At 71.3% G+C, this 53,776-nt stretch carries 61 protein-coding genes and 1 riboswitch (2 of these 62 running past the window's edge); of the genes, 27 read left to right on the top strand and 34 right to left on the bottom strand.

Annotated features, from left to right (window positions below):
- Both ABD331_RS50000 and ABD331_RS49995 read left to right on the top strand, forming a co-directional pair.
- Positions 1-464, top strand: partial view of a sensor histidine kinase gene (locus ABD331_RS50000; RefSeq protein ID WP_344492578.1) — the 3' portion only. 1,270 nt of this gene lie to the left of the window's left edge; only the last 464 of its 1,734 coding nucleotides appear in the window; the start codon falls outside the window, past its left edge; its stop codon occupies positions 462-464.
- Positions 465-491: 27 nt separating this feature from the next.
- The gene (locus ABD331_RS49995; protein ID WP_344492575.1) at positions 492-1,175 is read left to right on the top strand and encodes a response regulator transcription factor; all 684 of its coding nucleotides are present in this window, start codon (positions 492-494) and stop codon (positions 1,173-1,175) included.
- 13 nt (positions 1,176-1,188) lie between these two features.
- Here ABD331_RS49995 and ABD331_RS49990 read toward each other — a convergent pair whose 3' ends face one another.
- From ABD331_RS49990 to ABD331_RS49975, 4 genes are read right to left on the bottom strand one after another with little or no spacing between them, the layout of a single operon-like run.
- Complete coding sequence (locus tag ABD331_RS49990) at positions 1,189-2,346, bottom strand: DUF418 domain-containing protein (RefSeq protein WP_344492572.1); 1,158 nt, start codon at positions 2,344-2,346, stop codon at positions 1,189-1,191.
- 26 nt (positions 2,347-2,372) lie between these two features.
- Positions 2,373-3,014 carry a GOLPH3/VPS74 family protein gene (locus tag ABD331_RS49985; protein ID WP_344492569.1) on the bottom strand — a complete coding sequence of 214 codons (642 nt, stop codon included), beginning with the start codon at positions 3,012-3,014 and terminating at the stop codon, positions 2,373-2,375.
- On the bottom strand, positions 3,001-3,270 hold the full coding sequence (locus tag ABD331_RS49980) for a type II toxin-antitoxin system antitoxin (RefSeq protein ID WP_344492565.1): 270 nt from the start codon (positions 3,268-3,270) through the stop codon (positions 3,001-3,003). The genes ABD331_RS49985 and ABD331_RS49980 overlap by 14 nt, the downstream gene beginning before the upstream one ends.
- Positions 3,270-4,220: an SPFH domain-containing protein gene (locus ABD331_RS49975; RefSeq protein ID WP_344492562.1), complete on the bottom strand. Its 951-nt coding sequence runs from the start codon at positions 4,218-4,220 to the stop codon at positions 3,270-3,272. Before ABD331_RS49975 ends, ABD331_RS49980 begins: the two co-directional genes overlap by 1 nt.
- 155 nt (positions 4,221-4,375) lie before the next feature.
- Here ABD331_RS49975 and ABD331_RS49970 point away from each other — a divergent pair, with 155 nt between their 5' ends.
- On the top strand, positions 4,376-5,071 hold the full coding sequence (locus tag ABD331_RS49970; RefSeq protein ID WP_344492559.1) for a DUF4097 family beta strand repeat-containing protein: 696 nt from the start codon (positions 4,376-4,378) through the stop codon (positions 5,069-5,071).
- A gap of 21 nt (positions 5,072-5,092) precedes the next feature.
- Here ABD331_RS49970 and trhA read toward each other — a convergent pair whose 3' ends face one another.
- Positions 5,093-5,740 (bottom strand): PAQR family membrane homeostasis protein TrhA, encoded by a 648-nt coding sequence (trhA, locus tag ABD331_RS49965; protein WP_344492556.1) that lies wholly within the window; start codon positions 5,738-5,740, stop codon positions 5,093-5,095.
- A gap of 71 nt (positions 5,741-5,811) precedes the next feature.
- Positions 5,812-7,323, bottom strand: coding sequence for a penicillin-binding transpeptidase domain-containing protein (locus ABD331_RS49960; protein WP_344492552.1), 1,512 nt, complete (start codon positions 7,321-7,323; stop codon positions 5,812-5,814).
- A gap of 72 nt (positions 7,324-7,395) precedes the next feature.
- Here ABD331_RS49960 and ABD331_RS49955 point away from each other — a divergent pair, with 72 nt between their 5' ends.
- A complete protein-coding gene (locus tag ABD331_RS49955; RefSeq protein WP_344492549.1) occupies positions 7,396-8,217 on the top strand; it encodes a spermidine synthase in 822 nt (273 codons plus the stop codon).
- 112 nt (positions 8,218-8,329) lie between these two features.
- Positions 8,330-9,298 carry a pirin family protein gene (locus ABD331_RS49950; protein WP_344492545.1) on the top strand — a complete coding sequence of 323 codons (969 nt, stop codon included), beginning with the start codon at positions 8,330-8,332 and terminating at the stop codon, positions 9,296-9,298.
- A gap of 213 nt (positions 9,299-9,511) precedes the next feature.
- On the opposite strand, the gene ABD331_RS49945 is transcribed toward ABD331_RS49950, so the two are convergent.
- From ABD331_RS49945 to ngcE, 5 genes are all read right to left on the bottom strand, one after another.
- Positions 9,512-10,069: a hypothetical protein gene (locus ABD331_RS49945; RefSeq protein WP_344492542.1), complete on the bottom strand. Its 558-nt coding sequence runs from the start codon at positions 10,067-10,069 to the stop codon at positions 9,512-9,514.
- 85 nt (positions 10,070-10,154) lie between these two features.
- Complete coding sequence (locus ABD331_RS49940; protein ID WP_344492539.1) at positions 10,155-10,439, bottom strand: 4a-hydroxytetrahydrobiopterin dehydratase; 285 nt, start codon at positions 10,437-10,439, stop codon at positions 10,155-10,157.
- Between the two features lie 10 nt (positions 10,440-10,449).
- Entirely contained in the window at positions 10,450-11,298 is an 849-nt protein-coding gene (locus ABD331_RS49935; RefSeq protein ID WP_344492536.1) for a carbohydrate ABC transporter permease, read from the bottom strand.
- A gap of 2 nt (positions 11,299-11,300) precedes the next feature.
- Complete coding sequence (locus tag ABD331_RS49930) at positions 11,301-12,215, bottom strand: carbohydrate ABC transporter permease (protein ID WP_344492531.1); 915 nt, start codon at positions 12,213-12,215, stop codon at positions 11,301-11,303.
- A 3-nt stretch (positions 12,216-12,218) separates the two neighbouring features.
- Positions 12,219-13,667 (bottom strand): N-acetylglucosamine/diacetylchitobiose ABC transporter substrate-binding protein, encoded by a 1,449-nt coding sequence (ngcE, locus tag ABD331_RS49925; protein ID WP_344492528.1) that lies wholly within the window; start codon positions 13,665-13,667, stop codon positions 12,219-12,221.
- Positions 13,668-13,814: 147 nt separating this feature from the next.
- Between ngcE and ABD331_RS49920 the strand changes: the two genes are divergently transcribed.
- Positions 13,815-15,047: an alkyl sulfatase dimerization domain-containing protein gene (locus ABD331_RS49920; RefSeq protein ID WP_344492525.1), complete on the top strand. Its 1,233-nt coding sequence runs from the start codon at positions 13,815-13,817 to the stop codon at positions 15,045-15,047.
- Here ABD331_RS49920 and ABD331_RS49915 read toward each other — a convergent pair.
- From ABD331_RS49915 to ABD331_RS49900, 4 genes are all read right to left on the bottom strand, one after another.
- A complete protein-coding gene (locus tag ABD331_RS49915; RefSeq protein WP_344492521.1) occupies positions 15,044-15,934 on the bottom strand; it encodes a hypothetical protein in 891 nt (296 codons plus the stop codon). The genes ABD331_RS49920 and ABD331_RS49915 overlap by 4 nt on opposite strands.
- On the bottom strand, positions 15,931-16,473 hold the full coding sequence (locus tag ABD331_RS49910) for an RNA polymerase sigma factor (protein WP_344492518.1): 543 nt from the start codon (positions 16,471-16,473) through the stop codon (positions 15,931-15,933). Before ABD331_RS49910 ends, ABD331_RS49915 begins: the two co-directional genes overlap by 4 nt.
- Positions 16,474-16,591: 118 nt before the next feature.
- Positions 16,592-17,809 (bottom strand): aminotransferase class III-fold pyridoxal phosphate-dependent enzyme, encoded by a 1,218-nt coding sequence (locus tag ABD331_RS49905; protein WP_344492515.1) that lies wholly within the window; start codon positions 17,807-17,809, stop codon positions 16,592-16,594.
- An 11-nt stretch (positions 17,810-17,820) separates the two neighbouring features.
- A complete protein-coding gene (locus tag ABD331_RS49900; RefSeq protein ID WP_344492512.1) occupies positions 17,821-18,738 on the bottom strand; it encodes a carbohydrate kinase family protein in 918 nt (305 codons plus the stop codon).
- Positions 18,739-18,785: 47 nt separating this feature from the next.
- On the opposite strand from ABD331_RS49900, the gene ABD331_RS49895 reads away from it, so the two are divergent.
- Positions 18,786-19,370, top strand: coding sequence for a TetR/AcrR family transcriptional regulator (locus tag ABD331_RS49895; RefSeq protein WP_344492509.1), 585 nt, complete (start codon positions 18,786-18,788; stop codon positions 19,368-19,370).
- 35 nt (positions 19,371-19,405) lie between these two features.
- Positions 19,406-20,032 carry a class II aldolase/adducin family protein gene (locus ABD331_RS49890; protein WP_344492506.1) on the top strand — a complete coding sequence of 209 codons (627 nt, stop codon included), beginning with the start codon at positions 19,406-19,408 and terminating at the stop codon, positions 20,030-20,032.
- Between the two features lie 22 nt (positions 20,033-20,054).
- Here ABD331_RS49890 and ABD331_RS49885 read toward each other — a convergent pair whose 3' ends face one another.
- On the bottom strand, positions 20,055-21,623 hold the full coding sequence (locus tag ABD331_RS49885; RefSeq protein WP_344492503.1) for a DUF885 domain-containing protein: 1,569 nt from the start codon (positions 21,621-21,623) through the stop codon (positions 20,055-20,057).
- Between the two features lie 22 nt (positions 21,624-21,645).
- On the opposite strand from ABD331_RS49885, the gene ABD331_RS49880 reads away from it, so the two are divergent.
- The gene (locus ABD331_RS49880; protein ID WP_344492500.1) at positions 21,646-22,854 is read left to right on the top strand and encodes a DUF4032 domain-containing protein; all 1,209 of its coding nucleotides are present in this window, start codon (positions 21,646-21,648) and stop codon (positions 22,852-22,854) included.
- Here ABD331_RS49880 and ABD331_RS49875 read toward each other — a convergent pair.
- Positions 22,848-23,450, bottom strand: a complete 603-nt coding sequence (locus ABD331_RS49875; protein WP_344492497.1) for an NAD(P)-dependent oxidoreductase — start codon at positions 23,448-23,450, stop codon at positions 22,848-22,850. The two genes, ABD331_RS49880 and ABD331_RS49875, sit on opposite strands and share 7 nt — an antisense overlap.
- A 96-nt stretch (positions 23,451-23,546) precedes the next feature.
- Between ABD331_RS49875 and ABD331_RS49870 the strand changes: the two genes are divergently transcribed.
- The 5 genes from ABD331_RS49870 (at position 23,547) to ABD331_RS49850 (ending at position 25,948) form a co-directional block, all read left to right on the top strand.
- A complete protein-coding gene (locus ABD331_RS49870; protein ID WP_344492493.1) occupies positions 23,547-23,855 on the top strand; it encodes a winged helix-turn-helix transcriptional regulator in 309 nt (102 codons plus the stop codon).
- 137 nt (positions 23,856-23,992) lie between these two features.
- Positions 23,993-24,367, top strand: coding sequence for a roadblock/LC7 domain-containing protein (locus ABD331_RS49865; RefSeq protein ID WP_148434533.1), 375 nt, complete (start codon positions 23,993-23,995; stop codon positions 24,365-24,367).
- A 3-nt stretch (positions 24,368-24,370) separates the two neighbouring features.
- The gene (locus ABD331_RS49860; protein WP_344492489.1) at positions 24,371-25,159 is read left to right on the top strand and encodes a hypothetical protein; all 789 of its coding nucleotides are present in this window, start codon (positions 24,371-24,373) and stop codon (positions 25,157-25,159) included.
- Positions 25,160-25,188: 29 nt separating this feature from the next.
- Positions 25,189-25,563 carry a roadblock/LC7 domain-containing protein gene (locus tag ABD331_RS49855; RefSeq protein WP_344492486.1) on the top strand — a complete coding sequence of 125 codons (375 nt, stop codon included), beginning with the start codon at positions 25,189-25,191 and terminating at the stop codon, positions 25,561-25,563.
- Between the two features lie 13 nt (positions 25,564-25,576).
- Positions 25,577-25,948: a hypothetical protein gene (locus ABD331_RS49850; RefSeq protein ID WP_148434530.1), complete on the top strand. Its 372-nt coding sequence runs from the start codon at positions 25,577-25,579 to the stop codon at positions 25,946-25,948.
- Between the two features lie 88 nt (positions 25,949-26,036).
- Here ABD331_RS49850 and ABD331_RS49845 read toward each other — a convergent pair whose 3' ends face one another.
- From ABD331_RS49845 to ABD331_RS49830, 4 genes are all read right to left on the bottom strand, one after another.
- The gene (locus tag ABD331_RS49845) at positions 26,037-26,876 is read right to left on the bottom strand and encodes an alpha/beta fold hydrolase (RefSeq protein WP_344492613.1); all 840 of its coding nucleotides are present in this window, start codon (positions 26,874-26,876) and stop codon (positions 26,037-26,039) included.
- A 266-nt stretch (positions 26,877-27,142) separates the two neighbouring features.
- Complete coding sequence (locus ABD331_RS49840) at positions 27,143-27,859, bottom strand: hypothetical protein (protein ID WP_344492481.1); 717 nt, start codon at positions 27,857-27,859, stop codon at positions 27,143-27,145.
- Between the two features lie 184 nt (positions 27,860-28,043).
- Positions 28,044-28,179: riboswitch (cyclic di-AMP (ydaO/yuaA leader) on the bottom strand.
- Between the two features lie 165 nt (positions 28,180-28,344).
- Positions 28,345-28,545 (bottom strand): DUF5302 domain-containing protein, encoded by a 201-nt coding sequence (locus ABD331_RS49835; RefSeq protein ID WP_148434528.1) that lies wholly within the window; start codon positions 28,543-28,545, stop codon positions 28,345-28,347.
- Between the two features lie 68 nt (positions 28,546-28,613).
- On the bottom strand, positions 28,614-28,835 hold the full coding sequence (locus ABD331_RS49830; RefSeq protein WP_344492478.1) for a class I SAM-dependent methyltransferase: 222 nt from the start codon (positions 28,833-28,835) through the stop codon (positions 28,614-28,616).
- A gap of 282 nt (positions 28,836-29,117) precedes the next feature.
- On the opposite strand from ABD331_RS49830, the gene ABD331_RS49825 reads away from it, so the two are divergent.
- Positions 29,118-30,092, top strand: a complete 975-nt coding sequence (locus ABD331_RS49825; protein ID WP_344492476.1) for a rod shape-determining protein — start codon at positions 29,118-29,120, stop codon at positions 30,090-30,092.
- A 25-nt stretch (positions 30,093-30,117) separates the two neighbouring features.
- Positions 30,118-30,630 carry a VOC family protein gene (locus ABD331_RS49820; protein WP_344492474.1) on the top strand — a complete coding sequence of 171 codons (513 nt, stop codon included), beginning with the start codon at positions 30,118-30,120 and terminating at the stop codon, positions 30,628-30,630.
- A 105-nt stretch (positions 30,631-30,735) separates the two neighbouring features.
- Here the strand turns inward: ABD331_RS49820 and ABD331_RS49815 are convergent, their stop codons facing one another.
- Entirely contained in the window at positions 30,736-31,062 is a 327-nt protein-coding gene (locus tag ABD331_RS49815) for an STAS domain-containing protein (RefSeq protein WP_344492472.1), read from the bottom strand.
- 140 nt (positions 31,063-31,202) lie between these two features.
- Here ABD331_RS49815 and ABD331_RS49810 point away from each other — a divergent pair, with 140 nt between their 5' ends.
- Complete coding sequence (locus ABD331_RS49810) at positions 31,203-31,643, top strand: hypothetical protein (RefSeq protein WP_344492470.1); 441 nt, start codon at positions 31,203-31,205, stop codon at positions 31,641-31,643.
- A 116-nt stretch (positions 31,644-31,759) separates the two neighbouring features.
- Here ABD331_RS49810 and ABD331_RS49805 read toward each other — a convergent pair whose 3' ends face one another.
- The 4 genes from ABD331_RS49805 to ABD331_RS49790 are packed head-to-tail and all read right to left on the bottom strand — an operon-like array spanning position 31,760 to position 35,500.
- A complete protein-coding gene (locus ABD331_RS49805) occupies positions 31,760-32,974 on the bottom strand; it encodes an ABC transporter permease (RefSeq protein WP_344492467.1) in 1,215 nt (404 codons plus the stop codon).
- On the bottom strand, positions 32,974-33,840 hold the full coding sequence (locus tag ABD331_RS49800; RefSeq protein ID WP_344492464.1) for an ABC transporter ATP-binding protein: 867 nt from the start codon (positions 33,838-33,840) through the stop codon (positions 32,974-32,976). Before ABD331_RS49800 ends, ABD331_RS49805 begins: the two co-directional genes overlap by 1 nt.
- On the bottom strand, positions 33,837-34,964 hold the full coding sequence (locus ABD331_RS49795) for a peptidoglycan-binding protein (protein WP_344492461.1): 1,128 nt from the start codon (positions 34,962-34,964) through the stop codon (positions 33,837-33,839). The genes ABD331_RS49800 and ABD331_RS49795 overlap by 4 nt, the downstream gene beginning before the upstream one ends.
- Positions 34,965-34,969: 5 nt before the next feature.
- Positions 34,970-35,500 (bottom strand): hypothetical protein, encoded by a 531-nt coding sequence (locus tag ABD331_RS49790; RefSeq protein ID WP_344492458.1) that lies wholly within the window; start codon positions 35,498-35,500, stop codon positions 34,970-34,972.
- A 173-nt stretch (positions 35,501-35,673) separates the two neighbouring features.
- On the opposite strand from ABD331_RS49790, the gene ABD331_RS49785 reads away from it, so the two are divergent.
- Together ABD331_RS49785 and ABD331_RS49780 are read left to right on the top strand one after the other, a co-directional pair.
- Positions 35,674-36,330: a response regulator transcription factor gene (locus ABD331_RS49785; protein ID WP_344492455.1), complete on the top strand. Its 657-nt coding sequence runs from the start codon at positions 35,674-35,676 to the stop codon at positions 36,328-36,330.
- Positions 36,327-37,559 carry a sensor histidine kinase gene (locus ABD331_RS49780; RefSeq protein ID WP_344492452.1) on the top strand — a complete coding sequence of 411 codons (1,233 nt, stop codon included), beginning with the start codon at positions 36,327-36,329 and terminating at the stop codon, positions 37,557-37,559. Before ABD331_RS49785 ends, ABD331_RS49780 begins: the two co-directional genes overlap by 4 nt.
- A 124-nt stretch (positions 37,560-37,683) precedes the next feature.
- Here the strand turns inward: ABD331_RS49780 and ABD331_RS49775 are convergent, their stop codons facing one another.
- Both ABD331_RS49775 and ABD331_RS61165 read right to left on the bottom strand, forming a co-directional pair.
- Positions 37,684-39,396, bottom strand: a complete 1,713-nt coding sequence (locus tag ABD331_RS49775) for an MFS transporter (protein WP_344492449.1) — start codon at positions 39,394-39,396, stop codon at positions 37,684-37,686.
- Between the two features lie 40 nt (positions 39,397-39,436).
- Positions 39,437-39,553, bottom strand: a complete 117-nt coding sequence (locus ABD331_RS61165; protein ID WP_372513656.1) for an SEC-C metal-binding domain-containing protein — start codon at positions 39,551-39,553, stop codon at positions 39,437-39,439.
- A 308-nt stretch (positions 39,554-39,861) separates the two neighbouring features.
- Between ABD331_RS61165 and ABD331_RS49770 the strand changes: the two genes are divergently transcribed.
- The 3 genes from ABD331_RS49770 to ABD331_RS49760 are packed head-to-tail and all read left to right on the top strand — an operon-like array spanning position 39,862 to position 43,932.
- The gene (locus ABD331_RS49770; RefSeq protein ID WP_344492446.1) at positions 39,862-41,727 is read left to right on the top strand and encodes a serine/threonine protein kinase; all 1,866 of its coding nucleotides are present in this window, start codon (positions 39,862-39,864) and stop codon (positions 41,725-41,727) included.
- Complete coding sequence (locus ABD331_RS49765; RefSeq protein WP_344492443.1) at positions 41,724-43,460, top strand: serine/threonine protein kinase; 1,737 nt, start codon at positions 41,724-41,726, stop codon at positions 43,458-43,460. The genes ABD331_RS49770 and ABD331_RS49765 overlap by 4 nt, the downstream gene beginning before the upstream one ends.
- Positions 43,461-43,515: 55 nt before the next feature.
- Complete coding sequence (locus tag ABD331_RS49760; protein WP_344492440.1) at positions 43,516-43,932, top strand: VOC family protein; 417 nt, start codon at positions 43,516-43,518, stop codon at positions 43,930-43,932.
- A 78-nt stretch (positions 43,933-44,010) separates the two neighbouring features.
- On the opposite strand, the gene ABD331_RS49755 is transcribed toward ABD331_RS49760, so the two are convergent.
- From ABD331_RS49755 to ABD331_RS49740, 4 genes are all read right to left on the bottom strand, one after another.
- Entirely contained in the window at positions 44,011-44,856 is an 846-nt protein-coding gene (locus ABD331_RS49755) for an SDR family oxidoreductase (protein WP_344492437.1), read from the bottom strand.
- A gap of 117 nt (positions 44,857-44,973) precedes the next feature.
- Entirely contained in the window at positions 44,974-45,618 is a 645-nt protein-coding gene (locus ABD331_RS49750; protein ID WP_344492434.1) for a hypothetical protein, read from the bottom strand.
- Between the two features lie 52 nt (positions 45,619-45,670).
- Entirely contained in the window at positions 45,671-46,423 is a 753-nt protein-coding gene (locus ABD331_RS49745) for an SDR family NAD(P)-dependent oxidoreductase (protein WP_344492431.1), read from the bottom strand.
- An 89-nt stretch (positions 46,424-46,512) separates the two neighbouring features.
- On the bottom strand, positions 46,513-47,469 hold the full coding sequence (locus tag ABD331_RS49740) for an AraC-like ligand-binding domain-containing protein (RefSeq protein ID WP_344492428.1): 957 nt from the start codon (positions 47,467-47,469) through the stop codon (positions 46,513-46,515).
- 89 nt (positions 47,470-47,558) lie between these two features.
- On the opposite strand from ABD331_RS49740, the gene ABD331_RS49735 reads away from it, so the two are divergent.
- From ABD331_RS49735 to ABD331_RS49725, 3 genes are read left to right on the top strand one after another with little or no spacing between them, the layout of a single operon-like run.
- Positions 47,559-48,794, top strand: coding sequence for an ABC transporter substrate-binding protein (locus ABD331_RS49735; RefSeq protein WP_344492425.1), 1,236 nt, complete (start codon positions 47,559-47,561; stop codon positions 48,792-48,794).
- Positions 48,791-49,621: a branched-chain amino acid ABC transporter permease gene (locus ABD331_RS49730; RefSeq protein WP_344492422.1), complete on the top strand. Its 831-nt coding sequence runs from the start codon at positions 48,791-48,793 to the stop codon at positions 49,619-49,621. Before ABD331_RS49735 ends, ABD331_RS49730 begins: the two co-directional genes overlap by 4 nt.
- Positions 49,618-50,700 (top strand): branched-chain amino acid ABC transporter permease, encoded by a 1,083-nt coding sequence (locus tag ABD331_RS49725; RefSeq protein WP_344492419.1) that lies wholly within the window; start codon positions 49,618-49,620, stop codon positions 50,698-50,700. The genes ABD331_RS49730 and ABD331_RS49725 overlap by 4 nt, the downstream gene beginning before the upstream one ends.
- Before the next feature lie 48 nt (positions 50,701-50,748).
- Here the strand turns inward: ABD331_RS49725 and ABD331_RS49720 are convergent, their stop codons facing one another.
- Complete coding sequence (locus ABD331_RS49720; protein ID WP_344492415.1) at positions 50,749-51,171, bottom strand: RidA family protein; 423 nt, start codon at positions 51,169-51,171, stop codon at positions 50,749-50,751.
- A gap of 124 nt (positions 51,172-51,295) precedes the next feature.
- Between ABD331_RS49720 and ABD331_RS49715 the strand changes: the two genes are divergently transcribed.
- On the top strand, positions 51,296-52,093 hold the full coding sequence (locus tag ABD331_RS49715) for a hypothetical protein (protein ID WP_344492412.1): 798 nt from the start codon (positions 51,296-51,298) through the stop codon (positions 52,091-52,093).
- A gap of 80 nt (positions 52,094-52,173) precedes the next feature.
- On the opposite strand, the gene ABD331_RS49710 is transcribed toward ABD331_RS49715, so the two are convergent.
- Complete coding sequence (locus ABD331_RS49710; protein ID WP_344492409.1) at positions 52,174-52,557, bottom strand: hypothetical protein; 384 nt, start codon at positions 52,555-52,557, stop codon at positions 52,174-52,176.
- 146 nt (positions 52,558-52,703) lie between these two features.
- On the opposite strand from ABD331_RS49710, the gene ABD331_RS49705 reads away from it, so the two are divergent.
- Positions 52,704-53,776: the start of a right-handed parallel beta-helix repeat-containing protein gene (locus ABD331_RS49705; protein ID WP_344492406.1), read on the top strand. Its footprint extends 1,276 nt past the window's final position; only the first 1,073 of its 2,349 coding nucleotides appear in the window; its start codon is at positions 52,704-52,706; the stop codon falls past the right edge of the window.

Below are 53,776 nucleotides of genomic sequence, written 5' to 3'. Positions count from 1 at the left end.
TCGCGAACCTGCGCGAGCAGGCCCGCCAGACCCTCGCCGACCTGCGCGAGCTGGCCGCCGGGATCCACCCGTCCGCGCTCAGCCAGGGCGGCCTGGTGGAGGCGGTGGAGGAGCGCTGCTCGCGCCTGCCCGTACGGACGACGGTGACCTCTCCCCCGCCGCTGCGGGCCAGGCGCTTCGCCGACGAGATCGAGGGCGCGATGTACTTCACGGTGAGCGAGGCCGTGGCGAACGCGCTCAAGCACGCGGGCGCGGCAACCATCGAGGTGGGCCTGGCGCTGGACGGCGGCCGGCTGCGCGCCACCGTGGCCGACGACGGCAAGGGCTTCGACCCGGCCACGCCCGCCCGCCGGGGGCTGGCCACGCTGGAGGACCGGCTCGACGCGCTCGGCGGCAGCCTGACGGTGGACAGCGAACCCGGAAAGGGGACAAGGGTGGAGGCATGGGTGCCGGTCGATGGGTGAGCTGATCCGGGCGGACGGTGGCGGCCGATGGGTGAGCTGATCCGTACGGTGGTGGCGGATGACCACTACCTGGTGCGCGAGGGCACCCGGCAGTTGCTGGAGACGTCCGGCGAGGTGGCGGTCGTCGGCGCGGTGGGCGACGCCGACGAGCTGCTCGACGCCGTGCGCAGGCTCGTCCCCGACGTGGTGATCACCGACATCCGGATGCCGGGCGGCGAGTGGCGGCAGGGCTTCGAGGGCATCGACGCCGCCCACCGCATCCGCTCCGCGCATCCGGGGGTCGGGGTGGTGGTGCTGTCGCAGTTCTCGGACGCGCTGTTCGCGTTCGAGCTGTTCAAGCACGGCACCGAGGGTTACGCGTACCTGCTCAAGGACCGGGTCGGCGACCTCGACGAGCTGCTCGGGGCGATCAGGGCGGTGGCCGCGGGCGGCTCCGTCATCGACCCGAAGGTGGTCGAGGGCCTGCTGGCCAGGCGCGACGTGCGGGGCCAGCAGGAGGCGCTGACCGCCCGCGAGCGGGACGTGCTGCGTGAGATGGCACACGGCCGGACGAACTCCGCCATCGCCCGCGCTCTGCACCTGTCGATCTCGTCAGTGGAGAAGAACGTGAACGCCATCTTCACCAAGCTCGGCCTGGAGAACAGCGGTGACGTGCACCGGCGGGTGGCGGCGGTCCTGGCCTACCTGGGGCCCGAGCCGCCTCAACGGTAGCTGCGGGGCCGCCTCAGCGGTAGGCGAGCCGGCGCAGCAGGATCTCGGCCGGGCCGCGGTAGCCGACGCGGCGCATGAGGTCGGCGAGCAGCAGCGAGACCAGCCACGTGCCCGCCCCCACCAGCGTGGCGCCGAACAGGCCGAGGTCGTCCTGCAAGCCGAGCCCGTACGGGTAGAACAGGACGACGAAGGCGATGGACTGGAAGAGGTACAGGCTCATCGAGCGCCGGCCGAGCGACTCGACCATCGTGGTGAGCCGGTTGCGCCGCCGCCCCGCGCGGATGGCGACGAGGGCGACGACGGCCGCCATGCCGATGCCGCCCGCGTACCCGGTGAGGGGTTGCGCCACGGCGGCGGCCCACAGAGCCGCCGCGGACGGCTCCGGCCACACGCCGACCTGGACGAGGGCGACGGGCAGCGAGCCGGCGACGGACACGGCGGTGGTGATCACGGCGACGCGGGCCAGGAGGCGGCGGTGCCGCGCGGGCTCGTCCAGGTGGCGGCGGCGCGCCGCCCACATGCCCAGCAGCACGCCGGGGACGACGATGAGGGTTCCGGCCGCCAGGCTGATCGGCCAGAACGTGAGCCGTTCGGCGAGCAGCGCCCAGAAGCCCTGGTCGCCGGCGGCGGCGCTGCCCTTGGTGAAGGTGGAGATGCCGCTCGACAGCGGGAACCACATGCCGGCGGCGACGAACGCGGTGGCGGGGACGAGCGTGAGCCCGGCCGTCCACAGCAGGGCCCGGTCGCCGCGCCGCAGCAGGCCGGTCAGCAGGACGGCGGCCAGGCCGTAGGGGGCCAGGATGTCGATCGGGACGAGCAGCACCACGTGCGCGAGCCCGATGGCCATCAGCCACCAGCCGCGCCGGCGCAGCAGCTTGCGTGCGCTGACCCAGTCGCCGCCGGGGCGGTCGAGTTGCCGGTTGAGCAGTTGCACCAGCGCGTACCCGAACAGGAAGGAGAACATCGGCCGCGCGTGGTTGCCGACGAAGAGGAAGTGGAAGACGTCGGTGATCGCGTTCAGCACGGCGGGGCCGCGATGCACGTCGGTCACGAACAGCGGCGCGTGCGCGAACGCGATGGCCAGCAGCATCGCGCCGCGCGCCAGGTCGGGGGCGAGGGCTCGCCCTTCGGTGGCGCGCGGCGGGGCCGGCGCCTCAATGGACGTGGTCATTCGTCACCTTCCTAACAACATCGGCGTCAGCCTCCCGCCGCGCCCGACTGTCTGCGCGACTCCAAGCTCTTGCGCAGCGCGGTGGCGATGGGCTCGACGGGTGCGGCGAGTTGCTCGATCCGGTGCCGGTACCGGCGCGCCTCGCCCCGGCCCAGAATCGCCTTGGCGCCGGCCGCGGCGGCCAGCGCCGCCAGGACGCGCACGTCCTGGTCCACCCGCCCGACCGGCTGGCCCCCGCGGATGGCCCGCCCGACGCGCTCGGCGAGCCTGCGTGACAGGTACGCCTTGCGCGGGACGATCCGCTCCACCGGGAAGAACAGCACGCGGTGCCGCTCCACCCTGATCAGCCGGTCGGCGGCCAGCTCGTCGCGCACCGCGCGGACCGCCTTCGCCGGGTCCTTGGCGACCCATCGCCGCCACGAGCGCGGCGGCGAGCCGGAGATCTGCTCCCAGACGATCGCCCGCAGCGATCCCGTGCCCGCGTCGGCGGGCTCCCTCACGGCCCGCGCCTTGCCCGCCTCGTCGGCCAGGCTGCCTTCCAGCAGCAGCTCGGACATGGCCGCGGCGCGCAGCACGTAGCCCAGCTCGCCGCGGTTGGTCAGCCGCTCCTTGCGCAGGTCGAAGGCCAGGAGGAAGGCCGAGCGCGTCAGGGTCTCATCCTGCTTCACCGGTGTCTCCATCCGTCCGCTCCCCTTCTTCCTCGGATCCTTCTGCTGCGGAATCTCCTTCTGGGCTGCTGCGCGGCCGGCCCCGCGGTCGCATCCGCCCGACCCCCTCGGGCAGCCGCCCGGCCTCTGACAGCGCCCTGCGCAGCAGGAACTCGATCTGGGAGTTCGTGCTGCGCAGCTCGTCGGACGCCCATCTGGCCAGCGCGTCGTGGACCACCGGGTCGAGCCGCAGCAGGAGTTTCTTGCGCTCGATCATCACTGGTACAGAGTGCCCGTGTTGACCACGGGCTGGGTGTCGCGATCACCCACCAGCACCACGAGCAGGTTGCTGACCATGGCCGCCTTGCGCTCCTCGTCCAGCTCCACCACGTCGTGCTCGGCGAGCTTCTCCAGCGCCATCTCCACCATGCCGACGGCGCCCTCGACGATCCGCTGCCTGGCGGCCACCACCGCGCCGGCCTGCTGGCGGCGCAGCATCGCGTGCGCGATCTCCGGCGCGTACGCCAGGTGGATGATGCGCGACTCGATGACCTTGACCCCGGCGGAGGCGACCCTGGCCGCGATCTCCGTGGAGAGCTGGTCGTTGATCTCCTCGGCGTTGTCGCGCAGCGACAGCCGCGGCTCGCCGTGCGAGTCGTACGGGTACGTGCCCGCGATGTGCCGCACCGCCGTCTCGGCCTGGATGGCCACGAACTCCACGAAGTCGTCCACCTCGAACACGGCCTGCGCGGTGTCCTGCACCTGCCAGACGACCACGGTCGCGATCTGGATGGGGTTGCCGTCGGCGTCGTTGACCTTGGTGACGTCCGTCTCGTGGTTGCGGATCCTGGTGGAGACCCGGCGGCGCCCGGTGATCGGGTTGACCCACTGGTAGCCGGGGGTGCGCAGGGTGCCGACGTACCGGCCGAGGAGCTGCACCACCCTGGCCTCGCCGGGGGCGACCGCCGTGAGCCCGAAGAACATGACGAACGCGACGGCGGCCACCAGGACGCCCGCGATCAGCGCCGCCAGCCCGGCCGCCGGGGAGCCGGTGGCCAGCATGGCGATGCCCAGGACGATCAGCGCCAGGCCGGCCAGCTCCAGCAGCGTCGTCACGGTCAGCATCACGAACCCGTTGGCGGCCTTGACCGGGCGCTCGTGGGTGTGGGGTTCCGGCATGTCCACCACGCCGCCGTCGAGGACGCCCCCACTCGATGTGTTCGTCATCGCCTTCCCTCCCCTTGGTTGTGTGACTTCATCTTGCTAGCAAAGTGATATCACTTTTTTGAGGACGGGGGAAGGGGGTGGTAGGGCTGGCCCTACCGGGCTTCCGGGTGACGGCGGCAATGCCGGGCCCGCCCCGCCGCCCTAGGGTTTGTGCCATGAGGAGAACGGCGTTGATCGCGGGCCTGCTGGGGCTCGCCGCGGTGCTGACCGGCTGCGGCCTGAGTGAGCACAACCAGGACACCGTGACGTACGACGTCGCGGACAAGGTGGCGGGCCTGCGTGTCGAGGCCGACTCCGGCACCGTCGAGGTCATCGAGTCCGACCGCGAGGGCATCCACGTCAGCGAGCGCCTCACCTGGCGCAAGGAGAAGCCCAAGACCACCCACGCGGTACGCGGCGACACGCTGGAGCTGTCGTTCACCTGCCCCACGAGCTGGGGGCTCGGGGCCGCGGGGATGTCCTGCGACGTGAGCTACCGGGTGGAGGTGCCCAAGGGGCTGCGCGTCAAGGCGGGCACCGACTCCGGCGACCTCACGCTGACGGACCTGTCGGGCGAGGTGGAGGCCACGAGCGACTCGGGCGCCATCGTGGCGGGCGGGCTGACCGGCAAGCGGGTCGTCGCGCGGACGGACTCCGGCGACCTGACGCTGACCTTCACCGGGCAGCCCGACCAGGTCACGACCACCACCGACTCGGGGAGCACGGAGATCCACGTGCCGCGGGGGCCGTACAACGTGGTGGCCAGGACGGACTCGGGCGGCAAGGCGATCACCGCCGACAGCGACGCCTCGGCGCCGCGCTCGATCGAGCTGACCAGCGACTCGGGCGACCTGGCGGTCTCGACCCCCTGACCGCCGGGGCCGCCCGGCGGCTCAGCCCTGCGAGTAGACGACGATCGACACCGCGATGTACTGCACCAGGTAGGCGGCGATCGTGAACGCGTGGAAGACCTCGTGGAAGCCGAACCAGCGGGGTGACGGGTCGGGGCGGCGCAGGCCGTACACGACGGCGCCGGCCGAGTAGAACACGCCGCCCACCGCCACCAGCACCACGGCCGCCACCCCCGCGCCCTCCAGCAGTTGCGGCATCACGAAGATCGCGGTCCAGCCGAGGCCGAGGTAGAGGACCGTGTACAGCCAGCGCGGCGCGTTCATCCACAACACCCTGAACAGCACCCCGGCCAGCGCGCCGGCCCAGATCACCGACAACACCGCCACCCGGGCCGCGCCGTCCAGCGCCAGCAGGGCGAACGGGGTGTAGGTCCCGGCGATGATCAGGTAGATGTTGGCGTGGTCGATCCTGCGCAGGAACTCCGCCAGCTTCGGGCCCAGCTCGCTGCGGTGGTAGGTGGCGGAGATGCCGAACAGCAGGGCCGACGTGATGGCGTAGATCGACGAGGCCAGCCGGGCCTGCAGGGTGGGGCCGAGCGCCACGAGCACGAAGCCCGCGATCAGGGTGACGGGCAGCGCTCCAGTGTGCAACCAGCCGCGCAGCCGCGGCTTCACGGTGATGGTCGTCATGCAACCTACGGTACCGTAGGTTGCAAAAGCCGCGAACCTGTGCAGGCTCGCTGAACGCGGGCCAGCAGAGGTTAGAGCCCATTGAAGAAACGGGCCGCAATCGGAACAGCGGCTGACCTTCCGGACCCGCCATGCCGTACGAAAACACAAAACGCCAGGTCATCGCGGTATCCGATGAACCAGGCGTGTGACGTCTCGCCCTCCACCTCGGCCGTCCCCGTCTTACCGGCGGCCCCTTCGGGTAACCCCGCGTCGCTGGCCGTCCCGTAGTCCACGGTGGCCGTCATCATGTCCCTGAGCGCGGTCACCACGCCCTCGTCCATCTGCACGTCCGCGTGCGGCGTGCCGTCGATCCTGCGCACCTGCGCCTCCGACAGCAGCCGGGGCGAGCGCCAGGTGCCGCTCTGGACGGCGGCGGCGAGCGCGGCCATGCAGAGCGGGGTGGAGACGACCTCGCCCTGCCCGATCGCGTCGGCGCCCAGCATGTCGAGCTCGTCGGTCTCCGGCACGGTGCCGCAGGTGCCGCCGATGCCGGTCGCGATCGGCCGGCCGAACCCCCACTCGTTCGCCGTCCTGGTCAGGTCCTGCCCCGTGAGCCTGGTGGTCGCCTGCTCGACGAACGTGGTGTTGCAGGAGAAGGCGAACGCGTCGGTGAAGGTGACGACGCCGCGGTCCACCTCGCCGTCGTTGCCGAAGGGCCGGTGGAAGGGGATCGTGTACGTGCCGGGGCAGCCGACCTGGTCCGCCGGGTCGAGCCCGCCCTGGATCAGCGCCGCCGCGGTGATCGCCTTGAAGACGGAGCCCGGCGGGAAGACGTCGCGCACGGCGCTGTAGTTCTCCCCCAGCCGGTCGGCCAGCGCGAGGATCTCACCGGTGCTCGGCCGGATGACGATCATCGTGGAGTCCTCGGTGCCGTCGAGCGCCCGCGCCGCGGCCGCCTGGACGGACCGGGACAGGGTGGTGCGCTCGACCTTCGCCTCGGGGTCGCGGCGCAGCAGCGTCGTGGCCGGTCGCCCCGGCAGCTTCGACACCAGCGTCCAGCCGTAGTTGACCTGCTCGAACTCGGGCTTGAGCGGCTCCAGGTAGGCGTCGGCGTAGCTGTCGTTCGGGATCCTGTCGCCCTCGCTGGTGACCAGCTCGGCCGCCGACGTCTCCACCTCCTCCAGCGCCAGCGTGCCGCCGTCCTTGAGCAGCGGGTGCAGCGTCTCCGGCGCCCATAACACCTTCCACGCGCGCTCCCGCACGGCCAGCCGCAGGACGCTGTCGAACGGCCAGTCCCCCAGCTCGCTCAGCTTGCGCACCCCCGAGAACGGCACCTCGGCCGCCTGCTCCCCCGTGCTGCGCAACTGGCCGGGGGTGAGCTGCAGGGACACGACGCCCAGGTCGTCGCTGAGCTTGCGGTGCCGTACGGAGAAGTCGGCCGGAGGCTGGAACACCAGCCGCTCCATCGCCGAGACGTTCCCCCGCCGCCAGGCGTCGAAGTACGCGGCGGCCGTCTGGGCGGCGCTGCCCTTGACCCGGTTCGACGCCACGACGGCGAAGGCGCCCGCCCCGGCTATCGCGACAAGCGCGATAACGAGCACAATCAGCCTTCGCCGTGCCATACGGTACTCCCAGGGAGGGGATCAGACGTGGCCCGTGGACAGCGTGAACCGATGCCCGGTCTGTACCCGGTGACGTTCGGCGAGGTCGAGCTTCTCCGGGATCTGGACAGGCAGGACGGCTGGGTGCTGTCCAAGGATGGCGTACCTCAGTCTTATGTAGATCTTCAAGACCCGACATTTCTGGAATTCGAGTATGTACGACTCATGGCGGATGTGATCGACCTTTTGTCAGAAGGGCCGTTGAGTTGCGTCCACGTGGGCGGCGGCGCCTGCTCGATCCCCCGCTACGTCTCCGCCACCCGCGCGGGCTCCAGGCACATCGTCATCGAACCCGACGGCCTGCTGGTCAACCTGGTACGCGAGCAGCTCGACCTGCGCTCGGTGCCCCGGCTGAAGGTCATCGTCGCCGGCGGCAGGGAGGGCACGGCCAAGGTCTGGGACGAGACGGCCGACCTGGTGGTCCTCGACGCGTTCACGGGCGCGACGATGCCGGTCGAGCTGGCGACGGCCGAGTACATGGGCGACCTCGCCAGGATCCTCCGCCCCGGCGGCACCCTCCTGATCAACATGGCCGACGGCAAGGGCCTGGCCTTCGCCAAGCGCCTGCTCGCCACGGTCACCGGCACGTTCAGGCACGTGGCGCTGATGGCCGAGCCCGGCATCATGCGGGGCCGCCGCTTCGGCAACCTGATCGTCGCCGCCTCGCGCGCCGAGCTGCCGGTGGAGCTGCTGTCCAGAAGGGCGGCGGGCGGCCTCACGCAGGCGCGCTGCGTGTACGGCGAGGCGCTGACCAACTTCATCGCCGGAGCCGCGCCCATCAAGGACGGCGACGCGGTCATGGCGCCCGTCCCGCCGCCCGCCGTCTTCGGCTGACGACCGATCCCGGCCTGAGCCTCGACGCGCTGCGGTTCCTGGTGCACGCAATCCGGAATAGTTGAAAACTAAACTTGGTTGAGTCCGGCAGACCCGCTGGAAGGAGCACCCGATGCCCGCCGTGACCGTAGAGAACCCGCTCACCCTCCCCCGCCTGCCCGAGCCGCAGGCCGGGACGCCGGGCCGCAAGGTGCTCGCCGTCGAGACCGCGCCCAGCGGCTTCGAGGGAGAGGGCTTCCCCGTCCGCCGGGCCCTGGCCGCGATCAAGCCCGAGTACCTGGACCCGTTCGTGATGATGGACCAGATGGGCGAGGTGGACTACGCGGCCGGCGAGCCCAAGGGCACGCCGTGGCATCCGCACCGGGGCTTCGAGACCGTCACGTACATGATCGACGGCGTGATGGAACACCTCGACTCCAACGGCGGCGGCGGCACGATCACCAACGGCGACACGCAGTGGATGACCGCCGGGGCCGGGATACTGCACAAGGAGGCGCCGCCGGAGTGGCTCGTGCAGCAGGGCGGGCTGTTCCACGGCATCCAGCTCTGGGTGAACCTGCCGGGGGCCAAGAAAATGATCGCGCCCCAGTACCAGGACATCGGCGGCTCCAGCGTCGTACTGCTGAGCAGCCACGACGGCGGCGCGCTGGTGCGGCTCATCGCCGGCGACCTGGCCGGGCACGTCGGGCCCGGCAGCACGCAGACGCCGATCACGCTGCTGCACGCCACCGTCTCGCCGGGTGCGCGGCTGGTCATGCCGTGGCGCCAGGACTTCAACGCGCTGGCGTACGTGCTGTCCGGGCGCGGAACCGCCGGCACGGAGCGCCGCCCGCTGAGCGGCGGGCAGCTCGCCGTGTTCGAGGGGTTCGGGAACCGGCCGGGGCTGGCGACGCAGGCCGGGAGCATCACGATCACGGCGGCCAAGGAGCCGCTGGAGGTGATCGTGCTCGGCGGTGAGCCCATCGGGGAGCCGGTGGCGCACTACGGGCCGTTCGTCATGAACACCAAGGCCGAGCTGGTGCAGGCGTTCGAGGACTTCCAGGCGGGGCGGCTCGGGAGCATCCCCGCCCAGCACGCCTGATCGACCTCCGCCCGGGGCCCGCGCGCGACTTCGCGCGCGGGCCCTCTTCCGTTTCATGGGCTCATCGGGGACGACCACGCGCCGGCGTTCGAGGCGGCGGCCGTGCACACCGCGTACCCAAGTGGGGAGCGCATGCGAGCGCACGGCGCGAGCCGAAGAACCGGCGGGCAGTGCGGCCGTGATCGCCCGGCGAGGGGCGGGAAGCCGGCGCCGCTACGGCAGGGTCAGGCAGGCGATCCGCGCCCCCGCCTGGCCCGCCTCCGCGCCGGAGGTGACGGTGGGCTGCGCGTGGATGACGAGGGCGCCGGGCAGCTTGGCACGTTCCAGTGGCCACTCGTTGCGGGCGCTGGAACGGCCCGCGCCCTCGGCGTCGGTGGTGAAGTCGAGCCACACCTCACTGGCGGCGTCGATCCGGCCGGGGTGGTGCTGGTAGTGGGAGCCGGAGTCTTCAGGCTTGGAGCCGCACGGCTTGACGTGCAGGTGGGCGCCGTAGCGGCGGTCTGGCAGCAGGCCCTCGACGACGAGCGAGGTGCGGGTGCGTCCGCCGCCGGACTCGATGGTGACGCTGGCCTGGGCGCCCTCGGGGGCGAGCTTGCGGTCGTAGGCGACGGCGCCGGGGTCGTCCGAGCCGAACTCGCCGGCCGAGTTGAGGTTGACCGTCTCGTCCTGCGCGGTCTTGGCGTTCTGGACGGGGGCGGGCGGGCCCGCGCAGGCCCCGGCCAGCGCGGCCGTCGCGGTCATCAGGGCGAGCAGGGACGCGGGCACGCGCATGGGACCTCCCACGGGTGGAGCCCCTCCGGCAACGGGGGCTCCGAGAGGCCACCACTCTAACGAGTGATCGGCGCGCTACGTACGGTCATTCGGCTCGCTCGCCGTGTTTTGCCGCGATGTCGTCGATCACGGCGGCCAGCGTGAAGTCGAGGTCGGTGAGGCCGCCCTGGTCGTGGGTGGTGAGCGTCAGGTGGAGGGTGCGCCATCGGATGTCGATGTCGGGATGGTGGTTGAGCTCCTCCGCCTTGAGGGCGATCTCGTCGACGACGCGGATGGCGGTGGGAAAGTCGGGCGCGGTGACCGTGCGTTTGATCTCGTCGCCCTCGCGCCGCCATCGGGGCAGGTCGTGGAGCTTGCTCTCGACGTCCATGCCTCTCACGTTACTTCAGGGCGCCCGAGCTGAGCCCCGACTGGATCTGCCGCTGGAAGACGATGTAGACGACCATGACCGGGAGGATGGTGATGGACAGGGCGGCGAACAGGCCGGGCCAGTCGGCCTCGTAGCCGGCCAGGGTGGAGATGCGGGCGATGCCCTGGGTGAGCACCCACTTGTCCGGCGCGCCGGCGAGCAGGACGAGCGGCAGCAGGTACTGGTTCCACTGGCCGAGCACGTTGAAGATGGTGATGCTGATCAGGCCGGGCCTGGCCATCGGCACCATGATCTGGAAGAACGTGCGGGTGTGGGAGGCGCCGTCGATCAGCGCGGCCTCGGCGACCGCCTCCGGCAGCGTGCGGAAGAACGCCGCCAGGAAGAACACCGTGAACGGCAGCGAGTAGGCGATGTAGACCAGCACCAGGCCGACGTGGCTGTTGAGCAGCCCGACCTGCTTGACCACGAAGAACAGCGGCCCGAGCGCCAGGAAGACGGGGAAGGCCAGTCCGGCCACGAAGTAGTAGTAGATCAGCCGGCTGCCGGCGAACCGGTAGCGGGCCAGCACGTACGCCGCCATCGACCCGAACAGCATGGTGCCCGCCGTGCCGAAGACCACCACGACGACGGTGTTCAGCATGTACTGCCCGATGTGCGCCTTGTCCCAGGCCCGGCCCCACGCGTCCAGCCGCAGCGCGCCGGGCAGTTGCAGCGGGTCGCCGAAGATCTCGGTGTTGTTCTTGAACGAGGCGAGGAACGTCCACAGCAGCGGCGCGACGATCAGCAGCGCCCACACGGCCAGCGCCACGTGGGACAGCGCGCTCAGCGCCCCGGGCCCCTTCTCCTTACGTGAGCCCATCCCTACAGCTCAACCCTCTCACGTCTGGTCGTACGCAAGGTCAGCACCGCGAACGTCACGGTGAGGAAGAACAGCGCCACGCCCATCGCGGACGCGTACCCGACCTTCTGGTAGGAGAAGGCGGTGTTGTAGATGGTGATCGGCAGGACGGTGGTGGCGCCGTCGGGCTCGCCCTTGTCGCCCGCCAGCACCTGGATGAGCGCGAACCCGTCGAAGGCCGCGATGCCCAGGTAGATCCAGGCGACCTGCACGGTGTCGCGCAGCAGCGGCAGCGTGATGGAGAAGAACAGCCGGACGCGGCCCGCCCCGTCCAGCGCGGCCGCCTCGAAGTAGTCCTTGGGGATGGCGGCCATGCCGGCGGAGAACAGCACCACGTAGAAGCCGACCGCCTGCCAGACCATCACCGCGATGATCGACCACAGCGCCAGGTCCGGCTCGATGAGCCAGCCGACGGGGCCGAGGCCGAAGCGGGCCAGGATGCCGTTGAGCACGCCGTCCGCGTCGGGCCGGTAGACGGCCTGGAACAGCACGCCGACCACGGCGACGGCCAGGACCTGGGGGAAGAAGAACACCACCCGGTAGAACCCGGACCCCCAGACCCCCGCCATGCCGGCGCCGCGCGTGCCGCCGCCGAGGTTGAGCAGGAAGGCGAACAGCAGCGCGATGACGATGGTCGCGACCGGCAGCACCAGCAGCAGGATCCCGTGGTTGCGCAGGGCCCGCCAGAAGACCTCGTCCTCCAGCAGCCGGCCGAAGTTGTCGAACCCCACGTAGCGGACGACCGAGCTGTAGCCGTTCCAGCTCGTCAGGGCGAGCTGGAAGGCCTGCGCGTAGGGGCTGATGACGAAGACCGTGTAGAGGACGAGGGGGACGGCGAGGAAGCCGGCGACGAAACCGTACGTGCGCAACCGCCGCATCGGTCACTGGCTCCGCGTCTGCTTCGTGACCGACTCGTCCTTCTTGACGGCGTCGGCCTTCTTCTGCATGTTGGCGCAGAACTCCTCGGGCGTGATGCGGCCGGCCATGACCACGTTGATCTGCTCGGTGCCGTAGTCGAACAGCTCCTTGTACCAGCCTTCGAAGCGGGCCTCGGTGATGATGTTCTGGCCGGCCTTGTCCTGGGCGCGGGCGGCGCTCATGAGGCCGGCGGGCAGGTCCACGCCCTCGGCGGCGCCGTTCACGACCGTGACGTTCTTGGTCATCTCGGTGAAGCCGCGCGCGCCCTCCTTGGACAGCATGATGCGCAGGTACTCCAGGCCGCCCTGCGGGTTCTTGCCCTTGGCGGCGACCACGAAGTTCTCGCCGACGCCGACCTGGATGGCGCCGTACGGCATCTGGTCGGAGCCGGTGACCTCGGGGATGGGGGCGATGGCGTACTCGAAGTCCTTGGGCTTGTCCTTGGCCATCTCGTTCTCGATCCAGGAGCCGACGGGGTAGAAGAGCAGCTTGTTCTGGAGCTGCTTGATCTGGGTCTGCGTGTGGTCGAGGCCGAAGTAGGCCTTGTCGCCGTACTTGGCCTGGACGTCTGCCCAGACGGTCACGGCGCGCTTCATCGGCTCGGCGTTCCAGGCGTTGTCCACGAGGTTGTCGATGTCCAGGATGACCTGGTTCCCGCCGATCTTGGCGGCGGTGTAGAGGACGTTCCAGAGCTGGTAGTACGGGCCCTTCTGCCCCGGGTAGGCGAACAGCAGGATGCCCTCCCCCTTGGCGGTCTCCCCCAGCGCGGTGAACTGCTCCCAGGTCGTCGGCACCGCCCAGCCCTTGTCGGCGAAGAGCTTGGCGTTGTACCAGAGCGCGCGGTGCGACACGGTGTAGTTGAGCACCAGGTCCTTGCCGGTGACGTTGGCGTTGGTGAGCACGGCGGGCGTGACGGTGTCGCGCACCTTCTTGGCCGGGTCGTCGATCGAGGGGGCGTCGAACAGCGGGGTCAGGTCGGCCAGGTGGCCCTCGGCGGCGAGCGCGGCCAGGTCCATCGACTTGGGGCCCGAGTTGTTGATCACGTCGGGCGGGTCGCCGGCGACCAGGCGGGGGCGGAGCTGGGTGCCGATCTCCTGGGTGGCCGTGTGGGTGATCGCGGCTTCTGGGAACGTCTTCTTGTAGAGCTGTTCGTGCAGGTCCTTGGCGTACGCGTCGCCGTACGCCCCGCTGAAGATGGCCACTTCGAGCGGCTTCTTGGCGTCCACGCCGAAGGGGTTCTTCGGGTTCGCGGAGGCCGCGAGCGAGGTGGCGGGGGCGGTGGTGGCCTCGCCCCCGCCCGTGCCGGCGGTGGCGCAGGCACTGAGCAGGCCCGCACCGGGGCCGGCGACGAACGCGGTCATGCCGATCCTGCGGATGAGCTGGCGCCTGGTGATCTCGCCCGGGTGGGTCATGGGGGGCTCCCTGAATTAGGAAAGTTTCCTAAACGATTGCCCGCAACGTACGAACGGGCTCCGACGCCCGTCAAGGGGGTGCGATCGAGACGTGACCTTGCCGTGATGCCTTGCCTAGAACGAGGTTCTAGAAGCAGAGTGGGTCGCATGATTGAGGAGTACGCCGACCAGGTGTGGCGGGGCGACGCGGACGACAGCATCGTCGATGCGGGCATGACGGGCAAAGGTGTCCTGACGGTCGCCGACGGGGTCGGCTGGTGGTCCGGTTTCGGGAACGTCGTCACCTTCGAGACGGAGGGCGAGCTGGTCCTGTTCGACACCAGCAGCCCGTTCTCGGCGGCCCGGCTGCACGAGGACGTGCGCAAGTGGTCGCGCGCGCCGCTGACCACCGCCGTCTACTCGCACGGCCACATCGACCACGTCTTCGGCACGGCCCCGTTCGAGGAGGAGGGCCCGCGCGCCACCGTCTACGCCCACAGGGCCGTGGTCGAGCGCTTCGAGCGCTACCTGCTGACCAACGGCTACAACGCGGTCATCAACCAGCGGCAGTTCCAGGCGCCGAACCTGCGCTGGCCCGACTCCTACCGCCATCCCGACGTGACCTACACCGACGCGCTGACCGTGCGGCGCGGCGGCCTGACCTTCGACCTGGTGCACGCCAAGGGCGAGACCGACGACGCGACGATCGGCTACGTGCGCGAGCACCGGCTGCTGCTGCCCGGCGACCTGTTCATCTGGGTGACGCCCAATTGCGGGAACCCGCAGAAAGTGCAGCGTTATCCCCGGGAATGGGTGCACGCGCTGCGAATGATGGCCGCCATGGACGCCGAGATCATGCTGCCCAGCCACGGCGCCCCGATCTTCGGCCGCGACCGCATCAGGCAGGCGCTGCTGGAGACGGCGCAGTGGCTGGACTCGCTGGTCACGCAGACCCTCGAACTGCTCAACGCGGGGGCCAGGCTCGACGAGATCGTGCATTCCGTAAGGCCGCCCGAGCACCTTTCCGACCGGCCTTATCTGCGGGCCCGATATGACGAGCCGGAATTCGTCGTACGCAATCTGTGGCGCCTTTACGGCGGCTGGTACGACGGAAATCCGGCCCATCTCAAACCCGCCCCTGAATCCGTTCTGGCGAAATCCGTCGCGCAACTCGCGGGCGGCCCCTCCGCGCTCGCCGACGCCGCGCTGCGCGCCCTGGCCGACGGGGACGAGCGGCTGGCCGGGCACCTCGCGGAGCTGGCCGCCCTGGCGGCTCCTGACGACGCGGGCGTGCACCGCGTACGCGCGGAGGTCTTCGCCACCAGGGCGGCGGGCGAGCTGTCCCTCATGGCCAAGGGCGTCTTCACCTGGGCGGCCGAGGAGTCGAAGCGGCGCTCCTAGTCCTTCCACCAGGTGGGCTCGGGCGGCTGGATCATCGGCAGCGAGTCCTTGGGCACGTCGGCGGGGGCCTTGACGAAGATCGTCACGGCGTCGGAGGCGATCCGCTGGACGTGCTGCACGGTCCAGTCGTCCCCGACGTGATCGGGCTCGACGTGGTAGCCGCCGCCGGTGCCGTCCGGGTTGTCCCACATCACCACGTACCCGACCTTCATCCCGGCCCGCTCCAGGTCGGCGCTGACCCGCGCGACCCGCTCTCCGGCGGGCCGGTAGCCCTTGATGACGCCCGCGCCCGGATCGACGTCGATCTGCACCGGCGTGGCGTAGAGCTCGCCTGGGGCGGCCGGGCGGCCGATCCCGATCAGCAGCTTGCCCGTGACGCCGACGGGCATGGAGATCGTGCCGCACCACGCCGAGCGGCAGCCCTCCTCCCGGGAGGAGATCGTGACGCCGGTGCCCGCGGGGAACCGGCCCGACGTGAGCACCGGGCCGATCAGCTTGCCCACGTCCTGCGGCGCGACCGGGGCCTTGCGCACCTCGACGTCCAGGCCGATCGCCCGGAACGCCTCGGTGAACCCGGCCACGTCGGCGGCCGGGTCGTTGATCTCGACCTCGATCTGGTCGGGCCCGGTCCTGAGCGAGACGGCGGCGTTCGCGTACTCGGTGGCGGGTCCCCAGAACGGGGTCCAGACGACGAGCGCCGCGGCCAGCCCAGCGGCCACCACCGCCGGCCCGAGGCCGCGCCGGAGCGGCAGGCGGCGGCGGGCGGGCTCGCGCTCCACCAGCATGATCGACTCCATCAGGGCCCGCGCCCCAGGGCCCGAGGCCTGCCCCGCCGGGTCCCCGGCCAGGTCCTCGTCCCGCACGCGGGCCAGATCGGCGATGTTCACAGCCTGCTCCCTTCGAACGCGACGGCGCGCGAGTGATGGATGCCCGCCTCGGCCAGCCTCCTGGCGAAGCGCTTGCGGGCGCGGTAGAGCCTGACCCGCACGACGTTGGCCGACGTGCCGAGGACGGTGGCGATCTCGGCTGGGCTGAGCCGCTCCCAGGCGACCAGCGCGAGCAGCTCCCTGTCGTCCTCCGGCAGGGCCCTGAACACCCGGCCGAGCGCGGAGAGGTCCTCGCCGGGCAGGTCCGCGACGAGCGGCGAGGCGGCCAACTGGGCGCGCAGGGCCGCGGTGCGCTGCTCGTGCCGGCGCTCGCCGCGCCGGTGGTTGGCCAGCACCTTCCTGGCCACACCGAACAGCCACAGCCTGGCCTCGTCCCCGCGCGGGACCGCCTCGATGCGGCGCCAGGCGACCGTGAAGGTCTCGGCCACGACGTCCGCCGCGTCGTCCGGGTCTGGACAGCGGCGCAACGTGTACCCGAGCAGGGGGCGGTACGAGGTCTCGTAGAGCTCCTCGAACCGCCCCTCGGGATCTGCTCCCACTTGGGCTCCTCACTTGGGGGCGTTCGACACTCAACCTCATGTCCGCGATGCCGGGAGCATTACGGGGTGAGGGAGAATCCGCCTCCATGGAGGGCGTCGCCCGGTGCCGGGCGCGGGGTCAGCCGAAGTGGGCGCGGGTCTCGGCGAAGGCCTGGTCGGTGCCCTCCAGGGCCGCCGCCACGTCGGCCTCCGTGTGGGCCGCCGACATGAACCAGTTGTGCCACGGGTGGAGGTACACCCCGTGCCGCAGGCAGGCGTCGCTCCAGTGCATGGCCACCGACAGGTCGGCGTCGCCGTCGAAGCTGAGCCACGGGATCGTCACGGGGCCCGTCTGGTTGACCACGAAGCCGTGCGCCTTGGCCTGGGCGTACAGGCCCTCGCGCAGTTGCGTGCCCGCGCGTTGCATGGCGCCGATGCCGTCCTCGTCGCGCAGGGTCTCGATGGTGGCCTTGGCCGCCGCCATGGCCACGGCGGAGAACCAGAACGAGCCGGTCGAGTACAGCGTCTGCGCGGGGCCGCGGAGGGCGTCGGTGCCGGTAACGGCGGCGATCGGGTAGCCGTTGGCCATCGCCTTCGACCAGGCCGTCAGGTCAGGGCGCACCCCGTACGGCTCCCACGAGCCGCGCAGGTCGATGCGGAAGCCCGCCCGCACGTCGTCGATCACCAGCGCCGCGCCCAGGCGGTCGGCCAGGGCGCGGGCGCCGCGCGCGAAGACCGGCTCCACCAGCTCCTGGTCCTCGAACGAGTCGTGCTTGAACGGCGTCACGATGATCGCGGCCACGTCGCCTTCGACGGTCGCCGCCGCGGCCTCCAGCGACTCCAGGGAGTTGTAGCCGAACTCCACCAGGTCGGCCCGCTCGTTCGGCGTCGTGCCCGCCAGGGACGGCGTGCACCACGGGTCGGCCCCGTGGTAGGCGCCGTGCGCCATCAGCACCTTGGTGCGGCCCGTCGCGGCCCTGGCGACCATGAGGGCCTGCGTGGTGGCGTCCGTGCCGTTCTTGGAGAACATCGCCCAGTCGGCGCTGGGGACGGTGTCCACCAGCAGCTCGGCCAGCTCCACCATGACGGCGCCCGGGCCGTTGAGGCAGTCGCCGAGGGCGGCCTGACGGGCGGCGGCCTCCTCGACGCGCGGGTGCCGGTGGCCGAGCACGACCGGGCCCCAGCTGCACATGAAGTCGAGGTAGGAGCGGCCGTTGACGTCCCACTGCCGGCAGCCCTCGCCGCGCTCGAAGAACTGGGGGTAGCCGGGGGCGAAGAGGGCCGCGTTGAGGTGGCCGTACATGCCGCCGGGGACGACTTTCGCGGCGCGCAGGCGGAGTTCGGCGTCTGTGGTCATGGAGAAGGGTCCTAAGTGAGGAGGGCGAGGGTGTCGGGCAGGTCGGTGAGGCCGGCGTCGGAGCCGAGGCCGGTGGCGACGCGGGCGGCGGCGGCCGTGCCCCAGCGGGCGGCCGTGAGGACGTCCTGGTCGTGCAGCAGGCCGGTGAGGAAGCCCGCGCAGTACGCGTCGCCGCAGCCGGTGGTGTCGGAGACGTCGGTCTTGAGCGCCGGCACGCGTTCCGCGCCGTCCGCGGTCATGACGAGGCTGCCCGAGGCGCCGAGCGTGACCAGCACGCCGCGCGGCCCGTCGGCGAGCAGGGCGCGGGCGGCGGCCTCCACGTCGTCGGTCCCGGTCATGAGCATGGCCTGCGACTCGTTCGGCAGCACGTGGTCCACGTGCGGCAGGAACGCGCGGGCCATGCCCAGCAGGTCGGGCATCTCCGAGAGCAGGTCCATCGTGACGACGGCGCCGGCCGAGCGCGCCTCGTCGAGCAGCGCGAAGAAGGCCGGGTCGCCGAGGCCGAAGGTGACGTCCATGCCGCCCAGGTGGATGGCGCGCGCCGAGCGCAGCAGGCCCTGGTCGAGGTCGGCGAGGGTCACGCCGAGGTTCGCGCCGGGGACGTGGAAGCTGGGGCGCCCGCCGTCCGGCCTGATGGGCAGGATCGAGGCGGCGGTCTGCTCGCCCGTCCTGCGCACCAGGCGGGAGGTGTCGACGCCGCGCTTGGCCAGGATCATCAGCAGGAAGTCGCCGAGCTCGTCGTCGCCGATCGCGCCCATGGTCACCACGTCGTTGCCGAGCTTGACCAGGTCCACGGCCGTGCCGGCGGCGGCGCCCGCCGCGGTGAGGCGGATCTGGTCGACCAGCACTGTGTCCTGGCCCTGGGGGATGTGCTCGACGGGTCTGGCGAGGATGTCGACGATGTGGACGCCGACTGTGACGACGGTCATGCTCTTAAATAGACAGACGTCCGAATAAAACGTCAAGAGGTGTCCCCATGCCGAAGATCGTTGACCACGATGAGCGCAGGCGCGAGGTGCTGTCGGCGGCCAGCCGGGTGATCGTCAGGGACGGCATCGACGCCGCCACCACCCGGGCCATCGCCAAGGAGGCCGGCTACTCCAACGGCGTGCTGGCCCACTACTTCGCCGACAAGGACGAGATCCTGCTGTCGGCGTTGCGCGGCTCCCACCGGCGCATCAGGGACCGGCTGACCGGCAAGGTGGCGGGGCTTACCGGGCTGGCGGCGCTGCGCGAGGTGCTGCTGGACAACCTGCCGCTGGACGACGAGCGGGCCGCTGAGACGCGGCTGGAGGTGAGCTTCTGGAGCCGGAGCCTGGCCGCCGAGCGGCTGGCCGAGGTGCAGCGGGCGGAGGCGGGCGAGCTGCGGGCCGCCGTGCGCGAGCTGCTCGGGCAGGCGCGCGAGGCCGGCGAGCTGGCGATGGACGACGACCTGGACGACGTGGCCGAGCGGCTGCTCGCCCTGATGGACGGGCTCAGCCTGCGGCTCCTGCTCCACCCGGACCGGCTCAGCCGCGACGACGTCGAGCGGCTGATGCTCCAGACGCTGGAACGGCTGTAGCGACCGGCCGGAACGACCCACTACTGTCCAGGCACATGAGCCTTCGCGAGCAACTGTGCGAATACGGCCGGCGTGCCATCGAGCTCGGCCTCGTCATCGGCACCTCCGGCAACCTCAGCGTGCGCGAGGGCGACCTGGTGACCGTGACCCCGTCGGGCGTCGCGCTGGATCGGCTCACGCCCGAGCTGTGTCCCGTGGTGGACCTGACCACCGGCCGCCGGGTGGCGGGCGAGCTGCGGCCGTCCAGCGAGACGCCCATGCACCTGGCCATCTACCGGACCACCGACGCGCGGGCGATCGTGCACACGCACTCCGTGTTCGGCACGGTGGTGGCCACGACGATGACCGAGCTGCCGCCCGTGCACTACAACGCGCTGCTGCTCGGCGGGGTGGTGAAGGTCGCCGAGTACGCCACGTACGGCACGCCCGAGCTGGCCGCGAACGTGCGCGAGGCGATGGCGGGCAAGCGCGCCGCCCTGCTGGCCAACCACGGCGGGGTCACCATCGGGGCGACGCTGGAGGAGGCGTTCGAGGCCACCCGGCTGCTGGAGTGGCTGTGCGAGGTGTACGTGCGGGGGCTGAGCATCGGCAAACCGACCGTCCTGACGGACGAGCAGCTCGCGGCCGTGATCGACCGTGCGCTCAACCCCCCGCCGCTGTGACGACGCGGCAGGCCGGCCGCCGCTATGCCAGCGCCGCCTGCTCGGCCAGCCCGAGCGGAAGCCCGCCCGACCCGGCGATCCGGTCGTGGAACTCCTTGGCCGTGCCCTGGAACGACTCCCTGATCCGGTCGATCTCGATCGCGCCCGTGAGGTACGAGGGCGCCTGCGTGGGCCAGGCGCAGTAGCGGTTGACCTCGCCCTGCGCCGTGCCGGGCGACAGCGACGCCTTGGTGGCCATGTGCGTCTCGGCCTCCTCGATCGTCATGTCCTCGCAGTGCAGCGCGGTGTCCACGACGATGCGGGCGGCGCGGAAGATGCGGCAGTCGAGGTGGGCCAGCTCGGTGGCCGGGGTGTCGAAGTAGCCCTGCTCGTGCAGGAGCTTCTCGACGTACAGGGCCCAGCCCTCGGTGAAGTACGGCGTCCTGAAGACCTTCCTGACCGTCCTGGGGTTGCCCGCCATGTACGACAGGTGCCAGTGGTGCCCGGGGTAGGCCTCGTGCACGGCGATCGAGGGCATCTGGGCCCGCGAGTTGGTGCGCAGGCGCTGGCGCACCTGCTCGGGGGTGAAGTCGTCCGGCGTGTACGGCACGAAGAAGATGCCGGTCCTGGACGCGCTGAGCGGCGGCGGCGACAGGTAGTGGGCCACGGACAGCACCGGCCGGGTGTACTCGGCCGACGGCAGCACCTGGCACTCCTCGCCGTCGGCGAACGTCACCAGGTCCCGCTCCTTGACGAAGTCGCGGGCCCGCAGGGTCTCCGCCTCGTACTCGGCCCGCATGTCGGCCAGGGTCGGCGGGTGGTCGTCCATGAGGTGCTCCATGGCGGCCCGCCAGTCCTGCGTGCCGTTGACCTGGAGCGCCACCTCGCGCATGCGCGTGTCCAGCTCGGCCCAGGCGGCCTTGCCCTTCTCGTGCAGCTCGGCGGCGCCGTAGCCGAGCAGCTCGCGCTCGCGCAGCAGCGTGGAGTAGAGCCGCTCCCCCATCCGCCAGGTGCCGCCGCACTCGAAGCCTTCGAGGAAGGCGACGAGCTCGTCGAAGGCCCGGGCGGCGGGCTCGGCGGCCTCGGCCAGCCTGGCGCGCAGGCTCTCGTCCTCGACCATGGACGGGATCGTGCGGGTCAGGAAGTTGCGGCCGGTGCGCGCCTGGCCGAGGCCGCGCTCGACGAGCAGCGGGGCGGCCAGGTCGGGGTCCAGGTTGGCGCGGCAGGCGGCCAGCACGCCGGGCACCTCGCCCAGGCGGAGCAGCGCGGAGGCGACCAGCTCGGGCTCGGGCTTGAGCCGGCGCTGGAACGGCGCGTACATGGAGGTGAAGATCGCCCCGAGGTATACGCTCGGGTCGCGCCGCCATTCGGGCCAGGAGGCCAGCGCGATGGAGCCTCTGAGCTGCGACAGGACGAGATCTCTGTCGATCGCGTCGTCCAGGGTGGGCGCCTCGGCGGCGGACAGGCGGTCAAGCCAGAGCACCTGCTCGCGCTCGCGGGCCTGCCAGGCGGAGGCGGTGAAGTCGCCGAGTGTGTGATCGTAACCGTCGGCCCCCAGTGAGGCTGCGACGACCGGACGGTCGGAAAAGTACCACTTGAGAAACTCGTCCACCGGTGCACCATATCCTGAGCAAATGCCCCTGCAGATCACTGGCGCGCTAGGCGACCCTGACCTGATCCGCCTCCCCTGGGAGACCCCTCTCGAAGACTGGCCGCAACACCATCTGGTCGATCTGCCGCGCGGCATCTCGCGGCACGTGGTGCGCTTCGCCCGGCTGTCAGGCAAGGTGTACGCGATCAAGGAGATCAGTGAGCGTTACGCCAAGCGGGAGTACCAGCTCCTGTGGGACCTGGCCAGGCTCGACGCCCCCGCCGTGGAGCCGGTCGCGTACGTCACCGGCCGCGAGGAGGGCCTGGACGCGGCGCTGATCACCCGCCACCTGCAGTTCTCGCTGCCCTACCGCGCCGTCATGTCGGGCACCCTGCGCCCCGACACGCTCACCCGCCTGCTGGACGCGCTGGCCGTCCTGCTGGTGCGGCTGCACCTGAACGGGTTCTACTGGGGCGACTGCTCGCTGTCCAACACGCTGTTCCGGCGCGACGCGGGGGCGTTCGCGGCCTACCTGGTGGACGCCGAGACCGGCGAGATGCACCCGATGATCAGCGAGGGGCAGCGGCTGACCGACATCGAGACCGCGCACACCAACATCTTCGGCGAGATGCTCGACCTGGAGGCCGGCGGGCTGCTGCACCCGTCGATCGACCCCATGGAGACCGCCGAGGACATCGTCGCCCGCTACCACCGCCTGTGGAACGAGATCAACGAGAGCGAGATCATCGAGGAGGTCGACTGGCACCGCGTGGAGCAGCGCATCAGGCGGCTGAACCTGCTGGGCTTCGACGTGGCCGAGATGATGGTGCGGCGCAAGGTCGGCACGGGCCGCCTCATCGTCCGCCCCAAGGTCGTGGACGCCGGCCACCACCAGCGGCGCCTGCTCCGCCTGACCGGCCTCGACGTCGAGGAGAACCAGGCGCGGCGGCTGCTCAACGACCTCGACGGCTTCCGGGTGGCCAAGGGCCTGCGGCACGAGGACGAGGCGATAGTGGCGCACCGGTGGCTGGCCGAGGTGTTCCAGCCCACCGTGGAGTCCATCCCCGCCGGGCTGCGCGGGAAGCTGGAGCCCGCGCAGCTCTTCCACGAGATCCTCGACCACCGCTGGTTCCTGTCGGAGCAGGAGGGCGGCGACGTCGGGCTGGCGACGGCGGCGAAGTCGTACGTGGACAACGTGCTCGTGCACAAGCCCGACGAGCGGGCGCTGCTGCCGGAAGAGGCCGATCAGTAGGCGATCGAGATGCGCTGACGGGGGTGGGCGGCCTTGTCCACCTCGTCGGCGATCGCGACGGCGAAGTCCTCGGCGGTGATGAAGCTGCGCCCCTCGGCGTCGGTCATCAGCAGGTCGCCGCCGAGCCGGTAGGTGCCGGTGCGCTCCCCCGGCGCGATCTGCGCCGCCGGCGAGACGAACGTCCAGTCGAGGTCCTCGACCTCGCGGTACAGGCGCAGCAGCGCCCGGCCGGCCAGCGCCTCCTTCTTGTAGAGGTCGGGGAAGTCGGGCGTGTCGACCAGGTCCTGGCCGGGGGCCACCTGGAGGCTGCCCGCGCCGCCCACGACGATCACCCGGCGCACGCCGGACGCCCGCGCGCCGTCGATGAGCGCGCGGTTGGCCGCCAGGAAGGGCGGCTCGGGCTCGCTGCCGTCGCGCGGCGGGGCGATGGCGGAGACGATCACGTCGTGGCCCTCGGCCAGCGTGGCGGTGTCGTGGATGTCGCCCTTGACGGGGCCGGTGCGGCTGAGGCCGGTGACCTCGTGGCCACGGTCGCGGAGCTCTGCGGCGATGCGCTGCCCGACCATGCCGGTCGCGCCGAATACCAGGATCTTCATGCCGCCAAGAGTATCCATCGGATACTGGTTACTTCATCGTGCTATAAGTACCTTATGGATACCGGCGATGTCTTCGACCCTAACTGTCCGACCCGGGTGGTTCTGGATCGCATCGGCGACAAATGGTCGGCGCTGGTGCTGCTCTGCCTGGACGGCGGGCCCATGCGCTTCACCGCGCTCAGGACGCGGATCGGCGGCGTCACCCCCAAGGTGCTGACGCAGACGCTGCGCGCCATGGAGCAGGACGGGCTGGTGACGCGGGAGGTCTTCGCCGAGGTGCCGCCACGGGTGGAGTACGCGCTGACGGACCTCGGCCGCTCCCTGCACGGGCCGATCTCCGTGGTGGCCGACTGGGCCGAACGCAACGTCGGCGAGATCATGCGCTGCCGCGAGAAATTCTCATAAATCGTACGTTCTTCCGTAGTAGTGGTGTTTTTCTACTTCGCAGCCATATAAAACCCCCTCGCCCGAGACCGGCCGTCACCTGGACGCCGCCCTTTCCCCCTACGCTGACTGCGTTCCACCACGGTGAGGGAGGTCACGTGCTGGGAATCGACGGCTGCCTGGCGGAAGTCATGTCCATACCGGGCGCGCTGGACGCCATGCTGGTGGACCACACGAGCGGCATGGCGGTGGCCTTCAGCACGGCCGTCGGCGTGGACGCGGACCGGTCGGCCGCCGCGCTGACCGAAGCCCTGCGCGCCACCACCGACGGCCTGGCCCGCACCTGCCCCGGTGACGTCGTCCGCATCGACGACATGCTCGTCACCACCGACAAGGGTCACCATCTGCTCCGGCTGATGGAGACCGTCTTCGAAGGACCGCTGGTCATCTACGTACGTCTTGACCTGGAACGATCCAACCTTGCACTGGCCAGGCACCGCCTGCGCACCATCTCCAGCCGGCTCGCGACGTGACCCATGACCAAGCTCGACACACTCCTGGCCGGGCTCGCCCGCGAGCACTCCACCGGCGCGCTCCAGGTCGGCAGGAGCGGCACGATCTTCCTGCACGACGGGCGCGTGACGTACATGGAGTGCGCCCAGACCCCCAGCGTGGAACGGCTGCTCGCGGCCAGGGGGCTGATGAGCGAGGCCGCGCTGCGGCGGCTGCAGACCGACGGCGGCTGCGAGCGGCTGCTCGCCGAGGGCGGGCCGCTCACCCAGGGCGAGCTGCAGTACGCGGTGCTCGGGGGCGTCCTGGACGCGGCCTTCTTCCTGCTGCCGGTCAGCGGGGCGCGCCCCAAGTTCCGGCCCGGGGAGCGGCACTGGCTGGGCGGGCAGTGGTTCTTCGACGTGCCGGGTCTGGTGCGGGAATGCGCCCGACGGCGGGCACAGCTCGCCCAGATCTGGCCCTCCGCCGAGGTGGACAGCCTCCCCGTGCGGCCGATGGTCCGGCTGCCCGGGCACGCGGTGACGCTGGACCGCCTCCAGTGGGAGGTCATCGCCAGGGCCGACCAGAAGGCGACCCCGCTGGAGCTGGCCAAGCAGATGGGCCGGCCCGCGTACCCCGTGCTGCTGGCGGTGCGTCGGCTGGCGGCCTCCGGGCTGCTCGCCGCGCCCGACCTGCCCCAACGGCGGACCGATGGCGAGCATCCGCCGCACGACCCGGGGGCGCGGACCCAGCCACTGGGCCCGCCCGTGACGGGTGATCCGACCGATCTGGCGCTGCTGATGCGGCTGAAGAAGGCGCTTGAGGAGCTGTCGTGAGGTTCCCCTCACTCAGGAGGAGGCCACCGGTGGAGCTAGGACAAGAGGTTCTGGAGGAGATGACGCTCCTGCGCGAGCGCACTCCGGACATACAAGGAAGCGTCGCCTGCACCGTGGACGGCCTGCAACTCGCCTGCGACCTCGCGGGCAAGGCCGGAGAGCAGGCGGCGGCACTCTCGGCGGCGCTGCTCGCGATGAGCAGACGCATGCTGGTCATCACCGGCCAGGGCGCGCTCGAGGAGACGCTCATCTCCGGTACGGCCGGCTTCACGGCGTTCTACGCCGCCGGACCCACCATCGTCCTCACGGTCCTGGCCGGACCCGGCGCGAACGTCGGGCTGCTTCGGCTGGAGGGCAGGAAGACGGCTGCCGCAGTGGCCGCCGTCGCAGCTCGACAACGATGAGAGGAGACAGAACATGGCCGGCATGGACGTGTCGCTCAAGGAGATGATGACCATCGACGGGTCCGTCGGGGCCGCCATCGTCGATCACGGCAGCGGCATGGCGCTGGGCGCGCTCGGCGGCTCCAAGGACATGGACCTCCAGGTCGCCGCGGCGGGCAACACCGAAGTGGTCAAGGCGAAGCTCCGCACGATCGACTCGCTCGGGCTCAAGGACAGCATCGAGGACATCCTGATCACGCTGACCAACCAGTACCACATCATCCGGCCGATCACCGGCCGCAGCGGCAAGGGCCTGTTCCTGTACCTGGCGCTCGACCGTAATCGGTCCAATCTGGCGATGGCCCGCCACCAACTCCGGGGCATCGAGGAGAAGCTGGAGGTCTGACGCCCGTTCCGGTGGCCCGGCTCCGCGAGGAGCGGGCCACCGGCGGGGGCTCTACGGCGGTGCCAGACCGCCGGCCACCGACGCGGGCTCAGGCCGACGTCAGCTTGGTGATCTCCGCGACGAAGCTCGGCCAGAGCTCGCGCGGCAGGTCGTGCCCCATCCCCGGGTACGTCACCAGCCGCGCCCCCGGGATGGCCGCGGCCGTGGCCTGCCCGCCCACCAGCGGCACGAGCGGATCCGCCTCCCCGTGCAGCACCAGCGCGGGCACCTTGACCTGGGCGAGCGCCGCCGTGCGGTCACCCGAGCCCATGATCGCGGCGAGCTGCCTGGCCGTGCCCGCCGGGTCGAAGCAGCGGTCGTACGCCAGCGCCGCCAGCGCCTTGATCCGCTCCTGGTCCAGCTCGTAGCCCGGCGACCCGATGGTCGACCAGGTGCGCACCGCCTGCTCCAGCACCGCCTCACGGCCCTGGGGCGGCCTGCCCATCAGGATCGCGGCGGCGGCCTCCGTGGGCGGGGCGATGGACGGGCCGGGCGTGGACATGATCGAGGTCAGGGTCAGCACCCGCTCGGGGTGCCGGATCGCCAGCGTCTGGGCGATCATCCCGCCCATCGAGGCGCCCACGATGTGGGCCGCCGTCCAGCCGAGCACGTCCATGAGGGCCGCGGTGTCGTCGGCCAGGTCGTCCAGCAGGTAGGGCGGCGCCGCTCCCATCGCGGGGGCGCCGTGCTCGTGCAGGTGCGTGGACAGGCCGGCGTCGCGGTTGTCGAAGCGTACGACGTGGTGTCCCTGCTCGGCGAGGAGCTCGCAGAGCGTCTCGTCCCACTGGATGAGCTGGGCGCCGAGCCCCATGATGAGGAGCAGGGGACGCCCGGCCGGTGAGCCGAAGCTCTCGTAGGCGATGTCGATGCCGTTGGCGGCTGCGCGCATGGTCACGACCACCAGAATGTCATTCTGGTGGCCGCCGCGTAAAGGTGTCCGCATTCCGGGAGCGCGCACTGGGGTCGGCGCGCGTCCGGATCAGTGCGCGTCGAGGTCAGCGCAGGTCGGGATCCGCACACGCCGGGATCTGCGCGCGTCGGGATCCGCGCAGGTCGGGATCCGCGCGCGTCGGGATCCGCGCAGGTCGGGATCCGCGCGCGTCGGGATCCGCGCGCGTCGGGATCCGCGCGCGTCGGGATCCGCGCAGGTCGGGGTCAGCGTACGAGGAGGGCGCGGAGGCGTTCTCCGCCGAGGATCAGGCCGCCGCCCGCCATGGACAGCACGCCCGCCGTCAGCGCGCCACCGACCAGGCCCGACTCCTTCGGCTCGCCCACGGGCGCGTTGAGGAGCTGGCCGCCGGCGGAGGAGGACTCCTCCTCGGGCCGCGGCGGGGTCGCGGGGTTCGTGTCGCGCTCGGCCCACGCGCCGGTGGAGAACGGCACCGGATAGTTCTTCTTGCCCACCCCGGAGCCCCACTTGGTGATGACGTAGTCGACGTCGATGTGGCCCTCGCCGCCGATCCCGTCCACGCCCAGCGTGCTGGAGTTGAACTCGCCGCCGGTCAGCTCGGCGAAGGTCTTGGCGTCGAGGTCCAGCATGATGCCGCGGTTGGACGGCGTGCCAGGCCCGCGGTCACCGACGAAGAAGGGCATCTTCTTGCCCTTGTAGACCACGTAGCCCTCGGTCAGCAGCGGCCAGCTCGGGCTGGCGGCCAGCCCCTTCTGCATCGGCTTGCCGCTGGCCGGCAGGCCCGTGTCACCGGCGCGGCCGGAGGCGTCGTCCCAGAAGTACGAGGCGGTGGTCGAGCCCTTGAGCAGGATCTTCTGGTCGGTGTCGGAGTCGGCGTGGGCGGCGGTGCCGGCGATGGTCAGCGCTCCGACGGTGGAGGCGGTGAGCACGGCGAGGGAACGCAGGCCAAAACGGGCAGACATGAAGCAGCAAAACCCTTCACTGGGGGACAGGGAGGTTGCACTCACGGAAAAGGGCGCGGCGCAGCAGAACGCCGCGAGGTCGCTACGCGGAGCGCAAGATACGAGTCTTCGGGGAAGGGGGCCGCTCAGTGGGCGGCCGGCAAGACGCGGTCCGGGGGTACGACGCGCTGATGCATGAAGTAACTTGTCCTCTCCATCACGCCTACCGGGTTAGCTGACGGGTTCGGGCGTGGAGATGCCCTACCGGCACAGGGCCGGATTCACCCCAACGGAGGTGGTTCCCCGGTTCCCGAGGGTTCGGGATTCGGCGCCAACCGGTGGTCCCTCTGGGGTAAGGACTAGGTCACCGGCTGGTAATGGCGATTACCTTAGCCACGGAATCGGACATCTGCCAACTATTCACCATGAATCGCCATAAAGATCTACCTTGTCACGGGAAGAAAAAAGGGGGCACGGCATGCCGTACCCCCGCGCGAATTTCAGCCTCAGCCGCCGCTCTTGCGCCTGAACGATCTTTTACTCGCAGCCGGGCCGTGCGCCCCGTGGATCTTTGATGGGTCGCCGCCCCTGCCACCCGCGCCCGAGCCCGCGCCCTGGTTGCGCTTGCGCTCCAGCGCCTCGCGGAACTTGCGCTTCATCTCGTCCTCGGGAGTTTCGCTGACTTCCGGCTCCGGTGTATCCGCCATGAGGACCTCCATGGTGTTGGGGACAGTTCACAGCTTCGCACGGCACCGCTTATGACGCGAAACCGGGCTCACCACGAAGTGAAGGCCAGCAACCGGAAGACCGGGTCGGGACCGCCCGAACGGCCCTGCCCGTGACCGACGAACCGCGACTCCCCGCTCAGCCGCAACCCCTGCCCGGCCGCCTCCGCGATGACCGGGCGGGCGTCGTCGAGCAGGTGCGGCAGCCAGATCGTGGTGACCGCGTCCACCGAACGGTCGCCCATCGGGAGCCTGCGCCCGTCCCCCAGCACCACCCGCACCCGTCCCGGCCATCCGCGCCATCCCGGCGGCGGCGTCCACGCCGAGCACCCGCAGCCCGCGCGCCGCCGGCTCCCCGGTCACCAGCCCCGTGCCGCAGGCGACGTCCACCAGCGCGCCGGACGGCTCAGGCACCAGGCCGCGCACCGCCTCCGCCGCCGCCCCGGGTCTCGTCGTACCGCCCGGCCTCCAGGTCGTAGTCGATCACACCAGGTAAAGGGGATCCGCTCCGTTCCTGGTGTTGTGTTGAGACGGGTGCGGACATAGATCCGGGGATGAGACTCCTCGGTCGTGACCTGGCGATGGATCTTGGGGCGGCGAGCACGCGGATCTACGTCAAACGCAAGGGAATCGTGCTCGACGAGCCCTCCGTCGTGATGTGCGACGGCCTCACCGGCAAGATCGTCGGGTTCGGCGCGGAAGCCGTCGCCGAGACCGGCGGGCGCACGCACTGGCCCGTCAGCGGCGGGCTGCCCGCCGACGCCGAGCTGGCCCGCCGCATGATCCGGCACTTCCTGCGCAAGGTGCACTGGCATCCGTACGCCAGGCCGCGCCTGGTCATGGCGCTGCCCTGCGACTCCACGCCCATCGACCGCGAGGCGCTGCAGAGCATCGCGTACGAGGCGGACGCCAGGACCGTACGCCTCATTCCGCACGCGCTGGCCGCCGCGCTCGGCAGCGGGATGTCACCCGACGACCGCACCGGCCACATGGTGATCGACATCGGCCGCGACGCCGCCAGGATCGCGGTGCTGTCCGGCGAGTCCGTGGTGGCGACCGGCTCCGTGCCGTACGGCGGGCAGGCCGTCAACAGGGCGATCGTCCGGTTCGTCGAACGCGAGCACGGGCTGCAGCTCGACGACCGCGAGGCCGAGACGGCCAAGCGGCACGCGCACGACGGCGAGGTCATGGTGCGGGCCCGCGACCCCGAGACCGGCCGCGAACGCGAGCTGACGCTGCCCGTCCAGCACATCTTCGAGGCCACCGGGCAGCCGGTCGAGTCGATCGCGCGGGCCGCCATGGAGACCGTGGAACGCTGCCCCGCCGAGCTGGCCGCCGACCTCGGCGAGCGCGGCGCGGTGCTGGTCGGCGGCGGCGCGTTGCTACGCGGGCTGGGGCGGCGGCTGCGGGAGACGTTGTGCATGCCCGTGCGCAGGGCCGAGCGGCCGGTGGAGTGTGTCGCGCTGGGGCTGGGGCGGTGCGTGGACGAGCTGGGACTGATCGGGAGGCTCCGTGGCGGCCGTACGTGACCGCACATCCATAGGAGGCAAGCGCATGACCGTCCGCGGCATCGACCACGTCGGGGTGACCGTGCCCGATCTCGACACGGCCACCGAGTTCTTCGCCCGCGCGTTCGGCGCCGAGGTGCTCTACGACACCCTCCCCCGCGCGCAGGGCCCCAAGGGCGGCTGGGCGACCGAGCGGCGGCTCGGGGTGCCGCAGGGCACGGCGGAGGTCGCGGTGCGCATGCTCCGCCTGCCCAGCGGGCCCGGCATCGAGCTGTTCGAGTTCAGCGGGCCGCGGCAGGGCGGGGCCGCGTTGCCGTGCGACCTGGGGTGGCAGCACGTCGCCCTGTACGTGGACGACCTCGACGAGGCGTTGCGGCAGGTCATGGAGGCGGGCGGGGTGCGACTGTCGGAGCCGGTGCCGCTGCCGGGGCCCGAGTCGGGCGAGCGCAACCGGTTCGCCTACTGCCGGACGCCCTGGGGCGGGACGGTCGAACTCCTGACTTATCCGGACGCTCAGCCGTACGAGAAGGAGACCGACCAGCGCCGCTGGCGCCCGTGACGGACGGCTGACTCACCTGCCGCGGCGAGACTGCGGCGGGTCAGCATTGCGGGCGGCCGGGACGGTGGCGGGTCGGTGTGGTCGGGGGCCGGGAGGGCGGCGGGTTCACGGGCACACGTGCAGGCCGGGGGCCTGTTCCCAGCCGGTCAGCGCCAGGATGCGGCGGACGGCGGGAGAGATCGGATCGAGGACCAGGGTGCGGTCCGCGGATAATCGGGCCGCCGCGACGACGATGAGCCGCATGCCCGACACGTCGATGAACGTCAGCCCCGACAGATCGAGCCGGATGTCGTGGCTGCCCGCCAGGAGGGCCCAGGCCAGGGCGCCCGCGAGCAGGTGCCGGTTGCCGCGGTCGATCTCGCCGCATATACGCAGGCCGAAGGGGTGCGGAACGAGGGTGACGCGTGCGCGGTCGTCGGTTTCGAAGGTCATCCGGCTCCGTGGGGGCGGCCATGCCGTACATGGTGCATCTGCCCTAGAAAGACCGTCTCATGCCGCCGCGAAGCTACCCCCGCCGTGCTTTTTGCGTGATTCACTCGTTAGCCGACGGTGATCTTAGATAGGGTCCCCTCGTGCGCGCCCGCCGTCACGCCCTGTTCGCGGTGCTCTTCTGTGTCGCGGCGATTACGGCGTGCACAGCGGCGTCCGAGCTGCCCACGCTCGAAGCGGCCACCAAGCAGCTCGACGCCGACGCCGGTGAGCTGATCAGGGCCAGCGAGCTGCACCTGTCGGCGGTGCGGCGGGCCGACGACGACACCTGCGTCCCCGGGCAGCTACGGCATTTCGTCCAGGCCGAAAGTGATCGGGCCGGGGCCACCGACGGGCTGCTGGAGCGGTTGCGGGCGCTCGGCTACGACAAGGTCGTCGACGATCTCGACCTGCGCGACCACGACCAGGACGTGGCGGTGCTGCGCAACCCCCGGACGCGGCTGGAGTTCGAGCTGACCGTGCTGTCCGGGGAGCGGAGCGGGGTGCGGGTGGTGGGCAAGACCACCTGCTACGCGGCCGAGTAGACAGCACGGCTCAGGCCACCCGGCCGAGTAGGCGGGGCGGCTCAGGCCGCCCGAGCGAGTAGGCAGGGCGGCTCAGGCCACCCGGGCGAGCGGGCCCGGGCGGCCTGGAGATGAGGTCAGGGCGTGGACAGGGCCTCGGTCGGGGAGAGGCGCGAGGCGCGGATGGCCGGGTAGAGGCCGGCGACCGCGCCGATGAGCAGGGTCGCCGCCAGGCCGCCCGCCGTGGCCCAGACCGGAACGACCGACGGCCAGCCGCTGTAGAGCGCGTACCCCATCGTCACCCCCGTCCCCAGCAGGACCCCGCCGGTTCCCCCCAGCGCGGACAGCAGCAGCGACTCGGCCAGGAACTGCGTCCTGATCTGCCCCCTGGTGGCCCCCAGCGACCGGCGCAGGCCGATCTCCGCACGGCGTTCCAGAACGGAGATGACCATCGTGTTGGCCACCCCGACCCCGCCCACGAGCAGGGCCACCGCGCCCACGCCCAGCAGCAGGCCGGCGAACGCCTGGCTGGTGGCCTGCTTGGCGGCCAGCGCGTCGGACGGCCGGGAGATGTCCACCTCGTTGGGCGCCTCCGGGTTGGCCGTGCCCGCCAGCACCGCCCGTACGTCCTCCAGCCGGGACTCCTCCGAGCGGGTGTAGAGCGTGGTCGGATGGCCGTCGAAGCCGAGCCGCTCCTCCGCCACCGGCCAGCCGACGAGGACGCCGCTGTCCAGGTCCACGGCCAGCGCCACGGGCTCCAGCACGCCGACGACCGTGAAGCGGATGCCGCCGACGACGATCTGCGTGTCGGGGCCGGCCGCGCCGATGCCGAGCCGCTGGGCGGTGGACGAGCCGATCACGGCGGCCGGGTAGCGCTCGGTGGCGGCGTTCAGCCAGGTGCCGCTGCGCAGGGTCGCGCCGACCGTGGCGGGCAGGTCGAGCCGGGCCGCGTACGTGTTCAGTCCGCCCGTCTGCGCCTCCGGGATCTGCTCCGAGCGGTAGACCTTGGCCTCGGGCACCTTGCCGATGGACGAGACCGACTCGACCGGCCCGATCCGCTCGATCATCGCCTCGGCGTCCTGCGGCATCTGGGCCGCCTCGCCGGTGAGGGTCGTGCCGGAGGACAGGGTGAGCAGGTTCGTGCCCAGCGCGGAGAGCTGGCGGTCCAGCTCCGCCCCGGACGACGACGACAGCCCGACCACGCCGACCATGGCCGCGATGCCGATGGCGATGCCCAGCGCCGACAGGAACGCCCGCAACGGGCGCGTCCGCAGGCCGACCGCGCCGACCCGCATGACGTCGGCCGACCGCATCCGGGCGGGGAACAGCTTCGGCCGCTCGATGACCGTCATCACGCCACCCCGGATTCCGCGCGCTCCGTCGGCTCTACGGGCTCCGCATGCTGCGCGGGCCCGCCGTCCCGCGCGGCCTCCGTGTCCTGCGCGGCCTCCGCGTCCTGCGCGGGCTCCCCTTGCTTTGCGGGTTCCCCGTGCTTTGCGGGTTCCCCGTCCCGCGCGGGTTCCCCGTGCTTTGCGGAGCGGGCGGCCGAGTCGGAGATGATCTCGCCATCGCGCATCCGTACCTGACGAGGCAGGCTGGCCGCGATCTCGCGGTCGTGCGTGATGATCACGATGGTGGTGCCCGCCGCGTTCAGCTCGTGCAGCAGCTCCATCACCCCGGTGCCCGAGACGGAGTCGAGGGCGCCCGTGGGTTCGTCGGCCAGCAGCAGCGGCGGCTCGCCCGCCACCGCCCTGGCGATCGCCACGCGCTGCCGCTCCCCGCCCGACAGCTCGTGCGGCTCATGGTCCATCCGGTGCTCCAGCCCCACGCGCTTGAGTGCCACCGCCGCGCGGCGGCGCCGCTCGGCCCTGCTCAGACCGGTGTAGACGAGGCCGTCGGCCACGTTGTCCAGCGCCGGCACCTTGGCCGCCAGGTGGAAGGACTGGAAGACGAACCCGATCGTCGTCGCGCGCAGCGCCGAGAGCTGGTTGTCGGACAGCTTCGAGACGTCGTACCCGTCGATCTGGATGGTCCCCGCCGACGGCCGGTCCAGGGTGCCGACCACGTTCAGCATGGTCGACTTGCCCGAGCCCGACGGGCCGACGATGGCGACCAGCTCGCCGTGGCCGATCCGCAGCGACACCGACTTCAGCGCCGCCACCCCGCCGGGGTACGTCCTGGACACGTCCGTCAGCGCGATCATGGGATAGCCGGTCATTTCGGCATCCCCACGGTCATGCCCTCACTCAGCCCGTCCCCGGAGACCTCGACCCGGCCTCCCGCGAACAGCCCCGTCCTGACGGCGACGTAGCGGGAGCTGCCGCCCTCGACGACCTCCAGGCCGAACCCGCCCTCCTGCAGCGCCACCAGCGCCGCCACCGGAACGGTCAGCACGTTCTTGCGCTGCGAGGCCGTGAACGTCACGTCCACCGACGCCTTGTCCAGCCCCTTGGCCGCCTTGGCGCTCCCGATCGAGACCAGCGCCTCCACCCGCGTCTCCGGCTCGGCGTTCTGGCCCTCGCCCGGCACGATGACCGTGGCCACCTCGGTGACCTTGCCCTTCGCGGTCTTGCCGTCCGGCAGCGTCACCTCGACCTTGGCGCCCTTCTTGGCCATCCGCTGGTCCTCGGCCTCGAGTTGCACCGTGATCACCTTGGCCGTGCCCGTGTACGTCAGCACCTTCTGGCCGGGCTGGGCCGGCTGGCCCTCCTCGGTCTCCAGGCTCTCCACGCGCACCTTGCCGGGGGCGAAGACGACCCGGCCCAGCTCGACCACGCCCGTCTCGTCCAGGCCGCGGTCCTCCTGCCACTCCTGGACGGCCTCGTAGGTGTCGTAGGTGTACTCGTCGTCCACCGTGAAGCCGTCGTAGCCGAGCTTGCTGAGGTTGCGCTCCAGGTTCTCGACGTCCTTGCCCTCCACGCCGATCTTCAGGTCACGGTAGGCGGGCACGTCCCCGTACAGCAGCATGACCGGCTTGTTGTCCACCCGGTACAGCGACTTGCCCCGGGTGATCGTCGCGCCGCTCTCCGGCAGCCAGGTGAGCGTGCCGGGCTGGCGCGCCATGGCCGAGGTCACCGGGCCGTAGCCGAGTTCGCCGTCGGCGTCCCTGGTGTCGTTCAACGTCTGCCTGGTCACCGTCGTGGTGGCCGGCGGCAGCGCGGCGGCCGACCGGGTCGGGCCGGCGCCGCCTTCGAGCAGGCCCGCGCTGTTGACCGCGACGAACCCGCCGCCCGCCACCGCCACCGCGACCAGGAGCCCGGCCACCAGCTTGCCCCTGCCGCGGCGGCGGCGTTGCCGGGGCGGCGTGGCCTCCGGCTCCGCCTTGCCGTCGATGGTGGCCATACCCATCAAGAACCTCCCATGCCCGCCTCGGCGGACACCTGCTTGCACTTCTCCTCGGCGGACTTGAAGTCGGGGTCCTCGGCGACCTCGGGGGTCAGGCGCATCATGTTGCCCTCGGGGTCGGGGTAGGCCTCGACGCCGTTGTCACGCATGCACTGGGCGACCTTGCGCATGTTCTCGGCCATCTTGGGGTCGCCGGCGCCCTGCCGCGTGCCGCTCGGGGCGTACTGCTGGCACGCCTCCTGGGCGGCCTGCACCTTCTCCTGCGGGGTGTTCTGGTCGAACTTCATCATGACCCTGCCGCTGGAGTCGGGGTCGGGCATGTCGACGCCGTTCTCCCGCATGCACTGCGCGAACTTGAGGGACTGCTCCTTCGGGTCCGCGCTCGGCTTCGCGCCGGCGCCGGCCGACGCCTGGCCGCTGGTGCCGTTCGCGGAGGCGACCTTCGCCCCGGTGTCGCCCGAGCCGCAGCCCGTCAGGAGCAGGGTGAGCGCGAACGGTGCTGTGACCAGCGCGCTGAGGACTCGTCGTCGCATGAAGCTCTCCTTGTCGAATGATCTGTCGCCACGAAGGCCGTTCGATGGGAGATGCAATAGGGGACGGTGTTTCCTCAGCGTTTCCGTATCCCCGGGTTTTCCGCTTATTCGGAGCAAATGCCCCCTCCGCCACACTCGGCTCTGTAAACGGATGGAAAGGCCTGGGGTGCGGCATGCGGGTGCTGGTGGTTGAGGACGAGCCGATGCTCGCCGACGCGATTGCCGAATGGCTGCGCGAGGAGACGCACGCGGTCGATCTGGCACACGACGGCGAGGCGGCGCTGCAGCGCATCGCGGTCAACGACTACGACGTGGTCGTGCTGGACCGGGACCTGCCGCGCGTCCACGGCGACGAGGTGTGCCGGGAGATGGTGGCCTCCGAGTGCGACGCGCGGGTGCTCATGCTCACCGCCGCCGCCCAGCTCGACGACCGCGTCACCGGCCTGTCCATGGGCGCCGACGACTACCTGACGAAGCCGTTCGCCTTCCCCGAGCTGGCCGCCAGGGTGCTGGCGCTGGGGCGGCGCTCGCGGCCAGCCGCGCCGCCCGTGCTGCGGCGCGCCGGGATCACGCTCGACCCCGCGCGGCGGGAGGTGTTCAGGAACGGGCGGTTCGTCCCGCTGTCGAAGAAGGAGTTCGCCGTCCTGGCCGAGCTGCTGCGGGCCGACGGCAACGTCGTCTCCGCCGAACAGCTCCTGGAGAAGGCCTGGGACGAGCACGCCGACCCGTTCACCGGAGCGGTCCGGCTCACCATACTCAAGCTGCGCCGCAAGCTCGCCGACCCGCCCGTCGTGGAGACCGTCGCGGGAGTGGGGTACCGGATCGCATGAGCCTGCTCCCGCCGGCGCTGCGCAGCCGCCTGCGCCCCACGCTGCGCATGCGGCTCACGGTGGTGTACGGGGCCGTCTTCCTGCTGGCCGGGCTGGTGCTGCTCGGCGTCACGTACCTCTTGTTCAACCAGCAGCTCGTACAGACCTTCGACGACCGCTACGCCGCCCCCGCGGAGCCGGGCCGGTCAAAGCAGCTCATCATCAACCAGAACGGCGTCACCCTCTACGGTGACGCCGCAGTCGAATGGCTGTGGCGGCAGCAGCAGGAGCTGCGCGCCGCCGCCGTGACCTCGCTCCTCACCCAGGGCACGATCGCGCTCGTCGTGGTCGGCGGCGCGGCCGTGGTGCTCGGCTGGTGGGTCGCCGGCCGCGTCCTCGCCCCGCTGCACCTGGTCACCGCCACCGCCCGCAAGATCGCCGCCGCCCCCATGGCGGAACGCGGCCTGCACGAACGCATCGCCCTCACCGGGCCCGCCGACGAGGTCAAGGACCTGGCCGACACGTTCGACACCATGGTGGAGCGGCTCGACCACTCCTTCGACGGGCAACGCCGGTTCGTCGCCAACGCCTCCCACGAGCTGCGCACCCCGCTGACCCTCAACCGGGCGCTGGTCGAGCTGGCCATGCACCGCCGCACCGCCTCCTCCGACGTCAAGGAGCTGGGCGAGAGCCTCCTGGACATCAACACCCGCCACGAACGCCTCATCAACGGGCTGCTGCTGCTCGCCAGATCCGAGCAGGAGGTCGCCGACCGCTCGCCCGTGGACCTGGCCGACATCGTCACCCACGTGGCCGCCCAGGCCGCCGACCAGGCCGCCGACGCCAAGATCACCCTGTACGAGGTCGTCGCCCCTGCCCCGACCACCGGGGACGCGCTGCTCCTCGAACGGCTCGTGCACAACCTGGTCGAGAACGGCATCCGATACAACCTCGACGACGGCACCGGCTGGGTGCGGCTCGTCAGCCGTACCGTGTCGGGGGACAAGGTCGAGGTGGAGGTCAGCAACACCGGGCCGGCCGTGGCGCCGTACGACGTGCCGCTGCTCTTCAAGCCCTTCCACCGGCAGGCCGGGGAACGCTCCGTCACCGGGACCAGCGCGGGGCTGGGGTTGTCGATCGTGCGGTCGGTGGCGGTCGCGCACGGGGGCGACGTGCGGGCACGGCCTCGGGAGGGCGGGGGGCTCGTGGTGGCGGTGGCCCTACCCCGGGCTACCGGTCGGTCCTGGTAAGCAGTTCTTCGTGCGGGCGGCCCGGATTCACGGTGACGATCTCGTACGCCGCCCAGGTCGTCGGGAACGGTCTGACCCCGACAGCAGGAACGTCCCGTCGGCGTGGTGACGCTCCAGGTAGACGTCATTGTTCCCTATATAAAGGGACAGCTTCCGCTGCGTCCCCGCCCTGGCGAGGCACGTCCTCCGCAGGCTCACGCCTCTCCAGATGCGGCTCCCGGCCCGGAGCCGTACGCACACGCCGCACCGACGGCACCACCAGGGTGGCGACGGTCAGCACCACGGTGAACCCGGCGCACACCAGCAACACAGGCCGACTGCCGAACGCGATCGCCGCCGGACCGGCCAAACCCATGCCGAGCGGCGCGGCCACCAACGACCCCAGCATCGTCACCGACGTCGCCCGCGCCACGAACTCCTCCGGCACATGCTGCTGCACAGCCGTGGTCTGCAGCACGTTGTACACCACCACCTGCGAACCGGCAGCCGCAGCCGCCACCACCAGCAACCACAGGGCCGTCGGCACGGCGAGCAGCGCCGGAAGCGGCGCCATGAGCAGGAACGACAACAGCGCCGCCGCCATGGGACGCCCCGGCCGCCATCGGGTGCCGAGCAGGCCGCCGGCGAGCCCGCCCACGGCGTACGCGATGCCGATCGCCGACCACGCGGGGGCGCCGCCGAGATGCAGGTCGGCGACGTAGGGGCCGAGCACCATGAGGGGGGAGACCACGATCATGTTGCCGAGGGCGATGTGCACGATCCACACCCACAACCAGGTGCGCCTGCGCACCTCGGCCAACCCTCCCCCGATGCTCACCAACAACCCACCCGTCCGCGCCCGGTCGCCGGTGAGGGTGCGGGGGCCTCCCGCAACCGTGCGCCGTCCGACAACCGCGCGCCCTTCGGTAACCGCGCGCCCTTCGGTAACCGCGCGCGGTCCGGCAACCGCGTCAGGCCCGCCAACCACCGCATCGGGCCCCGTGGCCGTGCGCGGAAGCAAGGACAGGAAGGTCGCGCTCACCAGGAACGTCAGCGCGTCCACCAGCACCGCCCAGCCCGGCCCGACCAGCGCCACCAACGCCCCGGCCGCGCCGAGCGCCACGATCGAGGCGGCGCTGCGGGAGACCGAGATGAGCGAGTTGGCCGCCTGGAGGTGCTCCCTGCTCGCCAGCGAACCCACAAGCCCCACCGCCGCCGGACCGAAGAACGCGGAACCCGCGCCGGCGACGAGTTGCAGGGCCACCAGCATCCAGATCTGCGCGGTGCCCGTGATCAGCAGCACCGCCGTGAGCCCGTGCGCGCCGAACCGGACCAGGTCGGCGAGCAGCATGATGGTGCGCCGCGAGAACCGGTCGCCCGCCGCGCCGCCCACCAGGGTCAGCACGATGACGGGCAGGCGGGTGCTGAGCACGACGACGCCGAGCTCCGCCGGGGAGCCGGTGAGGTGCAGGACGGCGAACGCGAGGGCGAGCGGTGTCAGCGAGTCGCCGAACGCCGAGGCCGTCTGGCCGACGTAGTAGCGGCGAAAGTCGCGGATCGCCAGGGGCGCGAAGATGGCGGTGCACCTTTCCTGCTCGGGCTGCTCGGCCTGCGCCCCTTCCTGACGCGGGAGGGACCTACGCCCTCTCCCGACGTGGGAAAGGCCGACGCTCCCTCCCGACGCGAAAAGGAGCGGCGCCCCCTCCCGACGTGGGAAGGGCCGACGCCCTCTCCCGATGTAGAAGGGAGCGGCGCCCCTCCCCGACGAAGGAAAGGTCGACGCCTCTCCTGACGCGGGAGGGACCGGCGACCCTTCCTGGTGTGGGAGGGGCGCGGGCCGATGAGGTCTGGAAGTCACCTTGCCAGGAGCCACCGACAGAAAATCGGCTCACCGACGGTCACGGACGTAGTAGTGGCCGAGGGTGTCGTCGTACCGGCCGGTGGGGCGGCAGCAGCGGCGGAAAGCGGCGTCCGGAGCCGCAGGGGCACGGGTCGTTGCCGCCGAGCTTCTCGATCAGCTCCTTGTCGCGGCCGACGCGGCGATCGCCGCGCTTGACCTGCGTCTCGCTAGAGGGAACCCCCTGCGGCGCTTGCTGGTCGGCTCAAAAGGACATCTCGTCGCGGTGCATGGCGGGCCTCCTCGGTCCGTGGACGAACGCACGCCACGGTAGGCCGCCTGTGTGCCCGGGCACGATCGATTTTCCGCCGGTGGAGTGCGTCAGTGGAAGGGGTTCGGACAAATAAGCGACTTGACTCCAAATCCGTATATGAGTCGCTATCGTTCGTAACATCCACCGCACCCGTCTCAGGAGTCACTTCTCTCATGGCGCACGTCGAACCGCTGCGGGAGGACGATCCGACGGCGGCGGGACCCTACCGGCTGCTCGGCCGCCTCGGCTCCGGCGGCCAGGGCACCGTCTATCTCGGCCAGGCGCCCGACGGGCAGGCGGTGGCGGTCAAGGTGCTGCGCGACGGGCACGCCGGGCTCAGCGACCGGCTCGCCAAGGAGATCGAGGCGGCGCGGCGGGTGGAGCCGTTCTGCATCGCGCAGGTGCTGGACGCCTCGCTGAGCGGGCCGCGTCCGTACATCGTGACCGAGTACGTCGAAGGGCCGTCCCTGCAGCAGGCCGGCCTGCACACCGGCGCCGACCTGCAGCGCCTGGCCGTCGCCACCGCCACCGCGCTGACCGCCATCCACCAGGCGGGCATCGTGCACCGCGACTTCAAGCCCGCCAACGTGCTGCTCGGGCCCGGCGGGCCGCGCGTCATCGACTTCGGCATCGCCAGGGCTCTGGACGACGGGGTCACGCACACCAGCAGCATCGTGGGGACGCCTGCCTACATGGCGCCGGAGCAGCTCGCTGGGCAGGCTGTGGGGGCGGCGGCGGATGTGTTCGCGTGGGCGTCCGTCATGGTGTGGGCTGGGACGGGGACGCCGCCGTTCGGGCAGGACACGATGCCGGCGATCATCAACCGGATCCTGCACAACGAACCGCAGCTTGGGGATCTTGGGCAGCCGTTGCGGGGGATCGTGTACGGGTGCCTGGTCAAGGATCCGCTTCGACGGCCGGCCATGCGGGATGTGCTGCTGCACCTGCTCAGTGGCCAGAACGCCACACCGGGGCCCGGGTCGCACGCCAGGCCGGGGTCACATGCGGGACTGGGGCCGCACCCTGGACCTGGCCCACACGCCAGGCCCGGGTCGCGTCCTGGGCTGGAGCCGCACGCCGGACCCATGCCTGGCGCTGGGCCGATGCCGGGCGGCGGGCCGGGTCTGGGCGGCGGGCCAGCCGCATACGCGGGGCCGATGCCGGGCGGTGGACCGATGCCGAGCGGCCAGCCCATGCCCGACGGCCACCCCGTGCCGGGCGCCGCGCACATGCCGGGCCAAGGGCCGGTGCCAAGCCGAGGGCCAGTAGCGGGCGGCGGGCCTATGGCGGGGCAAGGGCCGATGCCGGGTCAACCGCCGATGGCGGGGCAAGGGCCGATGCCGCATCGAGGGCCGGGGATGGGGGCAGGGCAGCGGGCGTCGAAGGGGGCGTTGGCGCGGGTCGGGGTGCCGGTGGCCGTTGGTGTGGCCGTGGTCATGGTGGTGGCGCTGGTGGCCGGGGTCGTCTGGTTGTCTCCCTGGGCGAGGCAGCCCGGCCCCGAGTCGCTGGCCGCCATCTCCCCCACCTCGCCCACCACGTCCTCCACCGCCAAGCCCACGCGCCGGCCGTCAACGTCGAGCCCTCGCAAGACCACCAGGAAAACCCAGAAACCCACCCAGACACCGACTCCGAAGAGCACGCCGAAGCCGACCCAGACGCCGACCACGAGGAGCCCCACCCCCGCCCGCACCACCAAGAGGCCGGTCACGAGCGCCAAGGTCAGCATTCTGGAGATCGAGCTGTTCGGCGGCCCGGGCCAGTCCACGGACAGCAGTTGCTACATGCCGCCGATCCACTTCCAGACCAGGGTGGAGTCGACCCGTCCCGGCGTCTGGGTCTCCTACCTGTGGATCGTGGACGGACAGACCCGCGAGAACCGCAAGTCCTGGGTCCCCGAGGACGACTACACGGCGTTCGTGACGGCCGGACAGTACATGCTGGACGAAGGCCGCCACACCATCGCCCTGCGCGTCACGGCGCCCTCCGCCGCCAGCAAGAGCGTCACGATCAACATCTGTCCCGTGGACGACTACTCATGACGACACCCCACGCCATCGGCCCGTACCGGGTCGTCGAGCAGCTCGGGGAGGGCGGCCAGGGGGTGGTGTACCTGGGCGTGGCCCCCGACGGGACGCGGGTCGCGATCAAGGTGCTGCGCGAGGGCGTGGCGGGTGACGGGCGGTTCGCCAAGGAGATCGCCGCCGCGCGGCGGGTGGAGCCGTTCTGCATCGCGCAGGTGCTGGACGCGTCGCTGGGCGGGCGGCCGTACATCGTGACCGAGTACGTCGAGGGCCCGTCCCTGGCGGCGGCGGGCCTGCACCAGGGCGCGGACCTGCAACGTCTGGCCGTCGCCACGGCCACCGCGCTGGCCGCCGTCCACCGGGCCGGGGTCGTGCACCGCGACTTCAAGCCCGCCAACGTGCTGCTCGGACGCGACGGGCCGCGCGTCATCGACTTCGGCATCGCGCGGGCCATGGACGACGCGGTGACCCGTACCAGCACGATCGTGGGGACGCCCGCGTACATGGCGCCCGAGCAGTTCCTGGGGGCGGTGGCGGGGCCGGCGGTGGACGTGTTCGCGTGGGGGTCGGTGATGGTGTTCGCCGCCACCGGCGCGCCGCCGTTCGGGAACGACTCGCTGCCTGCGGTGCTCAGGAGGATCCAGTACGAGGAGCCGCGCCTGGACGGTGTGCCGGAGCCGCTGCGGTCCATCGTGTACGCCTGTCTCGCGAAGGATCCCGCCGCGCGGCCCGGCATGCAGGACGTCCTCTTCCGCCTCATCGGCGCCCCGGCCCAAGCGGGCCATCCGCTGGCCGGTCCAGGCCGTGCGCCCGGATTCGCGGGGGCTGAGGAGCTCGGGATGGGCAAGGGGGCCGGCCTGCCCGGGTTGGGCGATGCGGCTGGGCTGCCGGGGAAGGGCCCATGGGCTGGATCGCCAGAGGCGGGCGAACGGCTTGGGCCGCCCGGCACTGGCGCACAGCCCGGGTCGCCTGAGGCGAGCCCGTGGCCTGGGCTGTCCGAGGCAGGGGCGCGGCCTGCGTCGCCCGGGGCCGTAGGGGTACAAGGCTGTGGTCCGGCGCATGGCGGCGGGAGCGCCGCCGGGCCCACGCACCCGCCCTCCCCCGCCCGGAACGGCCAGCTCTCCCAGGCCCCCACCGGCCCGGTCCGCAACCCGTCCCGCGACCGCCTGATCACCGCCCTCATGGCCGCCGCCACGGCGATCATCGTGACGGGCGGCGCGATGGCGGCATGGTTCCTGCTGCCCATCTCACCCGGCGACAGCGACGGCACCAACTCCGTAGCCATCGCCACCACCACACCCGCCACACCGGCCACCACCTCCCAACCGGCAGGCAAGGCGAAGAAGTCGGCCAAGCCCCTGCGCCCCAGCAGGACGCCCACCCCCTCCGTACGGACAAAAACCCCCACCAGAACACCGGCCACGACCCGGCCGCCCACCAGCGCCAAGCCCACGGCCGGGGCCGTGAAGTCGGTGGGGTTCAGTTATGAGGGCATCAGGCTGGGCGACTGCTGGCGCTACGACATGAACATCTGGGCCAAGGTCACCACGTCCGGCACCTACAGCTACCGCTGGCTGGTGAACGGCCAGAGCCAGGGCAGGCAGCAGGGCACCGCCTCCTCCAAGCCCCTCCTCCCGTCGATCACCTGGAAGCAGGCGGGCACCTACCAGGTGGTCTTCGAGATCGTCACCCCGAACCCCAGCCGGAAGAGTCTCTCGGTGAAAATCTGCGACTTCGACGAGGGCTGGTGAGAGTCAAAGGCCGCTAAGGGGTACGAATCGGACCACCGATCGGAAGAAGGTCCGCATGGAACTCCCTCGCTTCCACCTCGCCGTCCCCGTGGACGACCTGGACGCCGCCCGCCACTTCTACGGCAAGCTGATCGGCTGCGCCCAGGGCCGCAGCTCCGACCGCTGGATCGACTGGAACCTGCACGGCCACCAGTTCGTCACCCACCTGGCCCCCGCGCGCACCGAGCAGGTGCACAACCCGGTGGACGGCCACGACGTGCCGGTCCCGCACTTCGGGCTGATCCTGACCATCCCGGAGTTCCACGAGCTGGCCGACCGGTTCCGGGAGGCGGGCACCGCGTTCGTCATCGAGCCGTATCTGCGGTTCGAGGGGCTGCCGGGTGAGCAGTGGACGATGTTCCTGCTGGACCCGGCGGGCAACGCCCTGGAGTTCAAGGCGTTCGCGGACGACTCGCAGGTGTTCGCTGTCTAAGAAATAACTTCGATATCCAGCGTGGGGTCGGCGGTCGTCCGCATGTCGTCGCCTGGAGGTTATCGTCCCGCCCGCGAATCAATCGGAGAAAGAAGCGAGCAACTCCTCCAGGCTGGTGGCCGGATGCCCGGTGAGTGCGGGAATATCGCCGGTGACCCTTTCCAGCTCTCCCGCCGCAATCGCGAGGTACGTCGACACCCACGCCTCCACCTGCCACCCAGGCGCGCCGTAGATCTCACGGGACGCGTACGCCTCCGGCACCGTCTCGGCGTGGTACGTGACGTCCTGCCCCGTCGCCGATCCGATGGCCGAGGCGACCTCGTCCAGGGTCAGCGCCTGCGGCCCGGTCAGCTCGTAGGTGACGCCCTCGTGCGCCTTCGGCGCGAGCAGCACGTTGGCCGCCGCCTCGGCGATGTCGTCCTGCGCCACGGCCGCCACCCGCCCCCGCCCGGCGGGCCCCCTGATCACGCCGTCGCTGCCGGCCATGCCGGGCAGGAAGTCGGCGTACAGGTTGTCGCGCAGGAAGGTGAAGGTGAGGCCGCTGTCGCGAATGTACTGCTCGGTCGCCCAGTGGTCGCGGGCCAGCGTGAACGTCGCCTCGGGCGCCGCGCCGTAGAAGGAGACGTAGACGAGGTGGGTGACGCGGGCGTCGCGGGCGGCGTCCACGAACGTCCGGTGCTGGTCGAGGCGGTCCTCGCTCTCGGACGCCGACACGAACAGCACGGTAGAGGCGCCGTCGAGCGCCTGCCGCAGCGCCGCGCGATCACCGTACGCGGCGTCGGCCGCCGTGGCCCGGTCGAGGCGGGGGGCGCGGGCGGTGGCGTGCCGGGAGACGAGCCGCTGCTCGGCACCGGCGGCGGCGAGCAGCGCGGCGACCCGGCCGCCCAGGCGCCCGGTGGCGCCGGTGGTGACGATGAACGACATACCGGCACCCTAGCCCGCACCACCGCCCCCAGCCCGAATGCCACTCGGAACCACGAAGGCCGCCCAAAACCTGAAGGGCCACCCAAACCTGAAGGCCGCTCACAACCTGGAGGCCGCTCAGAGCCCGAAGGCCGCGCGCGTCCACCGGTATTGAGCGTCGAGCAGCTCACCCAGCAGGTCGTACAGCGCCCCCTCCGGATACTCGCCCACCCGCTCGGGCTGCACGTGATCACCGCTGGCGCTCAGCTCGGCCAGGAGGATCACCCGGCTGTCCGCCCGGTCCACCCCCAGCCCCACCAGCGCGGGCCGGGCGCCCGCGCACGCCTCCGCGTCGCCGTCGCGGTAGTAGCCCTCCACCAGGTTCTCCCACAGGGCGCGGGCGGGCGGGCTGTGCTCGGGGCTGAAGGCCCGCCCGGGGAAGACGACCACCATGGCGTCCACCCGCATGACGGCCGCCTGGCGCCGGTGCGAGTCGTCGTAGGTTCCCTCCGGCGGCACGGGCTGGGCGCGGAACGACTCGGTGAGCAGCCGCAGCACCGCGCCGAGGTCGTACCCCGCCGTCCTGGGGTCCATCTCGTACTCGATGAACCCGGCGAGGGGGAACGGCGGGTCGGGCAGCGTGTTGTACCCGAGGAAGAGCCTGGCCCCCCGGGGCTCCTCGCGTGGGCGGCCGGACGGCACCGTCATCGCTCCGTGTGCCACCCGGCCCAGCGCGCCGCATCCGTGATCGGGCAGTCCTTCAGCCGACCGAAACAGACTCATGAGCAAATTGTGGCAGTCACATTACTCTTCGTACAGGTGAGGAGGGCATTCTTTAGCTGCTCATCCCGCCGTCCACCGCCACGGTGCTGCCGGTCACGAACGAGCTGTCGTCGGCCGCGAGGAACAGCACGGCCCGCGCGATCTCCTCCGGCGTGGCGTGCCGGCCCAGCGGGATGTGCGTGTCGAAGATCCGCGCCGCCTCCTGCGGAGAGCGTTCCCCCGTGACGGCCAGCTCCACGGCCTGCTGGAACTCGTTGCCGACCGGGCCGGGATGGATGGTGTTCACGCGGATCCCGCGGTGCGCGACTTCCTTGGCGAGCGTACGCATCAGGCCCACCTGCGCGTGTTTGGCCGTGGCGTACGCGGCGATGCCGGCGTCCGAGGTCAGCCCGACGACGCTGGAGGTGATGATGACGCTGCCGCCGTCCGCCATGACGGGGACCGCGTGCTTGCACACCAGGAACGCGCCCCGCACGTGCACGGCCAGCACCCGGTCGAACACCTCGTCGGGGTACGACGACACGGGCGCGACCGTGCCGAAGACGCCGGCGTTGCTGAAGACGACGTCCAGCCGCCCGAACGCCGCCACGGTCGCGGCGACGGCCGAGGCGACCTGGGTGGCGTCCGTGACGTCCGCGACGGCGTGCGCGCAGCCCAGCTCGGCGGCCGTCTCGGCGAGCGCGGGCTCGACCAGGCCGGTGAGCATGACGGCGGCGCCCTCCTGGGCGAACAGCCGGGCGGTGGCGCGGCCGATGCTGCCGTCCGCGCCGGTGACGAAGGCTGCCTTTCCCGCCAGACGTCCCATACCCGGCAGGATCAGGGGGCGGCGCCCGTCCCGTCTTGCCCGGGAGCGCACAGCCTTTGCGCCTCGCCGCACTCCCGGGACGCCGGGCCTCACAGCCTTGACGTCTCCCCGCTCAGCCGGTGCGTCTCGCGGCACTCGCGGGGCGTGAGGCCGTACGCGGCCTTGAACAGGCGGCTGAAGTGGGCCGCGTTGAGCAGCCCCCAGCGGGCCGCGATGGCGCTGACGCCGCGATCGCGCAGCAGCGGGTCGAGCAGGTCGCGGCGGCAGTGGCGCAGGCGGCGCTCGCGGATCCAGACCGACACGCTGGTGCCCTCGTTGCGGAACAGCTTGTGCAGGTAGCGGGTGGAGATGTGGTGGGCGGCGGCGATCCGCGCGGGGTCGAGGCAGGGGTCGCCGAGCCGCGCCTCGATGTGGGTGGTGATGCGCAGGAAGAGCGGGTCGGGGGCGCGGGCGCCGAGGCGGTCGGCGAGGGCGGTGGTGAGCAGGTCGAGGACGTTGGCCGCCAGCCGGACGCCGCCGCGTTCCTCCAGTTCGTCCAGGTTGTTGCCCATCTGGAGGAGGAAGGGGCCGATCAGCGCGCCGAGGCCGGTGGTGCCGGAGACGGGGGTGGCGGTGATGCGCTCGACCGAGCCGGGCGGCAGGGCCAGCATGGGGCGCGGGAAGATCAGGACGAGCAGCCGGGCCGGGGCGTCGAAGGCCAGCGTGTATGGCCGGCCGGTGTCGTACACCGCGAAGTCCCCCGGACGCAGCAGCGCCTGCCGGCCGTCCTGCGACAACACGCCGGTGCCCCTGACCAGCAGCCCGAGCTTGTAGTAGTCCGCGGGATGGGAGGAGATCAGCCGTTTCGTACGGTGGGCGGCGTGCGCGTCGGTGTCGACGTCGAAGATGCCGAGCGGTCCGAGCGTCCCGCCGCGCAACCGGCCACGGAAGGAGTCGCCGGCCGGGAACGAGGCCGCGAGGGGCACGAAGGCGTCCGAGACGACGCCGCGCCAGAAGTCCCGTCGCTCGGCGCGCGGCACGTCATCGGTGCGCGCAAGATACGACATGTCTCACTTTGTTAACCCCATGCGCTGGCAGTCAAGCGGTGTGCCCGCACATGCAATACATCTGACACCCGAGATCCCACAATGCGGGCGTGGAGCTGACTCGACGCACCCTGCTGACGGGCGGGCTGGCCGCCGGGCTGACCGCCTGCGGCCTCAAGGCCCCCGACACCGCATCCGGCCGCACGATCACGATCGGGTACGTCAGCCCCCAGACCGGCGGCCTGGCCGTGTTCGGCGAGTCCAACGCGTACGTGCTCGGCGCCGTGCGCAAGGCCCTGGCCAAGGGCGTCAAGATCGGCACGACCACGTACGAGGTGCGCGTCGTCGCCAAGGACTCCCAGTCGAACGCCGCCCGCGCCGCCCAGGTGGCCGCCGAGCTGATCAGGAACGACAAGGCCGACATCGTCCTGGCCACCTCCACCCCCGACACCACGAACCCCGTCTCCGACCAGTGCGAGGCCGCCGGCGTGCCGTGCGTGGCGACCATCTGCCCGTGGGAGATCTGGGCCGCCGGCGGCACCGCGCGAAACTACAGCTTCCTCCACTTCGTCGGCACCGAGCAGGAGGTCGGCGTCTTCGCCGAGCTGTGGAAGCAGGTGCCGGGCGGCGAGCACGTGATCGCCGGGCTGTGGCCGAACGACACCGACGGCGACCTCTACAGGAAGTTCGTCACCGCCAAGGGCGCGGAGCTGGGCTGGAAGGTGATCGACTCGGGGCCGTACGAGGACGGCACGCAGGACTTCAGCGCCATCATCAGCAAGTTCGACGGCACCGACATCCTCCAGGCCACCCCGATCCCGCCCGACTGGGTGACGTTCTGGCGGCAGGCCCACCAGTCGCGCTACACGCCCAAGCTGGCGTGCGTGGCCAAGGCCATGCTGTTCTCCAGCGTCGCCGACGGGCTCGGCGAGCTGGCCGAGAACCTGGTGGCGGGGGTGTGGTGGGCGCCGTCGTTCCCGTACCGCAGCTCACTGGACGGGACGACCGCGCAGGCCTTCGCTGACGGCTACCGCAGCACGACAGGGCGGACGTGGACGCCGCCGATGGGCTTCAACCACGCGCTGTTCGAGATCGCCGTGGCCGCGCTGAAAGGCGCCGCCGACCCCAAGGACCGGGCGGCGCTGCGCGCCTCCATCGCCGCGCTCAAGGGCGAGGCCATCAGCGGGCGCTACGACTTCACCCAGGGCCCGTCGAAGAACGTCTCCCTCGCCCCCGACCTGGCCGGGCAGTGGCGGCGCGGCGGCGACGGCGCGTACGAGCTGACCATCGTGGAGAACTCGCTGGACCCCAGTATCCCGCTGCAAGGCGAGCTTGAGCTGCTGTGAACGCGCTGATCCACGGCATCCTGCTCGGCGGCGGCTACGCGCTGATCGCGTGCGGGCTGTCGCTCACGTTCGGGGTGATGCGGCTGGTCAACATCGCCCACGGGGACCTGGCCGTGTGCGGGGCCTACCTGGCGCTGCTGGTGTCCACACTGCTCGACGTGCCGGCCACGTACACACTGCCGCTGGTGCTGCCGGCGGCGTTCGGGCTGGGGTGGCTGCTGCACGTGACGCTGTTCGAGCGGGCGCTCGCCTCGGGGCCGCTGGCGCCGGTGCTGGTGACGTTCGGGCTGTCCGTCATGATCCAGAACCTGCTGACCGCCGGGGTCACCGCCAACCCGCGCACCCTGGACGGCGGCCCGCTCAGCCTGGCGAGCGTGGGTGGAGTGTCGCTGCTGCGCATCGCCGCCTTCGTCGTCGCGGTCGCGGTGCTGGGCGGGCTGCAGCTCGTCCTGTCGCGGACGGCGTTCGGGCGGCGGGTGCGGGCCACGGCCGACGACGTGGAGACGGCGCAGCTCGTGGGGATCCGGGTGCGGCCGCTGTTCGCCGCCGTAGCGGGGATCGCGGTGGCCACGGCGGCGCTGGCCGGGGTGTTCCTGGGGCTCATGGGGACGGTGGATCCGTACGCGGGCGGGCTCAGCCTGATCTTCGCCTTCGAGGCGGTGGTGATCGGGGGGATCGGGTCGTTGTGGGGGACGCTCGTGGGCGGGGTGGTGATCGGGCTGACGCAGCAGCTCGCCGGGCTGTGGAACGCCGGGTTCTCGGTGCTGGCCGTGCACCTGCTGTTCTTCGTGGTGCTGACGGTACGGCCGCGCGGGCTGCTGGGATGAGCCGCGGCGGCCCCGACGACGCGACCCCCGGAAAGCGGCGCGCCCCCGACTCCCCGGCACCTGGGAAGCGGTGCGGCCCCGACTCCCGGGCGCCGGGGAAGCGGCGCGGCCCCGACTCCCCGGCGCAGGGGAAGCGGCGCGGGCCTGACGGCGGTGTGGTGGTGTCCGGGATGCGGCGGCGGTGGGCGGCTCCCCTGGGATCACTCGCGGGGGTGGTGGTGCTGGCCGGGGTGCCCTTCTACGGCGGCCCCTCCTGGGAGCGCCCGCTGATCGACCTGCTCACCCTGGCCACCCTGGCCTCCCTGTGGAACCTCCTGGCCGGCTACACCGGGCTCGCCTCGTTCGGCCAGCAGGCCTACCTCGGTGTCGGCGCGTACACCCTCTACCTGACCGCCGCCCAGGGCCTGGACCCGATGGCCGCCATCCCCCTGTCGGCGCTGGCGGCCGGGCTGGTGGCGCTGCCGGTGTCGTTCCCACTGCTCCGCCTGACCGGCGGCCACTTCGCGATCGGCTCGTGGGTGCTGGCGGAGGTGTTCCGGCTGGCGGCCACCCAGCAGGGCGGCAACACGGGCGTGTCGCTGCCGGGCGCCGCGCTGCACGAGCCGCTGCTGCGCCAGGCGCTCACGTACTGGTGGGCGCTGGGCGTGGCCGTCTGCTGCACGGGCGGCATCCTGCTGCTGGTACGGGGCCGCTTCGGGCTCACGTTACGCGCGGTGGCCGGGGATCCGGTGGCGGCGGCGGCCTGCGGGGTGCACGTGGCGCGGACCAGGCGCGTGGCGTACTGGCTGGCCGCCGTCGGGACGGGCGCGGTCGGCGCGGTCCTGTTCGCCGACACCCTGTACGTGCAGCCCGCCTCGATCTTCAACGTGCAGTACAGCGTGTCCATGATGTTCATGGTGCTCATCGGCGGCATCGGCACGGTGAGCGGCCCGCTGCTCGGCGCGCTGGTCTTCTTCGCCCTCCAGCAGGCCCTGTCCGGGTACGGCCCGTGGTACCTGGTCCTGCTGGGGGTCATGGCGGTCACGATGACGATGTTCGCCCCGAACGGGCTGCGGGGCTGGTGGAGCCGTACGCCTTGAGCCCGCCTCGCGAGGGGCTGGTGGCGTACGCCTTGGGCGCCGCGCCTTCTAGGCCTTCCCTTCCGAACCGGCGATCACCGCGACCGCCTCCACCTCGACGAGCTGGTCGCTGTAGCCGAGCACGGTGACGCCGAGCAGTGTGCTGGGAACGTCGTGCTCCCCCATGTACTCCCGATACACCTTCCACGCCGTCACCAGGTCGGCCTGCCGGGTGGAGGCCACGTAGACGGTGGTCTTGACGACATCCGTCAGGGACGCGCCCGCGCCGTCGAGCGCCGTCACGAGGTTGCGCATCACCTGGTGGGCCTGCCCGGCGTAGTCGCCGACGGCGACCGTCTTGCCGTCGAGGTCGAGAGGGCAGGCGCCCGCGACCCAGATGGAGCGGACGGGGGCGTCCATGGTGGCGGCGTAGGCGTAGTCGACCTGGTCTGTGAGCTGGTCGTTGCGAATAAGTCGGACACCTGATGTCATAGCCGTTCTTCCTACCATTCGGCGCGGCCGTAATCTTCCGGATTTTTCGCCACTTCGACCAGCGCCGATACGATCCTCCTGGAGCGTCCCCTCTCATGCACCGTCAGCTCAAGGGAGACTCGCCGTGCGTGTCCGCCTGGCCGTCTTAGCCGCCGCCGCGATCCTGTCGTGCGCCGTCGCACCCGCGCACGCGGCCGCCGCCACCGTGGTCTACACGTGCACCACCGCGGCCACGAACGAGACCCAGGAGGTCAGCCTCGACGTGGAGCTGACCGTGCCCGCGCAGGCGTCCGTGGGGCAGCAGCTCACGATCGGGTGGAGCGGCGTGTTCATCACGGGCAAGGAGCTGACGGCCCCCGCCACGGGCATGGAGGGCGAGCTCAACATGTACGTGTACGCCGGGATCAGCGGCATCGACAACCTCACCTCGGCCACCGGCGTCGCCGACATCGGCACGGTCATCCCCGGCGAACCGGTCGCCATCCCCTCGACGGCCTCGATGACGACCACCCCGCGCAACCCGGGCACCGGCACCGTCCACGCGGGCGCGATCAACTTCGGCGTGACGCCTCAGGACGTCCTCGTCGAGTGCGAGGTGAAGGACAAGGGCGCCCTGACGGAGTACCCGCTCACCGTCACCGGCGGTACGGCGACTCCCGACCCCACGGACACCGGCACCCCTGAGGCCGACGCCGGCGCCACCGAGGACCCGGACGGGGCCGGCAGCGAGCCCGACAACACCGCCACGTCCACGTCCACCTCCTCCGCCGACACCCCGTCCGGCGGGGTGGACACCGGCGCCGGAGGGCTGTCAGGCCCGGACGGACGCCCGCTGATGCTCACCGGCCTCGTGATCACCCTGGCAGCGGTCATCGGCCTGCGCCTGCACCTACGCCCACGCTCACGCGGATCCCGCACGTAACCGCCCTCGGGCGCGCCGCCTTCCTCCCTCAATCTCCGACCTCAACCTCCGACCTCAACCTCCGACCTCAACCTCCGACCTCAACCTCCGACGAGCGGCACGAGCTTGACGAACGACACCACCGGATCGACGGTCAGATCGATCATCTCCGCCAGATCCTCGATCTGCCGCTCCCCCACCAGCAATAAGAACCCGTTGCGCTGAAACGCCCGCTCCGCCACATCCGCCTGACGCTCCCAGTCGATGCGCCGCGCCCGGCTGCCGTTCAGCTCCACCTCGGCCTCCACCGGCCGGACCAGCCCACGAAACCGGGACCCAGGATCACCGTTGTGCCGCGCGACCTCCTCCCGCACCCGCAGCCGGACGAGCTCACGCGCCGAGATGCGCTCAGGCAGATCAGGCAGCGTGAACTCGTCGAGCGGCTTCCCGGTCGCGCTCTCGTCCCTGAAGGTAACCGTGGCCATGGGGGACTCCTTTCGTATGAAGCCATGAATAGCAGCCGCCACCGACAAAGAGCCCGCCCGTTCAAACCATTGAACTCTGACGCCTCCGGCATTACGGTTCACCCAGAAGTCACTTCAGTAATATTTTACCGATTGAGGCACCGAGCATGCCGAGCAGAGCCCTGATCCCCCTGCTGGCAGCGGTCATGACCGCCGCCGTCAGCACGCCCCCGGCCACCGCGACCGCACCCGCCAAGAACGTCCTCTACGTCGCCAAGAACGGCAGCGACAACGCGACAGGCACGGCAAAAGACCCGTTCGCCACGATTGAACGCGCCCGCGACACCCTGGCGGGCAGAACGGGCCCACGCAACCCCGGCACGGTCTACATCCGCGAGGGCGTCTACCAGACGTCCAAGACGATCGAGGTGACCGGCGCGGCGCAGTCGTACGTCACCTACGCCGCCTACCCCGGCGAGCAGGTCGAGCTGGCCGGTGTCACCACCCTCGCGCCGGACAAGTTCCGCAGGCTCGCCGACGTCCCGGCGGACGAGGCGAAGTGGTCGTCGAAGACCCGCGTCCCGGCCGCCGCCGTCCCGAACGTCTGGGTGTACGACTTAGGCGCGGAGGGCATCCCCGCCGGCACGCTCAACAAGAACGGCTTCAACTGGAAGCCGCAGCCCTACGCCCCCGCGCTGATCACCGACGACGCCACGCAGACCCTCGCGCAGTACCCCAACGGTGACACCAAGCTCGACCGCGACGACCTCACCGTCAAGCAGGCCCCCAAGGGCGCGCGCGACTACTTCTCGGACAAGACCGCCGACGGCACGACGCTGCCGTACGAGGACATGCTGAAGCTCCCCGGCCCCGTCTACACGGTCAAGGCCCCCGAGCTGGCCGCCCGCTACGAGAAGTGGGCCGGCACCGACAGCACGACCGCCGAGACCGACGGCTGGCTGTCCGGATATTTCGGCAACAACTACGCCAACGACCGCCTGCGCATCACCTCGGCCGGCGGCGGCGACCTCAGCACCGGCTACCCCACCATGTACGTCGCCACCGACAAGTGGTCGTCGTTCGTGGCCCAGAACGTCCTCAGCGAGCTCGACACCGAGGGCGAGTACTACATCGACCGCCACCAGAGCCACGACACCCTCTACTACTACCCGCCCGGCGGCGCCGTCGAAGGCAAGGAGATCAGCCTCACCTCCTTCGACGCCCCGTTCTTCGAGCTGGA

Origin of the sequence: Nonomuraea monospora, assembly GCF_039531895.1 — a bacterium.
Lineage (GTDB): Bacteria > Actinomycetota > Actinomycetes > Streptosporangiales > Streptosporangiaceae > Nonomuraea > Nonomuraea monospora.
The sequence above is the reverse complement of the archived record's forward strand: the minus strand, read 5'-3'. Positions and strand labels throughout refer to the sequence as shown.

What these genes read in the sequence shown, in the direction of transcription:
- ABD331_RS49930 (WP_344492531.1), bottom strand. Translation starts at nt 12,215, where the DNA reads ATGCGGCGGTTGCGCACGTACGGTTTCGTCGCCGGCTTCCTCGCCGTC.
- ABD331_RS49995 (WP_344492575.1), top strand. Translation starts at nt 492, where the DNA reads ATGGGTGAGCTGATCCGTACGGTGGTGGCGGATGACCACTACCTGGTG.
- ABD331_RS49710 (WP_344492409.1), bottom strand. Translation starts at nt 52,557, where the DNA reads ATGGCCACGGTTACCTTCAGGGACGAGAGCGCGACCGGGAAGCCGCTC.
- ABD331_RS49860 (WP_344492489.1), top strand. Translation starts at nt 24,371, where the DNA reads ATGACCAAGCTCGACACACTCCTGGCCGGGCTCGCCCGCGAGCACTCC.
- ABD331_RS49805 (WP_344492467.1), bottom strand. Translation starts at nt 32,974, where the DNA reads ATGACGGTCATCGAGCGGCCGAAGCTGTTCCCCGCCCGGATGCGGTCG.
- ABD331_RS49760 (WP_344492440.1), top strand. Translation starts at nt 43,516, where the DNA reads ATGGAACTCCCTCGCTTCCACCTCGCCGTCCCCGTGGACGACCTGGAC.
- ngcE (WP_344492528.1), bottom strand. Translation starts at nt 13,667, where the DNA reads ATGACCCACCCGGGCGAGATCACCAGGCGCCAGCTCATCCGCAGGATC.
- ABD331_RS49770 (WP_344492446.1), top strand. Translation starts at nt 39,862, where the DNA reads ATGGCGCACGTCGAACCGCTGCGGGAGGACGATCCGACGGCGGCGGGA.
- ABD331_RS49880 (WP_344492500.1), top strand. Translation starts at nt 21,646, where the DNA reads ATGCCCCTGCAGATCACTGGCGCGCTAGGCGACCCTGACCTGATCCGC.
- ABD331_RS49750 (WP_344492434.1), bottom strand. Translation starts at nt 45,618, where the DNA reads ATGAGTCTGTTTCGGTCGGCTGAAGGACTGCCCGATCACGGATGCGGC.
- ABD331_RS49740 (WP_344492428.1), bottom strand. Translation starts at nt 47,469, where the DNA reads ATGTCGTATCTTGCGCGCACCGATGACGTGCCGCGCGCCGAGCGACGG.
- ABD331_RS49875 (WP_344492497.1), bottom strand. Translation starts at nt 23,450, where the DNA reads ATGAAGATCCTGGTATTCGGCGCGACCGGCATGGTCGGGCAGCGCATC.
- trhA (WP_344492556.1), bottom strand. Translation starts at nt 5,740, where the DNA reads ATGACGACCATCACCGTGAAGCCGCGGCTGCGCGGCTGGTTGCACACT.
- ABD331_RS49935 (WP_344492536.1), bottom strand. Translation starts at nt 11,298, where the DNA reads ATGGGCTCACGTAAGGAGAAGGGGCCCGGGGCGCTGAGCGCGCTGTCC.
- ABD331_RS49755 (WP_344492437.1), bottom strand. Translation starts at nt 44,856, where the DNA reads ATGTCGTTCATCGTCACCACCGGCGCCACCGGGCGCCTGGGCGGCCGG.
- ABD331_RS49815 (WP_344492472.1), bottom strand. Translation starts at nt 31,062, where the DNA reads ATGACCTTCGAAACCGACGACCGCGCACGCGTCACCCTCGTTCCGCAC.
- ABD331_RS49800 (WP_344492464.1), bottom strand. Translation starts at nt 33,840, where the DNA reads ATGACCGGCTATCCCATGATCGCGCTGACGGACGTGTCCAGGACGTAC.
- ABD331_RS49840 (WP_344492481.1), bottom strand. Translation starts at nt 27,859, where the DNA reads ATGTCTGCCCGTTTTGGCCTGCGTTCCCTCGCCGTGCTCACCGCCTCC.
- ABD331_RS49795 (WP_344492461.1), bottom strand. Translation starts at nt 34,964, where the DNA reads ATGGCCACCATCGACGGCAAGGCGGAGCCGGAGGCCACGCCGCCCCGG.
- ABD331_RS49975 (WP_344492562.1), bottom strand. Translation starts at nt 4,220, where the DNA reads ATGACGAACACATCGAGTGGGGGCGTCCTCGACGGCGGCGTGGTGGAC.
- ABD331_RS49905 (WP_344492515.1), bottom strand. Translation starts at nt 17,809, where the DNA reads ATGACCACAGACGCCGAACTCCGCCTGCGCGCCGCGAAAGTCGTCCCC.
- ABD331_RS49945 (WP_344492542.1), bottom strand. Translation starts at nt 10,069, where the DNA reads ATGCGCGTGCCCGCGTCCCTGCTCGCCCTGATGACCGCGACGGCCGCG.
- ABD331_RS49745 (WP_344492431.1), bottom strand. Translation starts at nt 46,423, where the DNA reads ATGGGACGTCTGGCGGGAAAGGCAGCCTTCGTCACCGGCGCGGACGGC.
- ABD331_RS49980 (WP_344492565.1), bottom strand. Translation starts at nt 3,270, where the DNA reads ATGATCGAGCGCAAGAAACTCCTGCTGCGGCTCGACCCGGTGGTCCAC.
- ABD331_RS49850 (WP_148434530.1), top strand. Translation starts at nt 25,577, where the DNA reads ATGGCCGGCATGGACGTGTCGCTCAAGGAGATGATGACCATCGACGGG.
- ABD331_RS49825 (WP_344492476.1), top strand. Translation starts at nt 29,118, where the DNA reads ATGAGACTCCTCGGTCGTGACCTGGCGATGGATCTTGGGGCGGCGAGC.
- ABD331_RS49790 (WP_344492458.1), bottom strand. Translation starts at nt 35,500, where the DNA reads ATGCGACGACGAGTCCTCAGCGCGCTGGTCACAGCACCGTTCGCGCTC.
- ABD331_RS49785 (WP_344492455.1), top strand. Translation starts at nt 35,674, where the DNA reads ATGCGGGTGCTGGTGGTTGAGGACGAGCCGATGCTCGCCGACGCGATT.
- ABD331_RS49765 (WP_344492443.1), top strand. Translation starts at nt 41,724, where the DNA reads ATGACGACACCCCACGCCATCGGCCCGTACCGGGTCGTCGAGCAGCTC.
- ABD331_RS49900 (WP_344492512.1), bottom strand. Translation starts at nt 18,738, where the DNA reads ATGACCGTCGTCACAGTCGGCGTCCACATCGTCGACATCCTCGCCAGA.
- ABD331_RS49970 (WP_344492559.1), top strand. Translation starts at nt 4,376, where the DNA reads ATGAGGAGAACGGCGTTGATCGCGGGCCTGCTGGGGCTCGCCGCGGTG.
- ABD331_RS49895 (WP_344492509.1), top strand. Translation starts at nt 18,786, where the DNA reads ATGCCGAAGATCGTTGACCACGATGAGCGCAGGCGCGAGGTGCTGTCG.
- ABD331_RS49990 (WP_344492572.1), bottom strand. Translation starts at nt 2,346, where the DNA reads ATGACCACGTCCATTGAGGCGCCGGCCCCGCCGCGCGCCACCGAAGGG.
- ABD331_RS49780 (WP_344492452.1), top strand. Translation starts at nt 36,327, where the DNA reads ATGAGCCTGCTCCCGCCGGCGCTGCGCAGCCGCCTGCGCCCCACGCTG.
- ABD331_RS49940 (WP_344492539.1), bottom strand. Translation starts at nt 10,439, where the DNA reads ATGGACGTCGAGAGCAAGCTCCACGACCTGCCCCGATGGCGGCGCGAG.
- ABD331_RS49725 (WP_344492419.1), top strand. Translation starts at nt 49,618, where the DNA reads ATGAGCCGCGGCGGCCCCGACGACGCGACCCCCGGAAAGCGGCGCGCC.
- ABD331_RS49955 (WP_344492549.1), top strand. Translation starts at nt 7,396, where the DNA reads ATGCCCGGTCTGTACCCGGTGACGTTCGGCGAGGTCGAGCTTCTCCGG.
- ABD331_RS49890 (WP_344492506.1), top strand. Translation starts at nt 19,406, where the DNA reads ATGAGCCTTCGCGAGCAACTGTGCGAATACGGCCGGCGTGCCATCGAG.
- ABD331_RS49845 (WP_344492613.1), bottom strand. Translation starts at nt 26,876, where the DNA reads ATGCGCGCAGCCGCCAACGGCATCGACATCGCCTACGAGAGCTTCGGC.
- ABD331_RS49835 (WP_148434528.1), bottom strand. Translation starts at nt 28,545, where the DNA reads ATGGCGGATACACCGGAGCCGGAAGTCAGCGAAACTCCCGAGGACGAG.
- ABD331_RS49820 (WP_344492474.1), top strand. Translation starts at nt 30,118, where the DNA reads ATGACCGTCCGCGGCATCGACCACGTCGGGGTGACCGTGCCCGATCTC.
- ABD331_RS49920 (WP_344492525.1), top strand. Translation starts at nt 13,815, where the DNA reads ATGATTGAGGAGTACGCCGACCAGGTGTGGCGGGGCGACGCGGACGAC.
- ABD331_RS49720 (WP_344492415.1), bottom strand. Translation starts at nt 51,171, where the DNA reads ATGACATCAGGTGTCCGACTTATTCGCAACGACCAGCTCACAGACCAG.
- ABD331_RS49950 (WP_344492545.1), top strand. Translation starts at nt 8,330, where the DNA reads ATGCCCGCCGTGACCGTAGAGAACCCGCTCACCCTCCCCCGCCTGCCC.